Consider the following 56,672-nt stretch of genomic DNA (forward strand, 5'->3'; position numbering starts at 1 on the left):
CTCCCCAAACCCCACCCCCTCCACTTCAAAGACTTTCGTGTTTATCCAATCCCTGTTTCCAGCGTTCCCCAAGGCGGATTACCGTTTGAAGCAGCATACAGGTCAAAGATGGAATACTCTGGACCGGGCCGACCCGTACTGATGAAAAGGCGAGCCGCCCGTTCCCCCTGCCACCTTCTCCGCAATTCCCTTTTCTCATCATTCACGGTAGGGTGCCAAAACGCAACGGGGGACTTTCGCCCCGCCCTTCCCGACAAACCTCAAAGGGAACCGCGTTCCCTTTCCTCAGCAGATACCGGAGCCATCGTGACGCGCCGTTTTCTCTTTTTCCTGCTCGCGTTCCTCATACTGACCTGCACGGCGTATGCAGCGCCTCTTCAACCGGGCTTTAAAACCCTCGGCATCTGGGATCCAGCCAAAAACGTGCGTCTGGACTTCGCCGTCTGGTACCCCAGCCGTTCCGCGCCCTTTCAGGTCAATTACGGAGACTGGAACTTCTCCGCCGCACGCGGCAGGCCTCCCGTGGAAGGAAAACACCCTCTCATCCTGCTCTCCCATGACAGCGCGGGCTCACGCTTTTCCCTGCATGAACTGGCATCGGAACTCGCCCGCAACGGCTTTGTCGTCCTGGCCTTCACGCATCCCGGCGACAATGTGGACGACATGGGAGCCCTTTTCATGCCCGTGCAGGTGACCGACCGGGCCAAGCAGCTCACACAGGCACTGGACATCGCCCTAGCCGATCCCGAGACGGTACCGCTCATCGATCCCGATCGCATCGGCGTCCTTGGCGTCGGCCCCGGAGGCACGGCAGCCATGCTCATCGCCGGAGCGCGGCTGGACGCGACCGGTTGGCCCATCTACTGCGCCGGAAAGGAAGAAAACGCCGATCCATACTGCACGCCGTGGGCACGGCAGCGCATGGGGGCTTTTTCCACCACTCCCAACCTTTCCGCACCCTACCGCGACAGGCGTGTCCGCGCCGCAGCCGCCGTTTCCCCTTCCTATGCCATGATGTTCACTCCCGCCAGCCTGTCCCGCATCCGGATTCCCTTTCTGCTGCTTCGTGCCGAGAGGACGCCTCTCTATACCCTTCAGCACGCGGAACGCCTCCTGAGCGCCATGCCCCAGCCTCCGCAGCTTGGCGTATTGCCCGATGCGGATACAGCCAGCCTGATGTCATCCTGCGGCGGCAATCTGGATCAGACGCTTCCTGAAATGTGCCTTGCCGTCTCCCCTTCGCGCCGGAAGGCCGTACAGGCAAAAATGGCCGCCGAATCCGCCGCCTTCTTCCTCAAATACCTCGGAACCCCCAACCCTCCACCGCTTCCTCCTGAACCCGAGGACAATCCCCAAATCACATCACATCCCGCCACGCCGGAAAAGAACGCGGCCCGCAAGAAGAAGCGGTAGAGATTCGGAGATGGACAAAAAACAAGTGCGGCCGTTGCCTCTGAAAAGGGAACGGCTGCCGAGTGAAAAGCGGTCTTTGAAAACAAACACCCCGGACGGAAACCGTCCGGGGTGTTTGTTTTCAAAGACCGCGCCGAGGGGGGCAAAGGGGGCATGATGCCCCCTTGCCGCCGGAGGCGCATCTTATCGTATGGTTTAGTTCGCAGCCTTCTTGCTGACTTCTTCAGCGATAGCCGCAGGCACCTTTTCGTAGTGGTGGAACTGCATCGTGAAGGTCGCGCGGCCCTGCGTACGGGAACGCAGGTCCGTGGCGTAGCCGAACATTTCGGACAGCGGAACCTGAGCGCGGACAACCTGAGCGCCGGCGCGGGCTTCCATGGACTGCACGCGACCACGACGACCGTTGAGGTCGCCCATCACGTCGCCAAGGTAATCATCGGGGGTCACCACTTCCACGTCCATGTAGGGTTCGAGGAGAGCGGGGGTCGCCTTGTTCATGGCGTCCTTGATGGCCATCGAACCGGCCACATAGAAGGCCTGTTCGGAGGAGTCGACTTCGTGGTAGGAACCGAAGACCAGAGTGACCTTCACGTCCACAACCGGGAAGCCGGCGAGCACACCGGACTTCAGGGCGTCCTGAATACCCTTGTCGATGGAAGGAATGTATTCCTTCGGAATCACGCCGCCGGTGATCGCGTTGACGAACTCGTAACCCTTTTCCGGGTTGGGCTCGACTTCGATCACGCAGTGACCGTACTGGCCGCGGCCACCGGACTGCTTGGCGTACTTCAGGTCGGACTTGCTGGGCTTCGTGATCGTTTCGCGGTAGGCAACCTGAGGCTTGCCGACGTTGGCGTTCACGTTGAACTCGCGGACCAGACGGTCAACGATGATGTCCAGATGCAGTTCGCCCATGCCCGCGATGAGGGTCTGGCCGGTCTCTTCGTTGCCCTTCACGCGGAAGGACGGGTCTTCCTTCGCCAGCTTGTTGAGCGCGGCGGAGAGAGCGTCACGGTCGGTCTTCGTCTTGGGTTCGATGGCGACTTCGATGACCGGTTCCGGAATATCGAGGGATTCGAGCACCACGGGGCGCTTTTCGTCGCAGATCGTGTCGCCGGTGGAGGCAAGCTTCATGCCCACGAGGGCCACGATGTCGCCGGCGCCGGCGGACTTGATGTCCTCACGCTTGTTGGCGTGCATACGGAGCAGGCGGCCAAGGCGCTCCTTCTTGCCGGTGTTGGCGTTGTACAACGTGGAGCCGGCTTCGATCACGCCCGAGTAGATACGGAAGAAGGCCAAGTGGCCCACGAAGGGGTCGGAAGCCAGCTTGAACACGAGACCGGCGAGCGGTTCCTTGTCCGAGCTGGGGCAGACGATTTCTTCTTCCGGCTTGTCGGGGTTGTGGCCCACCATCTGATCGATATCGAGAGGAGAAGGCAGGTAGTTCACAACGGCGTCGAGCAGCGGCTGCACGCCGATGTTACGGAACGCGGTACCGCACAGGACGGGCACGATGCTCTGACGGATGGTACCCTTGCGGATACAGGAATTGATTTCCTCGACGGTCAGTTCATGGCCTTCGAGGTACTTTTCCATCAATTCTTCATCTTCTTCCGCCACGGTATCCAGCAGCTCAAGGCGCTTTTCTTCGTAGAGATCCTTGAGATCCTCAGGGACTTCACCATAGGTGATCTGAAGGCCCTTGGATTCTTTTTCGAAGCGGACGGAGCGGCCATTGATGAGGTCGACAACGCCGTCGAACTTGTCTTCAGAACCGATCGGGATCTGGAGGCAGACGGGCTTCGCCTTCAGGCGGTCGCGGATCATGTCCACGCTGCGGAAGAAGTTGGCGCCGATGCGGTCCATCTTGTTGATGAAGCAGATACGGGGCACGCCGTAACGGTTGGCCTGGCGCCACACGGTTTCGGACTGGGGTTCCACGCCGGCGACGGCGTCGAACACGGCCACGGCACCGTCGAGCACGCGCAGGGAACGTTCCACTTCGATGGTGAAGTCAACGTGGCCGGGGGTGTCGATGATGTTGATCTGGTGATCAAGCCAGAAACAAGTCGTCGCGGCGGAAGTGATGGTGATACCGCGTTCCTGCTCCTGCGCCATCCAGTCCATCGTAGCGCCGCCCTCGTGGGTTTCGCCGATTTTGTGGTTTTCGCCGGTGTAGTACAGGATACGTTCGGTCGTCGTGGTCTTACCGGCATCGATGTGAGCCATGATGCCGATGTTCCGCATTTTTTCGATAGGTGCTAAACGAGACATGTTTCTCCCCGACTACCAGCGGTAATGCGCGAAAGCCTTGTTGGCTTCGGCCATGCGGTGGGTGTCTTCCTTTTTCTTCACGGCGCCGCCGCGGCTGTTGAAGGCATCCAGAAGCTCGGCGGCGAGCTTGTTGGACATGCCTTTTTCACCGCGGGAACGGGCGTAGGTGATCAACCAACGGATGGAAAGGGAGACCTGGCGGTCAGGACGCACTTCCATGGGCACCTGATAGGTGGCGCCGCCCACGCGGCGGGCCTTGACTTCGAGGTGGGGCTTCACGTTTTCGAGAGCCTTTTCGAAGGCGCGCAGCGCTTCTTCGCCGGTCTTTTCGGCGAGGACTTCAAGAGCGCCATAGAAAATCTTTTCGGCAGCGCCCTTCTTGCCGTCGTACATGAGACGGTTCACGAAACGGGCGGCCAAGCGGCTGCCATAAATCGGATCAGGCAGAACTTCCCTTCTGGGGATAGGACCTTTACGGGGCATGAAAATTCTCCGGGTAACGCGGACGCGTTACGTCAGGGGTTGCAGTGCTATGCGGTTTCCCGAGGCGGGGGCCGCCCGGGCTGCCTTGGTGTGTTCCCACTGCGCCCCTCCCGTTGCGGGGGGGCATGGACGCGCACCCATGGCATGACACTGTGATGCGAAAATTCGCAAAGACGGCGGATGTGCCGTCAGACCTCTTGCCGGGAAAGCTTTGCGGCTTAGGACTTCGGACGCTTGGCGCCGTACTTGGAACGACGCTGGCGGCGATCCTGCACACCGGAGGTATCCAGAGTACCACGGACGATGTGGTAACGGACACCGGGAAGGTCTTTTACACGGCCGCCGCGAATCATGACGACGGAGTGTTCCTGAAGGTTGTGGCCTTCACCGGGGATGTACGCGGTGACTTCGAGGCCGTTGGTGAGACGCACACGGGCGACCTTACGCAGAGCCGAGTTCGGCTTCTTCGGGGTCGTCGTGTACACGCGGGTGCACACGCCGCGGCGCTGGGGGCAAGCCTGCAGGGCCGGGGTCTTTTTGTGCTTCACAACCTTCTTCCGCGCGACGCGGATAAGCTGGTTGATAGTTGGCATCTGTTTTCCTCCATAGGAGTGGGTAAATGTTCCGAAAGGAGTCACTCCTACAATGGATATTTTTTGTTGTCAAGCCCATTTGCAAATCGGCGGGACCCTTCCAGCCCCTCTCGGGGCGGAAAAGCCCGTCCCCCGGCTTCCCTCTCTCCGGCACCGGATAGGCGTCATGACTATCCATTTGAGCAATTCGCTTTATTTCATTGCCGATCACAAATCATTTCTGAACATGTTTGTTCAATCAACAAATTGAATGAATGCCCAATCTATTTCTATGTGAAAAAATATTTTATCTTTCGTGAGAAAAAGCACCTTTTACATGCAAAAAAAATCTTTTTTCACATGTAGTGTATTTTACAAAAGGCTATTGACCTGTTTTTTGAAACATCATACGTTGCCAAAAAAGAGATAAGAAGGTCTCTATATTTTCTCTGTTTCTACTTTTCTTCTTGCCTTGTTTATGCCCATCTATAAACAGTGGAGGATACCACAATGGCTATTGTTGAAAAAGTTGACGGCTTCTTTATTCCCAACGTTACGCTTATTGGTGTAGGCGCCGCAAAAGCTATCCCCGAGCGTATCGTTTATTTGAATGCCACGAAGCCGCTGCTTGTCACGGACAAAGGTATCGTCCACACCGGCATCCTGAAACAGATTACGGATATCCTCGACGAAGCGGCGATGGAATACGCCATCTATGATGAGACGGTTCCGAACCCCACCGACCTCAATGTCGCCGCCGGCGTCGAACTGTACAAGAAAGAAGAATGCGACAGCCTCATCTCCATCGGCGGCGGTTCTTCCCATGACTGCTGTAAGGGCATCGGCCTCGTCGTTTCCAACGGCGGCAAGATCCACGATTACGAAGGCGTGGACAAGTCCACCAAAGCCATGCCCCCCTACCTCGCCGTGAACACCACCGCGGGTACGGCCTCCGAAATCACCCGTTTCTGCATCATCACCGACAGCGCCCGCAAAGTGAAAATGGCCATCGTCGACTGGCGCATCACCCCGAGCGTCGCCATCAACGACCCCATCCTGATGGTGGGTATGCCCCCGGCCCTGACCGCCGCCACCGGTATGGACGCGCTCACCCACGCGGTTGAAGCGTACGTCTCCACCGGCGCTACCCCGCTGACCGACGCCTGTGCCGAAAAGGCCATCAAGCTGGTTTCCGAAAACCTGCGCCGCGCCGTCGCCAACGGCAGCGACATCCACGCCCGTGAAGGCATGTGCTACGCCCAGTACCTTGCCGGTATGGCCTTCAACAACGCCAGCCTCGGGCACGTGCACGCCATGGCCCACCAGCTCGGCGGCTTCTACAACCTGCCCCACGGCGAATGCAACGCCATCCTCCTGCCCATCGTGGAAGAGTACAATCTGCTCGCCCATTTGGACAAATTCATCAACATCGCCAGGATGATGGATGAAAACATAGACGGCCTTTCCAAACGCGACGCCGCCGAACTGGCCATCTCCGCCATCCGCCGCCTGTCGCAGGATGTGGGCATCCCGGCCAGCATCACCGAGCTTGCCAAGCGGTACGGCAAGGAAGTCAGCCGCAGCGATATCCCGACGATGGTCGCCAACGCCCAGAAGGACGCCTGCGGGCTCACCAACCCCCGCAAGATGACCGACGCCGCTGTCCAGCAGCTGTATGAAATCGCGTTTTAAATGAAGTGAATATAGCGGGGGAGGGCGCTTTTTGAAAAAAGCGCCCCCCCCCCGAGCCCCACCCGCAAAAACTTCGACTGGTGGGGAGGCAGCGCGGCAGAAGTTCCGTTGTGTGGAAAGAAAAGAACGAGCCGCTCATTGCTTCCTTTATATCTTTTTCTGTTGGAGAGGAGCGGCGGAATGCCATTCCTCAATTCACCCCTTCGAAATTTTCAGAGGAAAACTGTTCCAGAACTGCCCGGCGGCAACCTCCAACACCGGGCAGAGGACGCCGGTAACCGTCCGCAAGATGAAAAGGAAAAGGCCGGAACCCAACGCTGGGTTCCGGCCTTTTCCTGCATCGAAGGCTCCCCTTGCGGGGGAGCCTTCTCATCCGTCTATTCGGCGCCGTTCTCTTCCTGCGTGGCGGGTTCCACGATCACACGGCGGATTTGCTTGGCGTCGGCTTCGTCCACGATGAACCGCCAGCCGCCGCACTCGAAAATTTCTCCCTTCTCGGGAACATGCCCGGCTTCAAGGCACAGGTAGCCGCCGATGGTATCCACCTCGTCAGCCTCCAGATTGATGCCGAGTTCTTCCAGATCCTCAAGGTAGGCGCGGCCGGACAGCGCATAGCGCGAATCCCCGAGAGGATGGATATCCTCTTCCTTGGGCGCGTCGTGCTCGTCTTCGATGTCGCCCACGATCTCCTCAAGGATGTCCTCGATAGTGGCGAGGCCGGACGTTCCGCCATATTCGTCCACGGCAATAGCGATATGGTTCTTGCGGGACCGGAATTCCTGAAGCAGCTCGCTCACGATCTTGGTCTCGGGTACAAAAAAGGGCGAACGCATGATTTCGTCCACCGCAGTATGGTGCTTGGCCGGATCGACGAGGAGGCTGATGAGATCCTTGGCGTAGGCGATCCCGATGATGTTGTCGCGCGTATCCTTGTAGATGGGCAACCTGGAATGTCCGGTTTCCAGAATGCACTGCGCCACCTCGCTCACGGGTGCGCCCGTAGGCATACAGTCGAAATCAGTTCGCGGGGTCATGATGTCCTGCACCTGTACATCGTCAAGGCGCAGGATGCTCAGGATCATGGAGCCTTCGGCGAGGTCCAGTTCCCCTTCGTCGCGGGCTTCCATGACGGCCTGCTCGATCGAGTCGCCCGAGCGGCCTCCGAACAGGTTGCAAACCCGATCCCACAAACTTTTGTCCGTACTTCGGTCCAAGCGTATCTCCTCAGGTAAAGGTGGAGGGACGACGGCGTTCCTGCCGGGCAGGGGCTGCGCCTGATCCCTGAGTGGAACTCACGTACACTATTCCATGCGTCTTTGCTACCGGCGGCGCGCCTCCCGGACGCCCTTCGCGGGGCCCCGGCAACGCCTTGCGCGACATGCTCTTTTCTTTATAGCCATTCCTGAATCGATACGCAACGTGTCGGGCCCTATGCCTTGCGCGTAAACATCCAGATCGCGCACAGCATGGATACCGCCGTGATCGCGGCGATCCGCGCGCTGCTGTCCAGTGCCGCACTCATGGTGATATCCTTGAGGAACAGCCCCTGAAGAATCACGATAAAATGCCGCAAGGGGTTAAGCTGGCTCAGATCCTGTAAGAACATCGGCATGTTGTTCACGGGCGTCATGAATCCCGAGAGCAGGATGCACGGCACGCCCACGGTGAAGCACCCCAAGAAAGCCTGCTGCTGCGTGGAGGCGAACGAGGACACCATAAGCCCGATGCTGCTCACCGAAAGCGAGAACAGCAGCATGGTCACGTACAGCACCGCCACAGACCCCACAAACGGCACCTTGAAGAACCCGATTATGGAGAAAAAGAAAATGGTCCCGTGCACAAGGCCGACCACGCAGCCGGGGATCAGCTTTCCGCAGGCGATCTCCACCGGGCTCGCGGGCGAGACGAGCATCTGGTCGAACGTGCCGAGCTCCCGTTCCCGCGCCACGGTCAGGCCGGTAATGATCATCCCCATCAAGAAGTTGATCGTGCCGATCAGGTTCGGCAGGATGAACCAGCGGAAATCGAGGTTCGGGTTGAACCAGTTCAGCTCCTCGACCTCGACGCGGGAAGGCTTGGCCTGCACGAAAGCGGGCGTCGCCGTTGCCAGCCCCTGTACGATCTGCTGGACATACTGCGTCAAAATCTGGGCGGTGTTGGATCGCCGCCCGTCCAGCAACAATTGCACTTCGGCGGGCACGCCCCGCTCCACTTTGGCGGAAAAGTCGTTCTGGAAGTGCATCACCACCAGCACGTCCTGACGGTTGATGGCTTCTTCGGCCTTCTTGAAATCGTCCTCGAACGTGATGTGCCTGAAGGTTGGCGAACCGCGCAGCCGGCTGATGACCTCCTGGCTCCAGTACCCCGAGTCTTCGTTGATCACCACCACGTCCACGTTCTTCACTTCCATCGTGGCCGCCCACGCAAAGATGAATATCTGGATGACCGGCGGAATCAGCACCATGAACCGGCTCTGCCGCGTGCCCATGAGCACTAGCAGCTCTTTCCGCGCAATCGCAAGGATACGGCGAAGCGTTCGCATCATAAAATAGACCTCCGGTAACAGGCGGCGCCCATTGCCCCTTCATTGGAGAAAGGCAAGAAGCTGGAGGGGCTCCCTTTTTCCGGAAACCCTCTCCCAAGGTTCACACATCCAACCGCTTCACCAGCTTCCTGTACGTGATGACCAAAAAGGCGGCGCCAAGCCCGAGCATAAAGGCCATGCGCGGAAGGAACACGGGCCAGATGTCCCCGGCAAGGAAGACCGTCTGAAGCGCCGTGTTGAAATGCCGCGCGGGGATGGCCAGCGTAAGGTATTGCAGCGCGTCGGGCATACTGTTGATGTCAAAAATGAACCCGGACAGGATGACGGCGGGCAGAAAGCCGGTGATCAGCCCGGTCTGGGCGGCAAGAAGCTGCTGCTTGGTGAGAATGGAAATGAGCAGCCCCTGCCCAAGCGCGGGCATGAGGAAGGTGCTCGACAAGACAAACAGGGCAAACACCGATCCGCGCAGGGGAACCTCAAACAGGAACACCCCGGCCAGCGCGCAGATGGTCATGGAAAACATGCCGAGGAAGTAATACGGGATAAGCTTTCCGAGCAGGATCTGCATCCGGGTCACGGGCGTGGCGAAAAGGGATTCCATCGTTCCCCGCTCGTACTCGCGGGCAATGACCAAGGCCGTGAGCATGGTCCCGATGAGCGTCATGACGATGGTGATGGAGCCGGGCACCAGATACCAGCGGCTCTTCGCCGCCGGGTTGAACCAGTAGCGCGGGGCCACGTCGACGGGCTGCTTCCGGATGGTCCCGCCGGGCGTGCGGGTCTGCTGCCAGTTGGCGATGACGCCTTGGCTGTAGCCGCGTATGAAGTTCGCCGTGTTGGGCTCGCCTCCCGACACGATCACCTGAATGGGGGCGACGGCCGCCTTGCCCTGCCCGCCAACGAGCAGCGCCTCAAAGTTGTAGGGAATGACGATGAAGCCCGAAATCACGCTGTCGCGCATCATACGCCCGGCTTCGGAACGCGACCGGGCCTGATGGACCCGGAAGTTCGGGGAGTGAGCGAAATTTTCCTGTAATTGCAGCCCGGACTGGCTGTTGCTTTCGTCGAGGATCACGATGTCCATGACCCCGGCGTCCAGCGTAATGCCGTAACCGAACAGCAGCAGGAAGATCATGGGCAGGATTGCCGCGACCAGATAAGAGGACGGATCACGGAGGATCTGCTTGCTCTCCTTGCCCATGAGCGCGAAAAGCTGCGCGAGCCACTGGAACACGGGCCGTGCCCGGCCCGGATCGGCATTGCTCATGCGTGACCTCCCTTGCGCTGCACTTCCTCAATATACGCGATGAACGCCTCTTCGAGCGTCATGTCCGCCGCACCGCCGTTTTTCGCCGCTCCGGGCGCTTTGCCCTTGAGCTCGTCGGGCGTGCCCCGCGCAATGATGCCGCCCTGAAACACCAGCGCGATTTCGTCGCAATATTCGGCCTCTTCCATAAAGTGGGTCGTGACGAGCACCGCCACGCCGTTCTGGGTCATGGCGTTGATGTGCTTCCAGAATTCCCGGCGCGTCCGGGGGTCGACGCCCGATGTCGGTTCGTCGAGGAACAGCACGGGCGGCTCGTGCAGCGTGGCGCAGGCCATGGCAAGCCGCTGCTTCTGCCCGAGCGGCAGATTGAACGCCCGGACGTCCCGGAACGTTTCCAGATCCAGCGCCTCGACAAGCTGTTCGATACGCGGCTTCACCCTGCCCCGTTCCAGCCCGTACAGATCCGCCATGAGCCGCATGTTCTGCTGCACGGTCAGTTCGCCGTAGAGGGAAAATTTCTGCGCCATGTAGCCGAGTTTGGCCCGTGCGGCCCCGCCAGCGGTGAGCAGGTTCATGCCCGCGACGAAGCATTCGCCCTCGGTGGGGCGGGACAGGCCGCACAGCATCCTGAACGTCGTGGACTTCCCCGCCCCGTTGGGGCCAAGCAGCCCGAAGATACGCCCCGGCTGCACCTCGAACGTGATGTCGTGCGCCGCGACGAATGTTCCGAACTTCTTGGTCAGGCTCACGGCGCGGATCACAGGCTGTGCGGCGGGAGCGGGGTGCGGGGTGGAACCGCCGGGGGAAGGGAGGAGAAACTTTTCTGGAGAAAAGCTTTCTCCTCCCTTCCCCCAGCCCCCCATCCCTCCTCTTCCAAAGACTTTTGTATTTATCGAATCCCTGTTTGAGGGAGTACGGATTATCTGAGCTTTCAAGAGGGATTGGCGGGCAGGATAGAAAGAATTGGGTTCTTCCGTCCCGTTTTCACCAATATTTTCCAGTGGAGCCACAGTGAACGACTTGATCATCAAAATCTGCGGGATGCGCGAACAGGCGGATCTGAACTGCGCCGCCGCGCTCGGAGTGGACCTCTGCGGGTTCATCTTCGCCCCGCAAAGCCCCCGCGCGGTGACGCCGGAACAGGCCGCCGCGCTGGACAGCGGGGATATGCTCCGCGTGGGCGTGTTCGTGACCGACGACATGCGTTTCATCGAGGAAACCGCCCGCGCCGCTCGGCTGGATCGCATCCAGCTGCACGGAGATCAGTCGATGACCTGCGCGAATCGCCTGAGCCGCACGCTCGGGGCCGAACGTCTCATCAGGGTACTGTGGCCCGAGCGTTATCCCGATCTGGCGGCACTGGAAGAAACCATGAACCGGCACGCGGCATCAACCGGAATGTTCCTGCTTGACGCGGGGATGTCCGGAGGCGGCAGCGGAAAACGGATCGGCTCCGAACGGCTGCGCGGCCTGAACGCTCCCCGCCCCTGGCTGCTGGCCGGCGGGCTCACTCCTGAAAATGTCAAAGAAACCGTCGCGGCCTGTGTCCCTGGCGGAGTGGATTTCAATTCCGGTCTCGAATCCGAACCCGGACGCAAGGACCCTTCACGTATGCGGGCCGCATTAACGGCTCTGAGAGGATAGTCATGAAAAAAGGTTACTTCGGAGAATTCGGCGGGTGTTTCGTTCCTGAACTGCTCATGCCTCCGCTCCAGGAACTGGAAGAGGCCATGCGGGACATCATGCCCTCCCCCACCTTCAAGGAGGAGCTGGACGATCTGCTCCGCAACTTCGCGGGACGGGAAACGCCCCTAACCTACTGCCCCACTCTGTCCAAACGGCTCGGCTTCTCTTTGTGGCTGAAACGCGAGGATCTGCTGCACACCGGCGCGCACAAGGTCAACAACACGCTCGGGCAGGCGCTGCTCGCCAAGCATATGGGCAAAACGGCGCTGGTCGCGGAAACCGGCGCGGGCCAGCACGGCGTGGCGACAGCCGCTGCCGCCGCCCGTCTGGGGCTTGAATGCATCGTTTTCATGGGTGCCGAGGACGTGGAACGCCAGTCCTCCAACGTGCGGCGCATGAAGCTGCTCGGCGCTGAAGTCCGGCCCGTCCAGAGCGGCACACGGACGCTCAAGGACGCCATCAACGAGGCCCTGCGTTACTGGATCGCCGCGCAGGAGACCACACACTATTGTTTCGGTACGGCGGCGGGCCCGCACCCCTTCCCCACGCTGGTCCGGAATCTTCAGAGCGTCATCGGGCGCGAAACCCGTGCCCAGATGCTGGAGAAAACCGGGCGGCTTCCCGATGTGGTCGTTGCGGCCGTGGGCGGCGGCTCCAATGCCATCGGCATGTTCCACCCGTTCGTGGATGACGCATCCGTACGCATCATCGGCGTTGAGGCGGCCGGTACCGGCGAACCGGGATGCTACAATTCCGCGCCGATCAACCTCGGCACGCCCGGCGTCCTGCACGGCCAGATGACCATGCTCCTCCAGACCAAAGACGGACAGATCGAACCTTCGCATTCCGTTTCCGCCGGGCTCGACTATCCAGGTGTCGGCCCGGAGCACGCCTATCTGAGTGCCATTGGGCGCGTCCACTACGGGCTCGCCAACGACGCCGAAGCGCTCGACGCCTTCCAGACCCTCTGCCGCACCGAAGGCATCCTTCCCGCGCTGGAATCCTCCCATGCACTGGCGTGGGTACTCCGGCACCACGGCGAGCTTCCCGCAGGAGGGCATGTCGTCGTCAACCTCTCGGGGCGCGGCGACAAGGACATGGACATCGTGGAGCAACATCTGCATATCTCATGATAGCGATGTATCGAGGAATTGAAATATAAAAAATAATTTCAAATAGATACTTAAAATACAAAATGCCGAAGACACATATCCCCACCCCAAAAACCAAGGGGGACCGGGGGGAATTATTCCCCCCGGACAGGGGGTCAAGGGGGGCGGTAGCCACCCTTGCCGCCGGAGGCATAACGAGGAGAACCATCATGACTTTTCTTGAACAGAAAATACGGGATGCGCACACAGCCGGACGCACGGCGCTCATTCCCTTCGTCACCGCAGGCTTCCCCACGCTCGACACGTTCTGGGGCATCATTGAAGAACTGGACGCCAACGGCGCGGACGTGATCGAAATCGGCGTGCCGTTCTCCGATCCCGTGGCCGACGGCCCGGTCGTGGAGGACGCTTCCCGCCGCGCGCTAGAACAGGGCGTCAGCCTGAACTGGATCATGGACGGCCTCAAGCAGCGCGCCGGGAACTTCAAGGCGGGCATCGTGCTCATGGGCTACCTCAATCCGTTCCTCCAGTACGGGCTGGAACGCTTCGCCGCCGATGCCACACAAGCGGGCGTCTCCGGCTGCATCGTGCCGGATCTGCCGCTTGACGAAAGCGCCCCTGTCCGAACCACGCTGAAAGCGCACGGCATCGATCTGATCGCGCTGGTCGGCCAGAACACATCGGAAGAAAGGATGCGCGAATACGCCGCCGTTTCGGAAGGCTACGTGTACGTCGTCTCCGTCCTCGGCACGACCGGGGCGCGCACGGGACTGCCGCCGCAAGTGGAAGAGACGCTGCGCCGGGCGCGGAAAGCCTTCAACCTGCCGCTGGCTCTGGGCTTCGGTTTGCAGCACCCGGACCAGCTTGCCGCCATTCCCGCCGACATCCGGCCCGACGCCGCCGTGTTCGGCAGCGCCCTCTTGAAACATCTCGACAAAGGCAACACCGCCAAGGCGTTCCTTGAGGTGTGGACCAGGTAGGCACAAGCAAAAAAGGCGCTTCAGAATCCCCGCCGGTGGAAGTCCATCCGGCGGGGATTTTTGCTGCCACACTTTCTTTTTTCCCTATACGGCGTAAAAAAAGTGCTAGCCCCGCCCTCTCCGCAGGGGGGCCGTTGACGCTTGTTCTTTTTTTGACTAGAAGGGACGTTTCACCCTTTGAATCATTTCTCTTGTTATTTCCCCTTTTTCGCCTTCAGGATTGCCCATGCTCGGAACACTTTTTTTCGACAAGCAGGATCGTGAACTCCTGCGTATGATCAACGAAACGATCGATCACGGCCCCTCGCAGGACCTTGAGCACAAGGTCTTTGACGCCAATCTTCATCCGCATGGCATCCTGGAACTGACGACGACCCACGAGTACAGGATGGCCCACGCGGTCATCAACCTGCTCGGCAACCTCGAAGCCGGCGGCGCTCCGGACCGGCTCATGGCCCTGCGCATCCTCCGCGACGAGGTGCTGCACAGCGCCCGCACGCCCTTCCGGTACAATACGGGCCGCGTCCTCATCCAGATCATGAAGGAGATCATCCGGTCTCGCCAGGATGAGCTGACGCAGCTCAAGCTCGTACACGATTTCAGGAAGGTCACGTCCGGGAACCCCCGCCTCGTGCGCCAGTTCCTGAACACATACCATCTGCTGGAAATGCCCGAGGAGTGGAACCAGCTTACCGTGGACCACCACGTCCACGACGCCAACACCAAGGGCCGCAAAAACGCGACGCACCTGATCATGGACGCATGGATCAAGGGCATCCGGTATATCACCGTCGTCTATTACAACTACGTTGAGCCAGCCGCCGCGCGCGAACTGCTGCAAGCCGCCGAGATTATGGGCGTCGACGTCCGCATCGGCCTGGAGTTCCGCACGCCTTTCCGGGATCGCTTCGTCTGTTTCGTCTGGGCCCCGCGCGGCTTCTCCGATCCCGAGGCGTTTTTGTCCTTCCTCGCCGAGCGGCCTATGGTCGCCCTCATGAACGAAGGGCGCAAGGCATCCCTCTGGATGCAGCGCCACGTCATGGATACGCTCCAGTTGTGGAACGCCAAGCACGCCCCGGCTCTGGCCGAGGAGCTCGAAATCCCCGTTCCGCTTCTTGAGCCCGAGGCGTTCCTTGCCTATGTGGGGACCGGGCAAACCTCGTTCCTCCATCTCGCCGAATACGCGCACAAGACGCTCCTCAAGCACCTTGTCCAGCGGGTCAAGGCATTGCAGGAGGAAGCCCTCACCGCCACCAGCGAACGCCAGAGCCAGATCGCACAGCTTATCCGGCGCATGGACATGCTCACGACCGAAGTAATCATGGAAACGTGGCTCAAGCCCGAACGCAATCCCGAGCTGCCCTCTCCCGACGTGCCGGACAACGCGCCGGACACGCCGGAACTGCTCAGGATGCCGCCCCATGTGCTGCTTGACTGGCTCTCCTGCCTGCGCAGCGGGTACCGCATCACGCTCCAGCTTGCGGAACTTACCGCCGAGGACGTGCTGGAACTGCTTTGGGACTGCCAGGGCATGATCACCCATCTGGAGCTGTTCAACCTCAAGGAATGGCAGGAAGGGCATCTCCGGCACCTCACCGCGATCAACGATCTCCAGATCGCCATCAACAAGGGCAGCGTCCTGCACCTCAAACAGATACTGCGGGGCATGATCCGTACGCTGGAAGCCTCGTCTTCCGAAAAGGACAAGGAACGCTGCGCCAAATTCCGTATCATCCTGCGCAACATCCCTTCGCTGCAGGCCCCGTACAAGGTCGCACCCCTGCGTATCCGCATCGGGACGGACTCCACGAGCCATTCGGGCGTGCGGCACGGCATGGGCCTTGCCATGCCCGAAACCCTTCCCCACGGCGCGCGCAGGCAGATCGCCCGGGGCAAGCAGTTCCGGCCCATTTACCTTCCGGTGTCGTTGTCGCTGGAATTCCGCGAAACCTACGCCGAACAGGAACGCTATTCGTCCTTCATGCGCTGGCTCGGTCCGCGCTTGCGCCGCATTTGGGGGTTCGGACATTTCGGGCTCCGCTGCACCAAGGAATGGCGGGCCATTTCCGGCATTACCCAGATCGGAGAGGAAGGCAACGTCATCACGATGGGCGGCATCGGCGGCGAGCTGAACAACGGCCTGCGCGCCGAGCGGACCGAAAAGACCCGCCCGCGCTGGCTCGGCTTCTCGCGCCTCAGCACGCCCATTTCCAATACGCTCAAAGTGCTCGCGGGATTCATCCCGGCACTGGTGACCTTCCTGTACACACAGGAATGGTGGGTGCTGGCGTGGTTCGGCGCGCCCCTGTGGTTCCTCATCACCGGCCTGCGCAACATTCCGCAGGCCATCCTCGGCGGAGGCGGCATGTGGAGCCGCTCCCTCCTGCGCTGGAACGATTATGTAAGCTGGACACGCGTTTGCGATTCCCTGCTATACACAGGGCTGTCCGTTCCCCTGCTGGAATACTTTATCCGCGTGCTGCTCTTGGAAGACGGGCTGGGGCTGACGGTCAAGGATCACCAGTTCCTTGTCTTCTCCATCATCGCCGGGGCGAACAGCATCTACATTTCGCTGCACAACATCTATCGTGGGTTCCCCAAGGAAGCCATCATCGGGAACCTCTTCCGAAGCTTGCTCGCCATCCCGGTTTCAGTGTTCTACAACGACGTGCTGGCCCTGTTCCTGCCGTTCTTCACGACGGCCGATCCCCTGTTGATCCTCGAACCCGGCGCGGCCATCATTTCCAAGACGGCGTCGGACACGGTGGCGGCCATCATCGAAGGCCTTGCCGACTGGCGCAACAATCGGCGGCTCCGGTACTGGGACTACGAAACCAAATTGCAGCGCCTGTTTGATTGTTATGCCAAGCTGGAGCTGGCCTTCCCGGATCAGGACATCCTTTCGCTGTTGTCCCGCCCCGAGGAATTTACCCGGCTTACCTCCACGGAAGCCCGCTCCCTGCAAGTGGAAAGCATCATCAATGCGCTGGATCTCATGTATTTCTGGCTGTATCAGCCTTGTGCACAGCAGACGCTGACCTCCATCCTTCGCACCATGACGCGCGAAGAACGGGTCATCGTGGCCCGGTCGCAAGGGATTTTGTCCCGCGTCCGGGAGGTCAGCCAGCTTTTCGTGGACGGCCTGCTCGGGCGCAATTTCGCCCGCGCCCTGTCCTTCTACCTGGATAGCTACGAAAACTATATCCTTACGCTCAACAAACGCTGCGCCGGATTCTCCAACGGCCATCGTCCGCTGCTCAGGCGCAGGCGGCATATATCGGATTGCCTTTAAAAAAGCAGGGAGATTGGGGGAAGGGAACGTTTCTGAAAAAGTGCCCCTTTCCCCAAAAACCTGCCAGCGCGGCTCCCACCTCTCTCCTCTGGCAATGACTTTTGTACTTGCCGGATCTCTGGAATTTTCTGGAGTGATACAGCCGAACGAACCGCTCCAGAGTCGAAAGGGCCTACCCGTATGGGAAAGCTTCTTGAAGGGAGCGTTCTCACAGGCTCGCCGGAGTCTCCCGCCTCCCTCCGGAACTTCAACCGACGGGGAAGGCATCCTGAGATCCCCGTATGAGGATTGCCGGGCGGGGAGCCGCGCCTGTCCTTTCCCCGCTGTTGAAAAGCAAAAAGAAGTTCTGTAACAGCTACGTCAAACGGGACACGCGGCTTTCCTCCGCCTCGGAACCCGCCGTTTGGTGCGGGGAAGGGGCGGCGGGAGGGCCTTTTCCCGTCGGCATCCGTTTCCCGTGACTTTTCTTTTTGACCAAAGGACGCACAGTGGCCGTAAAAACCACCCGCACAGCGACAGAAGAACAACTCCCCACCCGGGAGGAGGCGGAAGCCGCCTTTGCCCTCGCCCTTGACGCGCGGCAGGAGCGTGTGCGCGCAGCGCTCAACAAGCTGGCAAGCGATCCGCCGCAGGTTCTGATCCTCGAAGGCGGCAGCGTGGCCGAGCGCTTCAGCGTGGCCCTGTGGCACGCCGCCCGCCTCAACTGCCCGGAAGGGCGGCCGCCCTGCCTGCATTGCCCGGCCTGCCTCCAGATCGGCGCGAATTTGTTTCACGACCTGTATGTGCTGGACGGGCGCGAAGGCTCCATCAAGATCGAAACCGTCCGCGAACTGAGGACCATCCTCGGGGAAGCGCCGCGCGGCGACGGCAAGCGCGTCGTTATCCTCGCCGAAGCCCAGTCCCTCGGCGTGGAAGCCGCCAACGCGCTTCTGAAATCATTGGAGGAGCCCCGGCCCGGCGTTTGTTTCCTGCTCCTCGCCCCGCAGCGGGAGCGCCTCCTCCCCACGCTTGTCTCCCGTGGCTGGGTCGTCACGCTGGCGTGGCCCGAGGCCGGCACGCCTTCGACGCCGGAGCTGTTCCAGTGGGAAGAGGCGCTGGCGGAATTCATGGCCTCCGGGCAGGGGTGGCTCGACAAGACGTCCGGCAAGGGTGCCGTCGATGCGGCGCTGGCCCGCCGGATCGTGCTCTCCGTCCAGAAGGCACAGGCCGCTCTCCACGCCGGGCGGGATGGAGGGCCTCTTGGACGGCGTCTTGCCATCCTCCCCGAAGCAGGCCATCTCCATGTCAACGATCTGCTGGCGCAATGCCAGGAATCGCTGGACTATATGGTCAGCCCCCCGCTGGTCCTCAACTGGCTGGCCACGCGGCTGCACATCGTTTATCGTCACGCCCGGCTGCGCGGGCGGAAGCCAACCGCCTGACCCGACATGAGATTGACGCTATGAAGCGTTAGACTTGAGGCGCCTTTCAGGGGAAAACCGGGGAAGGCGCCCTTTTTTTGCTGGACAGTAAGTATAAAAAGAACTATTATCGTTTCACGAGTAGGGCATTCTGAGCCACGGAGCGATAGGCAAAACGAAGGGGAAACCGGATTCCCCATATCCATTTCTCATTGTCAAAAAACGGCTCCCGGTGTACTTCCCAGAAAGACAGGATCCTTATTCAGCCAACCATTGTCATAAGGAAGGTTCTCATGGCTAACCAGTTTGAAATCTATAAGTGTGAACTCTGCGGCAATGTCATCGAAGTGCTTTTCGCCGGCAGCGGCGGCCCGCTTTCCTGCTGTGGCCAGCCCATGAAACTTATGGCTGACAAGGCCATCGACGGCGCCAAGGAAAAGCATGTGCCCGTGATTGAAGCCAACGGCGCAGGCTGTAAGGTCAAGGTCGGATCCGCTCCTCACGTGATGGAAGAAACCCACTGGATCGAATGGATCGAAATCGCCACCGCCGACGGCAAGCGCTATAAGAAGTTCCTGAAGCCCGGCGACGCGCCCGAAGCCGATTTCTGCATCCCGGTGGACAAAGTTGTTTCCGCCCGCGAATACTGCAACCTCCACGGCCTGTGGAAGGCATAAGCACCTATAGACCACTTGACAACGGCGGCTCTTTTTGGCTGTAACAGTGCCGTCGGAGATGTTCCTTACACCTCTAACCCCGCAGGCAAGAGCAGCGCTTTCGCGGGCAGGAGATTAACGATGCAGAAATATGTTTGCAATGTGTGTGGCTATGAATATGATCCCGCCGCCGGCGACCCTGACAGCGGCATCGCCCCCGGCACCGCTTTTGAAGATCTGCCCGAAGATTGGGTCTGTCCCGTCTGCGGCGCTTCCAAGTCGGACTTTTCCGCTGCCTAAGATAGCGGCTCGTCTGAACGCGTAGAATAGGGGGTGTGACGGGCTTCGTCGCACCCCCATGTTTTTGTGCTCACCTCAAACATGCCTGAAAGGATTTTGTCACTATGAAACCCGTTGAACTGGCGAAAGATATTTTCTGGATCGGGGCCGTCGACTACAACAAGCGCAACTTCCACGGCTACAGCCGTTCCCCGCGCGGCACGACCTACAACAGCTATCTCGTCCGCGACGAGAAGAACGTCGTGTTCGACACGGTGGACAACGATTACGCCGGAACCATGTTCTGCCGCCTCGCCAAGCTGATACCGCTCGACAAGGTCGACTACATCGTCGTGAACCACACCGAAAAAGACCACGCCGGGGCCCTGTGTCAGCTCGTCGAGCGCTGCAAGCCCGAGAAGATCATCACGTCGACCATCGGCAAGCGTTTCATGGAAGCCCAGTTCGACACCACCGGCTGGCCCATCGAAGTGGTCAAGACCGGGGACGTCATCAACATCGGCAAGCGGAACATCCATTTCGTGGAAACCCGTATGCTGCACTGGCCCGACAGCATGGTTTCCTACATCCCCGAAGACAAGCTCCTTATCAGCAACGACGCCTTCGGCCAGAACATCGCCTCCTCCGAACGTTTTTCGGATCAGTACGACCGCTGCGTGCTGGAAAAGGCGATCAAGGAATACTACTACAATATCGTCCTGCCCTTCTCCCCGCAGGTCCTCAAGACGCTTGAGCTTGTGGCTGCCCTGAAGCTCGACATCGAAATGATCGCCCCCGACCACGGCCTCATCTGGCGCGGCAAGGACGACTGCAAGTACATCCTCGACACCTACCGCGCCCTTGCCGAACAGAAGCCGAAGCAGCGCGCCGTCATCGTCTACGACTCCATGTGGGGCTCCACCGGCATCATGGCCTCCGCCATCGCCTCCGGCCTTGAAGACGAAGGCGTGCCCGTCCGCATCATCGACATCCAGAAGAACCACCACAGCGACGTGATGACCGAACTCGCCGACTGCGGCGCGGTCATCGTGGGTTCCGCCACGCACAACAACAACGTACTGCCCGGCATCGCCGACGTGCTGACCTACATGAAGGGCCTCCGCCCCCTGAACCGCGTGGGCGCCGCGTTCGGCTCCTACGGCTGGTCCGGCGAATCGCCGAAGATCATTCAGGAATGGCTCGCATCCATGAACATGGATATGCCCGCCGACCCTGTGAAGTGCCTGTTTGTGCCCAAGCATGAAGGCCTGTCCCAGTGCGTCGCGCTCGGCAAGACCGTTGCCGAGGCCCTCAAGGCGAAGTGCTGATGTTCCGGGGGGAAGCCTTCGGGCTTTCCCCCGCCTCCCGTTCCGGCGGCGAAGGCAATGCGCGGGGCATCGCGCGGAAGCGTTCGTGAGCGAGAGGAGACGGGGCCGGACTGAGAAAGCCGCCTCCACGCGCCGTTTTAGGGAAGAATCCTTTCCGATGCGGCCTAATATCATATACTTTTCAAAGGAGCCTGAAGAGACTGGGCTCCGGCAATGATCCGGCTTCCGGCCGGAAACCAAAATCATGGGGGAATTCTATGGATGTTGTCATGCTGTCACGGTTGCAATTTGCCGTGACCGTCTTTTTCCACTTCATCTTTGTCCCGCTGACCCTCGGACTCGTGGTTCTTCTCGCCATCATGGAGACGCTCTACGTCCGCACGGGCAATGAAGTGTACAAAAGAATGGTCAAGTTTTGGGGAAAGCTGTTCCTCATCAACTTCGTCCTCGGCGTCGTGACCGGGATCACCCTCGAATTCCAGTTCGGGACCAACTGGTCTCGCTACTCGGAATATGTGGGCGACATCTTCGGCTCGCTGCTGGCCATCGAAGCCACGGCCGCCTTCTTCCTTGAGTCCACCTTCCTTGCGGTGTGGGCGTTCGGCTGGGAGCGCGTGAGCAAGAAGGTCCACCTGACCGCGATCTGGCTTGTGGCCATCGCCTCGAACCTGTCCGCCCTGTGGATCATCCTCGCCAACGGCTGGATGCAGAACCCCGTCGGCTACGTCATCAAGAACGGCCGCGCCGAGCTGTCCAGCTTCTTTGATGTCGTGACCAACCCCTTCGCATGGAGCCAGTATTTCCATACGATTTTCGCCGCATGGATGCTCGGCGGCTTCTTTGTGCTCGGCGTCTCCTCGTGGCACCTGCTCCGCAAGAACGAGCTGGATCTGTTCAAGCGTTCCGTGCGCATCGCCGCGCCCTTCACCCTGATCCTCGTCCTGCTGCTCGGCCTTCAGGGCCACCATCACGCGCAGATCGTCGCGGAAATGCAGCCCGCCAAGCTCGCCGCCATGGAATCCCACTGGGAAACCGGCACCCACGTCCCCATGTATCTCCTCACATGGCCTGATCAGGCCAACCGCACCAACAGCATTCAGGCCCTGCCCATCCCGAGCCTGCTGAGCCTGCTGGCCTTCAATTCCCCGAGCGCGGAAGTGAAGGGCCTCGACGCCTTCCCCGCCGACGACATTCCTCCAGTCCTTCCCACCTTCCTCTCCTTCCGCTTCATGGTAGCCTGTGCGGGCCTCTTCGTGCTGCTGGCCATCGCCGCGTGGTGGTGGAGAAAGGATCTCGAAAACCACCCCCTGCTCATGAAGGCGCTGATCTACGTGATCCCCCTGCCCTACCTCGGGATCATGGCCGGTTGGGCCGTGGCCGAAATAGGCCGCCAGCCGTGGATTGTTTATGGCCTCATGCGGACCTCCGACGCCGTGTCGCCGGTCCCGACGTCCTCTGTAGGGCTCTCGCTCGCGGCTTTCATCGTCATCTACACCTTCCTCGGCATTCTGGACATCTACCTGCTCCGCAAGTATGCCAAGAAGGGCCCGGAAGCCGCCCCTGAAGCGCAGGCCTAGCCCCGCCATCCCTACCCTAAGAGAGGATTACCAATATGCTTGAAACCACTTGGTTTGTTTTGTGGGGACTGCTCTGGGCGGTCTACTTTGTCCTGGACGGCTTCGACTTCGGCATGGGGACCCTGCTGCCTTTCCTCGCCAAGAACGATGAAGAAAAACGCATCATCTACAACGCTGCCGGCCCCTACTGGGACGGCAACGAAGTGTGGCTCATCACGGCCGGCGGCGTGACCTTCGCCGCCTTCCCCAAGGCCTACGCGGTGATGTTCAGCGCGCTCTACGCTCCGCTGCTCATCCTGCTCTTCGCCCTGATCTTCCGCGCGGTGTCCTTCGAGTTCCGCAACAAGAAGGATTGCCCCCAGTGGCGCAAGTTCTGGGACGCCTGCCAGTTCCTCGGCAACTTCCTGCCCGCGCTGCTGCTCGGCGTGGCCTTCGCCAACCTGTTCATGGGCATCCCGATCGACGGCAACGGCGTGTACCACGGCAACATCATCAAGCTTCTGAACCCCTACGGCCTCGCGGGCGGCATCTTCTTCGTGCTGATTTTCTGCATGCACGGCGCCCTCTGGCTGGCCCTCAAGTCCGAAGGCGACATCCATGAACGCGCCGTCGGCGCGGCGCAGGTGGTCTGGCCTCTGGTCCTCGCCGTGGCCCTGCTTTTCCTCGCCCTGACCGCGTTCTACACCAATCTGTACGCCAACTACGCCGAGCATCCCACGCTGCTCGTCTTCCCGATCCTCGCAGTGGCTTCCCTGCTCACCGTCCGGGTGATGATCTGGGCCGACAACCTGCTCGGCGCGTGGTTCTTCAGCGCGTTGTTCATCATTACCGTGACCTTCTTCGGCGTGCTCGGCATGTATCCCGGCATCATCATCTCCAGCATCGATCCCGCGTACAGCGTGACGGTCTTCAACGGCGCGTCCAGCCAGCTGACCCTCAAGATCATGCTTGGCGTAACCCTCTGCTGCATCCCCGTGGTCATCGCCTATCAGGCGTGGGTGTACTACACCTTCGCCCACAAGGTGACTCCCGAAAGCCTCCAGAAGGACGATCACGCGTATTAAGTTATGTGGGGGAAGGGAGAAAAGGAACCCTTCTGGAGAAGGGTTGCCTTCTCCCCTCCCCCACACCCCCTTCCCTCATCCTCCCAAGACTTTTGACTGGTGGGGAGGCGGCGCGGAGGGAGTCCCCGTTTCACTGCTCATAAAAATCGGAAAAGGCCGTTCGAAGCATTTCGAGCGGCCTTTCGTTTGGGCAAGAGAAAGAAAAGAAGTAAGGGGCAGAGATAGGATGAGGCAAATGATATTGAAAGAAATCAGCGTTTAAAAGCTATGAGGAGGCCAAGCAAGACCAGCAGGACGCCCAAGAAACGCCTCCACGTAAACAGCGTCACGGGAATGCCGAACCAACCGAAATGGTCAATGATGCAGCCCATGATCAGGTTTCCGAGGATCATGGCCATCAGGGTGGGCAGGACGCCGATATGGGGCACACAGAGAATCGTATTGAATACCACGGTCGCCCCGAGCAAACCGCCGACCAATTGCCACGCAGGAACGCCGAATACGCCGCCGACATGCCCTTTGCCGAAAAACAGCATGGCGATCCCAAGAACCAGCGTGCCGCCGAGGAACGAAAGGAAACTCCCCTCCAGTACGCCCACGGAGCGGCTCAGTTGCGCGTTGATCGGCGACTGGAGCCCGAACAGCAGCCCCGCCGCAATCATCATGCCCAAATAAAAAATCTTTTCCATAGCCAGCTCCACTGTGTCCTTTTTCCGCCAGCAGCCTGAAAGAACCTTCCTCCGCTCCCGCTTCTCCACCTTCTAAAAAAAGACCCTGCTCAACGCGCTCCCTCAATCAACAGGGAATGTCGTGAACAGGGATTCGATAACGTCGAAAGTCTTGGGAAGAGGAGGGATGGGGGTTTGGGGGAAGGGAGGGGAAACCTTTCTGAAGAAAGGTTTCCCCTCCCTTCCCCCAAGCTTCTCATTCAGCTAAAACATCTGCTTCAGCAAATCCTCGCCGCGGGTGTTCACGCCGGAAATGGCTTCCTCGGACGTGCTGGAACCGGGCTCCGTGCCCGTATAGAAGGGAAGCCGCAACCCGCCGCTCCCCACGAGATGCCCGCTGGTCTGGTCCACGTTCGCAAAGGAAATCCCGTCCGGCACCTCAAAGTCATCCGGCGGATACGCCTGAAACGCCGATTTCGCGTACTCGACGAAAATCGGAAGAGCCATGCTGCCCCCCGTGCCGCTACGGCCCATCGTCCGGGGCTGGTCGTACCCGACGTACATGCCCGTCACGAGATGCGGCGTAAAGCCGATGAACCACGCGTCCTTCCAGTCGTTGCTGGTCCCGGTTTTGCCCGCGACGGGCCGTCCGAGCACTTTGGCTTTCGTCGCCGTGCCCGCGTTCACCACTTCTTTGAGCAGGTAGGACATCACATAAGCGTTCTGCGGGGAAATGGCATCACGCAAATCGGGCTGAGACTCATAAATGGTCTCGTTCCAGAAGTTCTTGACCGAGAGGATGAACCGCGCCTTGCTGACCATGCCGCCGTTGGCGAAGGCGGTGTAGGCCTGCGTCATGTTCAGCGGCGTAACCGCGACCGCACCGAGGCTGACCGACAGCACTTCGGGGAAATGCGGCTCCAGCTCCAGATCCTTGGCTCGCTCAATGACTTTCTGGACCCCCATCTGCTGCACCACGCGGATAGTGCACAGGTTGCGGGACAGGGCCAGCGCCGTGCGCAGCAGGAGCGGCCCCTTGAAGTTTTTCTCGTAGTTGCTCGGACGCCACACGTCGCCGCTCTCAAGGAACTGCACCACGGGCGCGTCGAGGATGACGGAGGCCGCCGTAAAGCCGTTGTCCAGCGCGGCGGAGTAGACGATGGGCTTGAAGGACGACCCCGGCTGCCGGAACGCCTGCGTCGCGCGGTTGAACTGGCTTTCCTGAAAACTGTAGCCGCCGACCATCGCCACCACGTCACCCGTCTCAGGCTCAATGGAAATGAGCGCGCCCTGCAATTCCGGGACGCACTGGAGCGACAGGCGGATAGGCTTGTTCAGTTCGGCCTCATCCGGATTGTACGGGTTCTTGGGGTCGCTGACGGCGGCCACCCAAACGACATCACCGGACTCAAGGAACTTCTGCTTGCTGCGGAGCGTCTTCTTCGCCCAGCTCAGCTGCGCGTTATCGATGAACCCGCTGTACTTGCCGAGACGTATGTCCACACCCTTGTCCGTGATCCGGGTGACGATGCCCTTAACCCGTTCGCCGTTCGCCAGCATGTCGGGGGAGAAATGCGATTTTTCGATGCGCTCTTTCAAGTCCGCCACCGGGATCTTTTCCACCGGCCCCTGCCAGCCCTGACGGCGGGTAAAGTCTTCCAGCCCGGAACGCAACGCCTCATCCGCCGCCATCTGCGCCGGAGGGCTCATAGCCGTCTGCACGGTAAAGCCCATCTGATAGACGGCATCCTCGCCGTACACGGGCAACTCGATGCCGAGCCTTTTGGCGTTTTCCTCGCTGAACAGATCAATAAGCTGACGCCGCACCTCTTCCAGATACCATGCCCCCTGACGGCCCATGCCGTCCGCCATTTGCTTGAACACCAGCGGCTGCTTGAGCGCGGCGTCGTACTCGGCTTCCGTGATCCAGTTAAGCTCGCGCAGACGGCGCAGTACGTAGTGCTGGCGACCGATGGCGGCACTCGGGTCACGGTAGGGGTTATATTGGGAGGGAGCCTTGGGCAGGCCCGCGATGAGGGCGCATTCGGCCAGCGTGAGATCCCTGGCGTTCTTCCCGAAGTACGTCCGAGCCGCAGCCTCCACGCCGTACGCGTTGGCCCCGAGGAAGGTCTGGTTCAGATAGATTGTCAGGATTTCATCTTTGGAAAGGTAATGCTCCAGACGGTACGCGAGGATGGCTTCCTTGATCTTGCGCTCGTAGCTGCGTTCAGGCGTCAGGAGCAGGCGCTTGATCACCTGCTGCGTGATGGTGCTGCCGCCCTGGCGCTTTGTGCCGGACTGGAGGTTGATGAGGAAGGCGCGGAAAATGGCGACCGGGTTCACGCCCTCGTGTTCATAGAATTCAGCGTCCTCAGCGGCCAAAAAAGCCTTGGGGAGCATCTTGGGCATCTGATCGAGCGAAATGAGGAAACGGTTTTCCCGGTAAAAAGAACCGATGACGCTCCCGTCACGCGCCAGAACGGTGGTGGTGAGTGCGGGACGGTAATCGGCGATACGGGTAAATCCCGGCAAATCCCGGACAGCCCAAAAATAGACGCCAACCACGGCTGCGAGGCCAAGGGCCACGAGCACGCCGATGATGGTTCCAAAAAGAAAAAACACTCTCTTCATGAGCAAGGCGATACCCTGTTTCCGCCTCTGCGTAAAGAGCGTGACGCACAATCAAAAAACGAAAACGGAAAACGATCCCGCCCATTGCCCGCGCCAATCCTAGAAATCCACTTGGGAAAACGCTCGGCGGGAGGCTCGACTTTCCGACGTTCCTGCTCTAAAGTCATCTGTTCTTACCAAGCCTCTTCATCATCCGGGGAGCCCCGGAGACGCCCCCGGTCCGCCGGAGGCCCAAGGAGTCATCATGACGTGTCGTTTGCTGTCGCTGTCGTCAGAAGCCATGTGGCCGGAACTGCTGCGGCTTCTGGAAAACCGCGACAACCCCGATCAGACCGTGGAAACGGATGTGCGTGCCATGCTGGACGCGGTCCGCAAGGGCGGCGACAGCGCCGTCCTCGAGTATGTCCGGCGGTTCGACTGTCCGGACATGCGGCCCCCCCTGCGCGTGCCCGCCGAGGATCTGGAGCAGGCCGCCCGCGACATTCCCGCCGAAAGCCTCGACTGCATCAAACAGGCGGCGGACAACATCCGCGCCTTCCATGAAGCCCAAAAAGATCGCTCATGGTTCCTCACCCGCGACGACGGCACGATCCTCGGCCAGAAGATCGAAGCTGTGGACCGCGCGGGCCTTTATGTCCCCGGAGGGCGTGGCGGCAACACGCCGCTCATCTCGAGCCTGCTCATGACCGCCATCCCGGCGCAGGCCGCGGGCGTCCGCGAAATCGCCGTAGTCACGCCGCCCCGCGCCGACGGCACCCTCAATCCGCATATCCTCGCCGCCGCGCACCTGCTCGGCGTGCATGAAATCTACCGCATGGGCGGGGCGTGGGCCATCGCCGCGCTCGCCTACGGCACCGAAACCGTCGCGCCCGTGGACGTCATCGCCGGGCCGGGCAACATCTGGGTGACCACCGCGAAACGGCTCGTGCAGGGCCGGGTGGGCATCGACATGATCGCCGGGCCGAGCGAAGTGCTTGTCCTCGCCGACGATTCCGCCAACCCCGAATGGCTCGCCGCCGACATGCTCTCGCAGGCCGAACACGACGCACTGGCCTCCGCCATCTGCATTACGGACAACGAGGCTCTGGCCCATGCCGTCATCGCGGAACTGGAACGCCAGTCAGCCACCCTGCCCCGTGCCGACATCGTGCGCAAATCGCTAGCCGACTGGAGCGCCGTGGTCCTCGTGCCGGACATGGACGCCGCCATCGCCCTCGCCAACCGCGTGGCCCCGGAGCACCTCGAAGTGCTGATGCGCGAGCCGTGGTCCGTGCTGCCCCGTATCCGTCATGCGGGCGCGGTCTTCCTCGGCCCCTACGCGCCGGAGCCCCTCGGCGACTACTTCGCCGGGCCCAACCATGTGCTGCCCACGCTCGGCACAGCCCGTTTCTCCTCGGCCCTTTCCGTACAGACCTTCTGCAAACGCACCAGCATCATCGCCGCCAGCCCCGCCTTCGCCGCCGCCAATACGGACGCCGTGGCCCGGCTCGCCCGCATGGAGCAGCTCGAAGCCCATGCCCGCTCGATGGAATGCCGGAAGCAATAATTCCGTCAACGTTCAACCCACGCCAACGCTCAAAGGACGTCACATGAAAGTCACGACCAAGACCGACATCAAGGAATTCCCCTTGCTCAACCGAGGTAAGGTCCGCGATATTTACGATATCGACGACTCCACCCTGCTCATCGTCACCACGGACCGCATGTCCGCCTTTGACGTCATCATGAACGAGCCGGTCCCGTACAAAGGCGTCATCCTCAACCAGATCACCCTGTTCTGGATGAAGAAGTTCGCCCACCTCGTCAAGAACCACCTCATCGAAAGCGACGTGGACAAGTTCCCCGCCGCGCTGGCCCCCTACCGCGAAGAACTGGAAGGCCGTTCGGTTCTCGTGAAGAAGGCCAAGCCCCTGCCGGTGGAATGCATCGTGCGCGGCTACATCACCGGCTCCGGCTGGAAGGACTACAAGGCCACAGGTTCCGTCTGCGGCTACAAGCTGCCCGAGGGCCTGCTGGAGTCCGCCCGCCTCGAACAGCCGCTGTTCACCCCGTCCACCAAGGCGGAACTCGGCGAGCACGACGAGAACATTTCCACGGCCCGGGCCGCGGAAATCCTCGGCAAGGACATCGCCGATCAGATCGAGAACATCGCCCTGGCCCTCTTCAAGGAAGGCCGCACGTGGGCTGAAAGCCGCGGCATCATCATTGCCGACACCAAGTTCGAGTTCGGCATGGTCGACGGCGAGCTGATCCTCATCGACGAAGTGCTGACGCCCGACTCCTCCCGCTTCTGGCCCGCCGAGGGCTATAAGGCGGGCCAAAGCCAGCCGAGCTTCGACAAGCAGTACCTCCGCGACTGGCTGTCCGGACAGCCGTGGGACAAGACCCCGCCGCCGCCTGCCCTGCCCAAGGAGGTGGTCGAAGCCACCCAGAACAAATATCTCGAAGCCTACCGCATTCTGACCGGCTCCGAGCTTGCTCTCTAATATAAAATGAGGGAAAACCGGAGGAGGAACTCTTTATCTCAAAGAGCCTCCTCTGAGCTTGCCCGCACTCCGCCCGCAACACTCGGCAGGCGGAAAACCGGGCGGCGGAAACGCTTGCCGGGCGCGTATGGCTGATGCCATCAAGCCCGTTCGCGGGAATTTCCGCACCACTCATTACCGGCCTCTTCGCAGCCTGGAAACCGCCTTTCCGCCGACGGCGGAAGGGAGATTCACGGATTTCCGGTTTGCCCGTCACTGGGGGAGCTTTTCCCCGGCCGCCGGAGGCCCCTTTTCCACTCAGTACCAACTACGAGGAAACCATGCTGTTGAAAGACAAAAAGTGCCTCATCTTCGGGGTAGCCAACAACAGAAGCATCGCGTACGGAATCGCTTCCTGCTTTAAGGAACAAGGCGCCCGGCTGGCGTTCAGCTATGCCGGTGAAGCCATCCACAAGCGCGTGGAACCCATCTCCGAAGAGCTAGGCGGTGAGTTTATCTTCCCCTGCGACGTGACCAGCGACGAGGACATCGCCGCCGCCGCCGCGCTCGTGAAAGAAAAATGGGGCAGCGTGGACGTGCTCGTCCATTCCGTCGCCTTCGCCAACCGTGAAGACCTGACCAAGCGCTTCATCGAAACCTCCCGCGACGGTTTCGCCACGGCCCTGAACGTCTCGGCCTATTCCCTGACCGCGCTCTGCCATGCCTTCGAGCCCATGTTGAACCCCGGCGCGTCCGTGCTCACCATGACCTACTACGGCGCTCAGAAAATCATCACCAACTACAACGTGATGGGCGTCGCCAAAGCGGCCCTTGAAGCTTCGGTCCGCTACCTTTCCGTCGATCTCGGCGCGAAGGACGTGCGCATCAACGCCATCAGCGCCGGCCCCCTCAAGACGCTGGCTTCCTCTGGCATTTCCGACTTCAAGCAGATCTTCAATCACATTGAAGAACACGCCCCCCTCCGCCGCAACGTGACCACCGAAGACGTGGGCAAGGCCGCCGTCTTCCTCGCTTCGGATCTCGGCTCCGCCGTGACCGGCGAAATCATGTTCGTGGACTGCGGCTACAACAACCTGGGCATCTAACGTGTCCGTCCTGTTGACGCTCGCCTTTCTCGTCGCCGTCGTCTGGCTGCTTGCCAAGGCGGAGGAAAAAGGCGTGCTGCATACCGGCGGGTGTCCCTGCTGCCATCAAAGGCGCCGCCAAAAGCGCTCTTAACCGCAGGCGTCCCCACGCACTCAAGGGACGGACTACACGAAAAAAGGCGGCGTTCCGAAGAACGCCGCCTTTTTGTCGTCAAATGCTATGGGAGCTAGTGAGTGCCGCAGCTGCCGGAGGAACAACTTCCGCCACAACTGCTCCCGCCCGTATTGGCAAGGGGAATTTCGGGTTCGACGGAAAAGCCCATGTACGTCAGGTCGATGCTCACGCCACCCACGGTTTCAAGAAGATCGCCAGCGATGCAAAAGGTAAATCCGTCCTGCTCAAAAACCTTGTCTTCGGGAGTAGGCTCATCCAGAGCCAGAGCGAGGCGCGGGCCGCGTCAGCCGCCAGCGGCGAGATACACGCGGATAGGCGTTTTTTCCTTGTCGGCAAAATACGCTTCCAGCTCGTGGGAAGCTGTTTCGCTAATCGTAAACATGGTTGTTTCCTCCGGAATAAATGATGAAGAGGGGAAACGGACAAATGCGGGAAAGCGCCATATCCGTCTTCTTCAGAAGGTAATGTACAAAAGCCAAATGGCAAGGGAACCTTTCGTTAGGGCTTTTCTCACGGAATCGCTTTTTGCGCAACGGAAACCCCGCCGGATGGTCCGCCTCTGGACAGAATCGGCACGGGAGGGCCTTTAAGAACCGTCCCGCGGTTTCAAACCTAATGGCAACCGCCGGAACTGCCGCAGCCGCCGCAGCAGGACGAGCAGCCGCCGCCGTTGCCGCCGCTCGGCAGGGGGATTTCGGATTCGACCACAAAACCCATATGGGTCATGCCGACGGTCACCGCGCCGACCTTCTCGGCCAGTTCCTTATTGATGCAGAGCGTCAGGCCGTTGTCCTCGGACGTTTCGTCGTCCTCGCCGGGTTCGTCGAGGGCGAGGGCCAAGCGGGGTCCGCTGCAGCCGCCGGGAGCAAGGTACACCCGGATGGGGGTCTTTTCCTTGCCTTCAAAATACGCTTCAAGCTCTTTGCGAGCCTCTTCGGTAAGAGAGATCATCAGGTCCTCCAACGCAGCCTCATCCGTCGCTTTCAGTCTTTCGATAAAGGCTTTCTGCGGCTGCTTTCGGGATTTGTTAAGATTGGCGGTTCCGGCTTAACGCCCTTTGGGCGGGAAGGCCGTTCTCCCGGACACGCGGGCTGTTACAGGCCCTCGCTGCGACGGCCTGAGTGGGGATAACATAGTTGCCGGGCGGTCCTTGTCAAGCCTCCTTTGCCCCGCCGGAGCCGCCCCATGGGGCCGTCCCCGTGTATTTCATGGACAAATCCGATCTTTTCACTCTACAGGGAATAGTATATCCTGACGATCTCAAGGCGCGCGGGAGCCCGTCCCCTCGCGGCACACGTGCCCGGACCTCAAGAGGAGTTGCCCATGAAAACCACCGTCCTTCTTCATGCCGACGAGATCGCCCGCGTTCTCGACCGTCTCGCCTGCCAGATCATGGAACGTCACGGAGACTGTGAACAGACCGTACTGCTGGGCATCCAGCGGCGCGGGGTCGACCTCGCCGTCCGCCTCGGCAAGGTGCTGGAAGACAAGCTCGGGCGAAAGCTGCCCTTCGGCACGCTGGACATCAACCTGTACCGGGACGACTGGACCACGATGCACGCCCGCCCCACCATCGGCGAGTCCAACATCACCACACCTCTCGACAATAAAAACGTCATCCTCGTCGACGACGTGCTGTTCACCGGGCGCACGATCCGCGCCGCGCTGGAAGCCATCCTCGACTATGGCCGCCCCAAGACGGTGGAACTCCTTGTCCTCGTGGATCGCGGCCACCGCGAACTGCCCATCCACGGCGACTACGTGGGCCGCAAAATCAACACGGCCCGCTCTGAAAAGGTCAATGTCCTTATGGAAGAACGCGACGGCAGGGACGAAGTCGTCCTCGAAAGCGCCGACGCTTAACGATACCCGCCCCGGCGGGCAAGCTTGGAGCCTTCATGTCTCTGTCTCAGCCTCTGCCTGAACGCCTGCGCCCCTCCGAACTGGCTCTCTTCGTCGGACAGAGCCACCTCGCCGAGCGCCTGACCACGCTCTTGGAAGGCCCGCGCCTTCCAAGCCTGCTCCTGTTCGGCCCTCCGGGCTGCGGCAAATCCACGCTGGCCCTCCTGCTCGCACGCGCCCGGGGCGGCAACGTCCTGCGCCTGAGCGCTCCCGAGGCCGGCTTGCAGCAGCTCCGGCGCCAGCTTACCGGTGTCGATATCCTTGTGCTCGACGAGCTGCACCGCTTCTCAAAGGCGCAGCAGGACTTCTTCCTCCCGTTGCTGGAGTCCGGCGATCTCACGATGATCGCCACGACCACGGAAAACCCCTCTTTCAGCGTGACCCGCCAGCTGCTTTCGCGGCTGCACGTCCTGAGGCTGCGCCAGCTCGGGCGGCCCGAACTGCTCGAACTCGGCAAGCGCGGCGCGGCGGCCCTTTCCGTCACCCTGAACGACGAGATCCTTGATTTCCTTTCGACGGCGGCCCACGGCGACGCCCGGACCATGCTCAACCTGGTGGAGTACGCCTCGTCCCTGCCGGAGGAGAAACGCAACCTGCCCCACGTCAAGGCCACCCTGCCCGAGATCATGGCCCGCCACGACAAGGATGGGGACAGCCATTACGAATACGCCTCAGCGCTCATCAAATCGATCCGCGGCAGCGATCCCGACGCGGCGCTGTACTATCTGGCCTGCTTGCTCGAAGGCGGCGAAGATCCGCGTTTCATCTGCCGCAGGCTCATCCTGTCCGCCTCCGAAGACGTGGGGCTGGCCGATCCGCAGGCCCTGCCGCTGGCCGTCGCCTGCCAGCAGGCCGTGGAGTTTGTGGGGATGCCCGAAGGCTACATCCCGCTGTCGGAAACCGTGGTCTACCTTGCCCTTGCGCGCAAGAGCAATTCCACCTACGCGGCCTACGCCAACGCGGCGCGGGAGGTGAAAGTCAACGGCCCGCAGTCCGTGCCCCTGCATCTGCGCAACGCCTCGACACAGCTCCAGCGCGAATGGGGATACGGCAAGGATTACAAGTATCCGCACAATTTTCCGCAGGCGTGGGTGGAACAGGACTACCTCCCTCCCTCGGTCAGGAACCGCGTGTTCTACCAGCCCAAGGAATATGGGGAGGAGCCCCGCCTGGCAAGCTGGAGCAAGCGCCTGAAACGCACCAAACCCGAAAACCGTTAGGTCCCGCTCATGACGACATCTTCCCATCTGTTCGACGCCAACTGGTATCTGACGTCCCCGCGTACCCCTTCTTTCCTGAGCCGCATCAGCCCCAACCTGGGGTTCTACGCGCCCATGATCTGGATCGTGTTCAAGGCTGGCTGCAACGCCATGCGCAATCAATACGACGGCGAAGCATGGGCCCAAAGCAGCGAGGGCATCGCGCACGCGCTCGAATCCGTGGGCTGCCGCATCGAAGCCGCCGGGATGGAACATTTCCGTTCACTGGAAGGCCCTTGCGTCTTTATCGGCAACCATATGAGCACGTTGGAGACGTTTGTGCTGCCTTCCATGATCCAGCCGTGGAAGGACGTGACCTTTGTGGTGAAGGAAAGCCTGCTGAAGTATCCCTTCTTCGGCCCCGTGCTCGGGTCGCGCGAGCCCATCGTCGTCGGCCGCAGCAATCCCCGTGAAGATCTCGTCGCGGTGCTCGAGGGCGGCGAGGCGAGGCTCAAGCAAGGCCGTTCCGTCATTGTTTTTCCGCAGAGCACGCGCAGTTCCGTTTTCGACCCCGCGCATTTCAATACCATCGGCGTCAAGCTTGCCAAGCGCGCCGGGGTTCCGGTCATTCCAGTGGCGCTCAAGACCGATGCGTGGGGGAACGGGAACCTCCTCAAAGATTTCGGCCCGGTGGATGTCAAAAAGACCATCCACTTTGAATTCGGCGCGCCCATGCGCATCGAAGGCACGGGCAAGGCCGAGCATCAGCAGATCACCGAGTTCATCATCGATCGCCTCGGCGTATGGGGACGTGAGATTGGGGAATGATGGATGTGAAACTGGGGAGGGGGAACCTTTCTCGAGAAAGGTCCCCCTCCCCTTCCAAGCCCCACCCCTCCCACTTCAAAGAGTTTCGTGTTTATCGAATCCCTTTTCGTCAATGTCCGGAGCGCCCTTTACGGGGCGTTCTGTTTTTCCGTAATAAAAGGGGAAGGCTTTTCTTTAGAAAAGCTTTCCCCTTCCTCATACGGTTATCGTGGTAAGGCTGATCCGCTTTACCTGCGTCCGCGCGCTACGATCCCCATGAGGGCGTATGCAAGGCGGGCGGCGGCGAAATCGGAAGCGTGCATTCCGGGCACCGGAGCCAGCTCCACGACGTCGAACCCGAGGACATCCCGTCCCGACAGCGTCCGTTCCGCAATGTCGAGCGACTGATACCAGCCGAGCCCGCCAGGGACGGGCGTCCCCGTCGCGGGCATGATCGACGGATCGAGGCCGTCCACGTCAAAGGTCAGATACACCTGGCGGGGAAAATCCGAAGGGAGCAGTGATTCGGGAAGGCCGCTGCGGGCAATGGATGCCGCATCATGGAATGTGACGCCGTGTTCCTTGCGTGCCTCCACTTCGTCAAGGCACATGGCCCTCACGCCGAACTGGGCCAGCGGCAGCCCCAAATCCTTGACCGCACGCCGCATGACGCACGCATGGCTCCACGGGCTCCCCTCATAGCTGTCGCGCAAGTCCGCGTGCGCGTCGAACTGGATGATCCCGAATGTCCCGAACCGCTTTTTCAGCGCCGCGAGAGCGCCGTAGGTGACGGTATGCTCGCCGCCAAGCAACACGGGCAGCCCATTGCAATCGAGGATACCCCCGACCGCCGCTTCCACCCTGCCGAGCACGGTTTCCGGAGAACCGGAAATGTCGACGGCTGGCCACGTATAAATGCCCGCTTCGGCGGGGACGGATTCACCATCCCACAATTCAAGCTGATCGGAAGCCTCAAGAATGGCTTCCGGGCCCCGCGCCGTCCCTCCGGCATACGACACCGTAGCCTCCAGAGGCACGGGCAACACATGGAACAGGCAGGATTCCGGTTCGGCGACCGGCAATTCCGAGGCAAGGAATCGGTGCGTGGTTTCGTGGGGCATGGAAATATCCTTTTTAAATGTCTGCGGGTGCGGTTGCTTGATACCCTAAATGAGTTTATAATACAAATTACTGAAAATATCTTTCCATTGGTTCTCTTTCCACGTCAACACGCAGACATGCCATGCCTTCTCACACGTTCCGCCGTTTTCTTTTCCCCGCCCTCCGAACGATGCTGGGGTCCTTTCTGTTTGTGTTGACGTTCTCCTTCGCGGCTTTCTCCGAAACCGAACTCATCCTCTCCCCGGATGAAAAACTCTGGCTGGCCCAGCACCCCGAACTGCGTCTGGGCGTCATCGCTTCACGCCTGCCGTTCGAAGCGCTCTCTTCCGAAAGGAAACAGGAAGGCATCGCCAGCGACTACGCGAACTGGCTTGAAAAAACGCTCGGGATCCGCTTTGTGGCGCACCCCGTCCCCGATACGGGGCTGCACCTTCCGTTCGGCGAAGGCAAGCTTGACGTGCACCTCTCCGCCGTCGACACGCCGGAATCGCGTAAAACCATGCTGTTCACCCGGCCATACCTTGAGCTGCCCCTCGTGCTGTTCATGATGAACGATGCGCCGTTCGTCAATGGCCTCCAAGATATGAAGGGAAAACGGGTGGCCGCCGTAGGGGAGCGCTTGCTGGACATATTGAAGGATACCTCTCCGGAAATCAGGGCTGTGGAGGCTCGGACCACACGAGAAGCCTTGGAGATGCTGGAACGGCGGCAAGTCGACGCCGTCTTTGAAATCCTCGACGCGGGAACCCACGTCATACGGCTGAATAATATCCCCCAGGTTATCGTCGCCGCGGTGACGCCCTACCGTTTGCCCATACGGATCGGCGTCCGCAAGGACTGGCCGCAGCTTGCCGCCATCCTCGACAAGGCGCTGGGCGGCATTCCCCCCACGGCCTCGCAGGACTTCCATAACCGCTGGTTCAACGTCCAGCGCTCGGCGGAAATCGCCTGGAGCCTGTTCTGGGAAATGACCGCCACGGTCATTCTCATCGCCCTCGGCATCGTACTAACCGCGTTGTTCATGCTCCGCAAAGTGCGCAAGGAAGTCCTCGTCCGGCGGAACACGGAAGCCATGCTCAATTCCCTCCTGGAGAACCTGCCCGCCGCCGTCTGCCTGTTCGATTCCTCCTGCCGCTGCCGCAAGCTCAACGCCATGTGCGCAAGCATCTTCGGGTTTACGGAGCAAACGGCCCTCGACGGCGTCCCCGGAACGGATTTCCCCGTGGCTTCAGGCGTGCTTTCCGAAAAAGTGTTGAGGGACGTCCTGGAGTCCGGCGAACCCCGTATGTTCCCCCACTCCCGCACCGATGCGGATGGGAAAACCGCCTACTACCAGACGACGCTCGTCCCCCTGCGCAAGGCGGATGAAAAAACGGATGCCGTCCTCTGCCTGAGCGCCGACATGACCACGCAGAAGCTGCTGGAAAAAAAGCTTTCCGAGCAGCTTGCCTTTGCCCAAAAGCTGTTGAAGACCAGCCCAATCGGCGTGCTTATCGCGGTGGAAGGTTTCATCCGGTACAGCAACCCCCGTGCTCGGGAACTGATGGATCTCCGCGAGGAAATGGATGTGGCCCGCGTCTATCCCCAGTTGCGCGAAGCCGCCGCCATGCTCCCCACGCTTGAAGACACGCTCACCGACATTGCCCTGAAAAGCCGGGACGCGCAGGGCCAGCCGCATCACCTCCGGGTCACCTATACCCGCACCGAGTATGAAGGCGCCCCGGGCATCATCTGCTGGCTGGTCGACGATACCCAGAATAAAGAGCTGGAGAAGCAGCTCGTGCTGGCCAAAGAGGAAGCCGAAACGGCCTCACGCGCCAAGAGCGATTTTCTCGCCAACATGAGCCACGAAATCCGTACGCCCATGAACGGCATCATCGGCATGACCCATCTGACGCTGCAAACCGAGCTCACGTCCCGCCAAAGGGACTACCTCACCCAGATCAGCACATCGGCGAACACCCTGCTGCGCATTGTCAACGACATTCTGGATTTCTCCAAGATCGAAGCGGGCAAGCTCGAAATGGAACATGCCGACTTCCAACTGGAACAAGTGCTGGAAGAGGTCGCCTCCATTGCGGATCTCAGCGCCGCCGAAAAGGGGCTTGAGCTGCTGTCCCGGATCAGCCCGGACATCCCACCGGTACTGGAAGGGGACGCGCTCCGGCTTTCCCAGATCCTGCTGAACCTCGTAGGCAACGCCATCAAGTTCACACAGTCCGGCCACGTCCTTGTTTCCGTCACGCAGGAGCGCCACGGAGGGAGCAAAACACGTCTCCGCTTCTCCGTCAGCGATACGGGCATCGGCATGACGTCCGAACAGATCGGCAACCTTTTCGAATCGTTCACGCAAGCGGACAACTCCACGACCCGGCGCTACGGCGGCACGGGGCTGGGGCTCGCCATCTGCAAACGCCTCGTGAACCTCATGGGCGGAGAAATCCATGTGAGGAGCACGCCGGGGCATGGCAGCGACTTTATCTTTACGGCGGAGTTCGGCACGGTGGCCGTCCCGGAACGCCGCCTGCTCCTCCCCTCCCATCCGCTGCATGGAGAACGCATCCTCATTGTTGACGACAATGAACTCTCTCGGAACATCCTCAGCGGTATGCTCCGGGAATTTCAGCTTGATCCCGTATCGGCGGCCTCGGTCGGAGAGGCCGTACGGCTCTGCCGCGACGCCGCGCGCGAGGGAAGGCCCTATCGCGTCGCCCTCATTGACTGGCTGATGCCGGGCATGAACGGCAAGGATACGGCACAAGCCATTTGCGCGGCGCTTCCCAAACGGCCCGTCATCCTGTTCATGGCCACCATCCACGACCGGCCCGATGTCCTCGCCCATATCCGAGAAGGGAAAGACATTCCCATGCGGCTCATCACAAAGCCGGTTACGCCCTCCTCCCTCATCTCGGCACTGCTTGAGGCCGAGCAGCCGCAGGACAGGCCCGATCGGGCCGAACCGTCCGCCGCCCCCTTCCCCGAACTTGTGGGCGCGCGGGTGCTGCTGGCGGAGGACAACGCCATCAACCGGCAGGTCGCCAACGAAATCCTGCAATCCAGCGGCGTCAGCGTGGAGCCCGCCGGGGACGGCCTCGAAGCAGTGGAAAAACTCTGGGAAGGCGGCTACGATGCCGTGCTCATGGATATTCAGATGCCCGGCATGGATGGGCTGAAAGCCACCCGGATCTTGCGGGAATACGCCCGGTTCGACAACCTGCCCATCATCGCCATGACCGCCCACGCCATGAACGGCGACCGGGAAAAGAGCCTTTCCGTGGGTATGCAGGATTATATCGCCAAACCCATTGAACCTTCCGTCCTCCTTTCCACCCTCGCGCGCTGGATACACCGGGACGGCCGCTCTCCCCGGCGCTGAGCGCCGCCCCGAGGTACCCCATGCACCAGCCAGAGCATACGCCGCGCACGCTGTTCGTCGACGACGAAAGCATCAATCAGCAGATCGGTGCCGAAATCCTGCTCGCCCTCGGAGCCGAAGCGGATACCGCCGACAACGGCCTTCAGGCGCTCCGCCTTATCCGCACCCGGCATTATGCCATTGTGTTCACGGATGTGGAAATGCCCGTCATGGATGGAGCCACCCTCACGCATATCCTCCGCAGCGACAGCCGCTACGGCGAACTGCCCATCATCGCCTGCACGGCCATTTCCTCACCGGAAGAGGAAGAGGCGCTCCTCCAAAAAGGCTTCACCGCCGTCCTCCGCAAGCCTTTCGACGTGCAGGCCATGCAAACGGCCCTCAACCGCCATGCCACACTCTCCGGCGAAGCCCCCGCGCCCTCACCGGAACCCAGGCCCCGCGTCGAGGCGGGGCACGCCATACGGGAAGAACTTGAGCACCTCCCCGGTTTTTCCGTACGGCAAGGGCTTGATCGGGTCATGGGCAACCTTCCCTTGTACGTCAGTCTCCTGTTCGATTTCCGACGCGAGCTTGCCGAAGCCGACGCCGAGATCAGGCAGGCCCGGCTGCGGGACGATATGCCCTCCATCCGGGCGTCCGTCCACAAACTGAAGGGCATCAGCGGCAACGTCGGCGCAACGGATCTGTATACGCAGCTTGTGGAGCTCGAGCAGTGCCTGCAAGGGGGTTCCGCAGAAAATGTCGACAACCTTCTTGACACCCTATACGGCTACGTTACAACGGCCGAGAGTGTCCTTGCGGCGGCAGGGCAGGCCATCGCCGCGTACCCCGAAGCCCCTTTGAGCATTCCCGCCGTAGGAGAAACGCTGGATGTCCGCAAGCTGCAACCGGCGCTGTGCGAATGCCTCCTGCTCATCCGGCAGTACAACACGGCCGCGCGCGAAGCCTTCGGATCCGTCAGGCGTTTTCTTGGTGGGCAGTGCGGGGCGGAAACGAACGAAATCCAGCACGCCATTGATACCTTCGATTTCGAGAAGGCCGAAAGCGGCCTTTTGCACCTTGCACAGCTTTTGGATCTGGAATTGAGAGAACCGAATGGGCTATCCTAAGAAACCCGTGGTGCTCGTCGTCGACGACACCATTGCCAATATCCGCATCTTGGATGATCTCCTGCGCGGCGAGTACACCGTCCGCGTTGCCACCAACGGTGCCACAGCCCTGAGGCTGGCGCTCTCCGAGCCCCGCCCCGACATCGTCCTTTTGGATATCATGATGCCTGATATGGACGGTTACGAAGTCTGCCGCCGCCTCAAGTCCGATCCCCTCACGAGCAACATCGCCGTCGTTTTCATCACCGCGATGGGGAACGAGGAACACGAGGCCAAGGGGCTCGATCTCGGGGCCGTGGACTTCATCGCCAAGCCCTTCCAGCCCCGCCTCGTCCGGGCGCGGGTATCGAATCACGTCGCGCTCAAAAAATACAACGACGAGCTCAATTCGCTGGTCAAGGAACGCACCAAGGAACTGTATCTTTCCCGTTCCGTGACGGTGGAATGTCTCGCTTCGGTCGTGGAAACCCGCGATAACGAAACCGGCGCGCACGTCCGCCGTACGCAGCACGGCGTGGAAATCCTCGCCAAGCGCCTGCGGCTCATGCGTCCCGATATCTGGGACGACGATGACGACACCATCGAGCTGTTCCGCGTCTGCGCCCCTCTGCACGATGTCGGCAAGGTCGGCATTCCGGACAGCATCCTCCGCAAGCCCGGCAAGCTCACGGAAGCCGAATTCAACGAGATGAAGAAGCACACCACCCTCGGCTACCAGACCCTGAGCTGGGCGGAAAAGCGCATGGGCGGGCACAACGACTTTTTGCGCCTTGGCGCGGTCATCGCCTATACGCACCATGAACGCTGGGACGGGAAAGGATATCCCCGCGGCCTGAAGGGAGAGGAAATCCCCCGCGTGGGGCGGCTCATGGCCCTCGCCGACGTCTATGACGCGCTGATCTCCAAGCGGGTGTACAAACCCGCCTTCGACCACGAAACCGCCAGGAACATCATCGTGGAAGGCCGCGGGACACAGTTTGATCCGCTTGTCGTCGAAGCTTTTCTGTTTGAAGAGGACTCGTTCCGCTCGCTCATCGTCACATATCCCGACGAAGAAAACCCCTTGCTCGTCTCCAACGACTGATACGCTCCCTTCCCATCGGCACACGGCAGGCCGGTTACTGCAATGCGTTCCCGCATTGCAGCCCCTGAGGTGCGGGCAACGGCATTGAAACGTTTCCCGCGCCGTTTGTTGCATGGAGATAGTATGTATCTTTCTATACCCCTTCTGTAACAAAGGTCCTTCAACATCTTGACGTAGCGCCTATTTCCGTTACAGAATGCAGTAATTCTGTAGAAAAACACATCGAGAATGCTATCCGCCTTGCCTCTCCCGATACACGCTTTCCGATCACTGCGAAACGCCTTACGAACCTTTTCGTCATGTGCCCTTCGAAGGAGAAGTCATGCACACGTTCAAACGCCAGACATACAGCGGCCAGGTTGTCGAGTTCATCAAGCGTTGCATACTTGACGGCGAACTCGCTCCCGGCGAGCAAGTTAAGGAAGTCACCCTTTCCGAACGCCTCGGCATCAGCCGCGCACCAATCCGCGAGGCGCTGCAAATCCTCACGCAGGACGGCCTGATCACGTCGGAACCGCAGAAGGGGAAGTACATCCGCAAGATGACCCGTCAGGAAATAGAGAACGAATACGAAATCGGCGGCATCCTTGAAGGCGCGGGTGTGGCCGCCGCCCTGCCGCTTATGAACCACGTGGACCTCGCCCGGCTCTCGGGCATGATCGAGCATATGGCCCGCCTTGCGCCCAGAGTGGGGGGCCTGTACGAGTTCACCGAAGTCGACGACGCCTTCCACAGCGCCCTGCTCGCCCATTGCGCGAACCGGCGGCTCGTGGAGATGGCCCGTTCCGCCTGTACGAACATCTCCAAATTTCTGTTCTATAACCATTGGAACGTCTTGTTCACTCCGCAGGAATTCGTGGATCGGCATCGGGATATTTTCGAAGCCGTGCAGACCCGTAACCCCGCCACGGTGGAAGAGTCGCTCCGCGAACACTACCGCGAATCGGGGCGGAGGATGGCGCAGTTCGGCTCGTGACGCGTCCCGGCGTTCCCGGGGGATTCTTTTGCTGACGCCGGACCGATTCTCGGATACAGTCTCCCCCGATAGCTGTTTTGAAATCCTATCGAAGGAGCAGATATGAGCACAGATACCCCCGTTCAGAAAGACGAGCCGAACGCCTCCGCGGAACAGCAGTCCGCTCCCGTCCAGCCCGTCTCCGAGGAACCGGTCGCTCCCGTGACGGAAACGGCGGCCACGGATACGGATGCACAGCCCTCACCGGCCCCGGAAACAGAAACCGTAACGCCGCCCCCGGCGGAACCGGCTCCCGCCAAACCTTCCCCCGTTCAGGAGGAAAAAGCGGCCCCCGCGCCCAAAGCCGCCAAGGTATCCAAGTCGCCCGCCCCGGAAGCCCAGCCGCAAACATCCAGCTTCGCTTTCCGCTGTTTCAACGGGCTCGCCTCCGTCGGCCCACTGGTCCTGATTCTTTTCTGGCTTATTCAATCCATGCCGACTTTTATGGGACGGGAGCTGCACGCGCTGCATAATCTGGGCGTCGGCCTGTTCGGCGTCGCCGCGTCCGGCCTGCCCTCCCCCGAGCTTTATCCGGTCTACCACTGGTTCTTGAGCGCCTTAAGCCTCATCCCCGGCATCGACAGCCTGTCTTTGGCGGCGTATATCCCCGGCGTGCAGCCAACCGCCGGGCTCGAGCAGATCAGCGGCTACCCGGTCCAGCTCCTGCCCCTCGCCTCCGCCCTGTCCGCGCTCTTCCTGATCCTTCTGACATGGGCTCTGGCCCGGGCCACCGGCAACGACAGGCGCACGGCCTTCGCTTCCGGCCTGGTGCTTCTGACCGGTTTCGCCTGTATGGGGTTGCCCCGGATTTCAGGCAGCGACATGCTGTTCACGGCCATCCTTACCCTTGCCGGCATCTGTTTGTACCGCGGATGGATCAAGGCATTCGCCCCTTTATGGCTCTTTGCCGGCTTCGCACTTGTCGCCCTGTCCGCGCTGGCCGGTGGCCTGCTTGGCCTCGTCCTTCCGCTGCTTGTCAGCCTCGTGTTCCTCCTCTGGCGCGGAACGTTCCGCCGGGCCGGGGCACGCGACGGAGCTCTGGCGTTCGGGCTGCTGCTTGTCCTGCTCCTCGCATGGGGTACGTTCATCGCTTTCGGCGACGGCGGACGCGAACTGCTGAAGACCCTCCTCGAAAACGAATATCTGGCCCCCGTCCTCGAAGCATGGAAGCTGCAGGGGCAAGACTCATGGATCATCGTGGCCCTGCTTGCCGTCCTCTGGCTTCCCTGGACGCTGCTCTTGCTGTTCCTTCCCTGGGGGCGGATCGGTACCTTCTTCAAGGGTATCGTGGTCAACCGCAAGCAACGCCCCGGCCAAGGCTGGCTGTGGTGCAGCGCCATCGTGACGCTGGCGGTCCTCGCCCTGCTTGGCGCGAACATGCCCGTGCTGTTGATGCCCCTCCTGCCGCCTTTGGCCGTCCTGACCGCTCAGGGCGTACTGAACCTTTCCGCGCGCGGCAGCCGCGGCTTTTTCCTCCTGCTGGCAATCCTCTTGATTGCCCTCGGCCTCCTCTTCGCCGCAGCGAACATCTATCCGCTGTTCCTCGGCGAACTCCCCGCGCCGCTTTCCGCCTTGCAGCCCACGCCGCTGGCATTGGTCGCGGCATTGGTGCAGACCTGCGGGCTCGTTCTGCTCGGTATCATCCTCTGGAAGGCGCTCAACCGCTCCTTCGCCGGAGGCGCCTTGCTTGTCCTGACGTTCCTGGTGCTGGTTTATACGGCTCCGATGACGTACTATGCGGCGGCTGGCGCTCCTGTGGCCGTGGAGACACCTGTGGAGCCCGCTCCGGCTCAGGAAGATCCGGCAACGGAGCAGGTGCCTTCTGAAACGCCCGTGCAGCCTTCCGGACCGGACGCCCCGGCAACTGACGAGCAGGCCGCTCCCGCACCTTCCACTCCCGTTGAAGCACCCGCCGCCACGGAACCGCAAGCCACGCCGTTGCCCGCCCCTGAAGAACCGGCTCCCGCAGCGGAAACGGCTCCTGCGGCCCAGCCCGCTCCCGCGAACTGACCCCAGTCCAAAATCAATCGCCCCGGATCGGACCGATCCGGGGCGATTTTTCTATGGGGTATGCCGTCCCGTCTCCTCAAAAAAAGTTCTCCTCGGCAGCGCCCCGCCTTTGCTATTTTAAAGACAGTTCGTGAAAACGTTCCATATCCACGATGTACACCTCATCCCGCGAGTACGGGCCGAGCACCGCTTCCCGCTCCAGCTCGCGCAGGGCCTTATTAAGCGTCACCCGATGCACGCCGAGCAGGTTCGCCAGCTCTTGCTGGTTCAGCCCCGGCGACACGCGGGGATTCGGAGCGCCCCCGTCGTCCCGCATACGTAGGTGCAGGAATCGGCAAATGCGCGGGGGCAGCTCCTCAAGGCTCAGGCTCACCGACTGGTTGCACAACACCCTGACTTTGGAAGCCAGGGAGTGCAGCAGCGCCAGCGTCAGGGCGGGATAGTTTGGAAGGATCTCGTGAAGCACGCAATCACGGGAGAAGGCATACACCACGCAATCCGTTCCCGCCACAATGGAACTCCGCGCCGGGACCTCGTCAAAAAACGGCGTTTCACCCGTTACCGTCCCTGAACGCATGGACATAAGGATCTTTTCACGCCCGTCGAGCGTCGTCCGCATCAGCCGGGCTTCCCCCTGGTGCACATAATAGAGGTATTCGCCTTTTTCCCCGCCGTGCATGATTTCCTCACCCTTGCGAAAACGGAGGCGCGTACCGAGATCCAGGACCTGGCGCCACACGCCGGCTTCCGGTGGTATATGGGTGAATTCTATCAGTTTCGCGTCATTCATCTCCATAGGGGCCTCCTTGTGCGCAAACGCCATTATCCCGTACAAGGCGAATAACCAGATACGTTGCCCAACAAAAAAGTTTTATCGACAACGGGTTGTACATCACTCTCACCGCATGGGCAATCCTTTCCGGGCCCGGCCTGTACAACTTTTTCTTCATAGGAGACAAAAAATATCCGTCCTTGAGAAAAATGTAGCAACCGTTACATCACGTATTCTCTTTTACAGCTAGAGTCACTTCAAGCTTTCCGTACCACTCTCTGGAGGAGAAGATCATGACTCTGCCGATGACGGGAAAAAACTGTTCTCTGGCTTTAAAGTGGCTCATATCTTTTGCGATACCTTTGATTGTCTACTGGGCAATGCCCATAGACGGGCAAACCGTCACGCACCATATGGCCCTCTTCCTTTCCATTACGACATGGGCAATCTGCATTTGGGCTATGGATGCAATGAATGAAATTGCCGTTGGCCTTATCCTTCCCGTACTCTACATTGTCCTGTGCGGCGTCAAACAGCAGGTTGTATATTCTCCGTGGCTTTCTGAAGTGCCCCTTATCGTCATCGGCGGTTTCGCACTCGGCAAGATCCTACAGGAAACAGGCCTCGGCAAGCGCATCGGTTTGACTTGCGTGCGCTGCATGGGCGGCAGTTTCACCGGCACTCTTATCGGCATTACCCTCGCCGTATCCATCGTGGCCCCGCTCGTCCCGGCCATCACAGGCAAGGCCGCCATCTTCTGCGCCATCGGCATCAGCTTGTGCGACGCACTGGACTTCAAGGCCAAGGGCCGCGAAGCCACCGCCGTCATCCTTACCTGCTGCCTCGCCGTGGCGTCGACCAAACTGTGCTACCTCACGGGCGGCGCGGACCTCGTGCTCGGCATGGGCCTGCTGCAAAAGGCTTCCGGCATCAGCAGCACATGGATGGAATACGCCATGCATAACTTCCTTCCCGGTATGCTGTATACCTTCATGTCTGTGGGGCTGGTCATGCTGATCCTCCCTTCCAAGGTGGATCGGCAGGCCCTGCGCGCCACCTTGCAGACCAAGTACCAGGAACTCGGCCCGGTGACGTCCGAACAGAAGCGCGCCGCCATCCTCATGCTCGTTACCCTCATCCTGCTCGCCACGGACAAGCTGCACGGCGTCGCCGCCGGGCTGGTGCTCATCGGCGTCACCTTTGCGGCCTTCCTCCCCGGCGTCCGGCTCCTCGACGGCCCCAAGTTCAGCAAGGTCAACTTCGCGCCCCTCTTCTTCATCATGGGCTGCATGACCATCGGCAGCGCCGGCGGCTTCCTCAAGGTGACCACGTGGATCGCCAACAACACCCTGCCCTATCTGCACGGCATGACCACCACAACCGCCGGCCTGGCCTCCTATGTGCTCGGCGCGCTGGCCAACTTCCTCTTGACCCCGCTCGCGGCCACCACGACCATGACGTCTCCCGTCACCGAGCTCGGCATACAGATGAACATGGACCCGCGCATCCTCTTCTATTCGTTCCAGTACGGCCTCGACAACTACCTTTTCCCTTATGAATACGCCGTTATCCTCTACTTCTTCAGCTCCGGCTACATGCTCTTCAAGGATATGCTGAAGGTGCTCGCGGCCCGCATGGTCCTCACCGGCATCTTCCTCTTCTTCCTCGCCATCCCTTACTGGAAGATGGTTCTGTAAGGATTCCGCCGCGGGTCTCCCCCGGGCGGCCCGCGGTCCACCCTCCGCCGCGAGGAACGGCGGAAGGCCCCGCCCGCAAGTGCCGGGCGCGGCCGAAAGAGAAGGAGCGTCCCATGTTCAGGCTTACCTCATTGGCTACGGCCCTGCTGTCCCTGTTCATGCTCTCAGCCCCGGCAAGCGCTTACGAGGCCATCACCGGCCCCCTCGGGCTGCTGGCCTATGACAAGGCAAAGGCCTACGACGGCTACACGCTGTTCACGCCGCACACCAAGGTTTCTTCATGGATTGTGGACAAAATCCAGGATCCAGGCAGCAGAAAGACCTACCTCATCGATATGGAAGGCAATATTGTCCATACCTGGAAGCATGACCATCCCGCCTTCTATGCGGAACTGCTTCCCAACGGGAACCTGCTCCGCGCGGAGAAGATCGCCGGCAGCCCCGTGAACTTCGGCGGCTGGTACGGCCTGCTCCGCGAGTATGCGTGGGACGGCAAGGTGGTCTGGGAATACAAGGTCAGCAATCCGCGCCAGATCGCGCACCACGGTTTCGATCGCCTGCCCAACGGCAACACCGCCATTCTGATCTGGGAAAACAAGACGTATGACGAAGCCCTCGCCAAGGGCCGCGATCCCAAGGACAAGGCCCTCAGCCGCAACGGAATGCCCGCACCAGGACAAGGGCCCGACGGCCAGCCGCTTCAGGGCATCTGGCCCGACGCCATCCTTGAAGTCACGCCCAAGGGTGAAATCGCGTGGGAATGGCATGTGTGGGACAACATCGGGACAGGCCCCGACCAGATCGACATCAACTGGCATCTGCCCCTGAGCATGGGCTATTTCGCCCGCGCCGACTGGACCCACTGGAATTCGGTCCGCTACAATGCCAAGACCGATCAATACGCGGTCAACTCGCGCGACTTCGGTGAAATCTATATCATCGACCGCAAGACCAAGAAGATCGTCTGGCGCTATGGCAACCCCGCCACCCACGGCATGGGCAAGGCGCCTTCCGGCTACCACGACGACGGCGATCAGGTGCTTTTCGGCTCGCACGACGTGGAGTGGCTGCCCAACGGCAACATTTCCATCTTCAACAACGGCACGCATCGCCCCAGCGCCAACCGCAGCTCCGTCATGGAAATCAATCCCGCCACCAATCAGGTGGTCTGGCAGTACGAAACCAAGGATCACAACAGTTTCTATTCCGACTTCCAGTCAGCGGCCCAGAAACTCCCCAACGGCAACTGGTTCATCACCTCCACCAACAACGGGCATCTTTTCGAAGTCACCCCGGACAAGCAGGTGGTCTGGGAATACAACAATCCCATCTCCACCGACGATCAGGCCTATTGCGTGAAGCGTGACGACAATCCCGAAACGCAGGTGCACCGGGCCTACCGCTACGGCAAGGACTTCCCCGCCTTTGCGGGCAAGGATCTGAAGCCGCAGGGCAAGCTTGCGGCGGGGTGCCCCGACTGGCACCTGCTCCTCGAATTCAGGCAGGGTCCCAACTTCAGCTCGAAGTAACGCCCTCTTGCCCCGTCCCTCCGCCCGGAAGGGACCAGCCCCGGCTTTTTCTCCCAAGCCGGGGCTTTCTCGTGGAACAACGCCGAAAAAAAGCCCATCCCAACCAGCCCTATCCCCCGAAATTCCATACCACTACGGAAGCCATAAGAAACGGGGAGAGCCCCCAAAGGAACCTCCCCCAAAGCAATGGCTTTCCGCCTGTTAAAAGCTCTACGGCGTCATACGCGGGCGACGGCGAGGAATACGGTATGCATGATGCTGAGGAGCACCACGAAACTGGATTCAGCGGCTCCGCACGTTTTTCCGTACAGGGTCACGGCCAGCCCTCCATGACGGCAGACGGAGAGGCAGTCCCGGCACAGCGTGCATCCTAGGCTCGGGCGTCCCTCCTTCAACCGTTCAGGAGTCAGCGCACCGTATCGGCAGACGCGGATACAGGCGAGGCAGTGCATACAGGCATCGGTCCGCCGGATGCGCCACGGCGCGATCTTGCCGAGCCAGTTCGCCACCAGCCCGAGCGGGCATACGGCAAGGCAATAGCAGGCGGAACCGTACCGACGGCTCAACAGCACCGCAACGGGCAGGAGCAGCAGGCCCAGCGCCAAACCGAGCGCAACGGCGACCCAGGTCGGAGCGCCGGACAACCGGAGGACGACGGGGACTGCCAGCATGAGCCCAAAGAAAACCGGCCGGAGGCGAGACATCCAACGCGGAGGCGGGACAGCCTTGCGCCCGGAGGCCGCCACGGTATCCCAGACCCCGAAATAGCACAGGTGGCTGCACCACGCAGCCCCGGCCAGCAGTACGGAGACGCCGAACAGAATGGGCATGAACAGCCCGCCGCCACGGTATAGCGGGGCCGCGAGGATCATGCCCGGCACGGGGAGATGAAGGTTCCCGGTCATAAGGAACAGGCCGTATCCGGCAAGACCGAGGGCGAGCTGTACGAAAAAGACCACCGAGAACAGGCGCCAGATGAATAATCGCGTACGCGGCGCGGCATCCCTGTCCCCAAGCCGCGATGCCACCCACGAGGCCCAAAACCCGGCAAGCAGGATATGGAGCGGCGCCCATCCGGGCAGGAAGCGCTCCGTCAGGAAAACCTGCGGTGCGACGAAAAGCAGCGGCGTCAGGATGGCGATCGTCCCGAAAAAGGCCGCCGTCCGCATGAGCGCCCTCTTCCTGCCGCGCGCATACCATGCATCCCCCGTCTTTCCTTCCAGCAACAGGGCCGCCGTGGCGGTAAACAGCGACACGCCGAGCAGGATGCACGCCAGCCGCATCCACGGCTGTTCCATGAACATGCGGATCTGCACGAACTGCGCCGCCGCCCACACCCAGCGCGCGGCCAACAGCGGCAACAACACAAGCGTGACCTGCCGTATCCACGCCTCTCGTCTCCAAACGAGCAGTGCGAACAGCATACAGCCGACGGAAAACGGGTATTGTCCGGCACGCCAGAAATGCGCGCCGCCCAATACAAAAGCCAGCGAGGACGGGGTAAGGCACAAAATCGAACGCATGGTGCTCACGGACGGCTCCTTTCAGGCGGAATACCCCATCTTATCCGATGCGGCATGATTTGCCGTGATCGGCGTCACGTATCCCGCCTTTCCCGCTTCCTCTCCGCCCCCTAACAAGCGTCATCCGAAACGGATTGTTCCTTCCAGCGGCTCTCAGCACAGGGAAATGAACAATCCGGGCTCCAGAGCGTCACCCGGTCGCGCCCCGCCTGCTTGGACATGTAAAGCGCGGAATCCGCATACCGGAACAAATCGGAAATCGTCTTTTCGTTCTCCTCGGGCGTATCGATGGCTCTCGAAGACGTAAACCGATACCCTCCGGCGCTGATGCTGAAACGCACCTCCCGATCGGCATGGACGAGCGGCTTTGCCGTACAGGCCACCCGGATCTCTTCAAGCTGGCGGAACAAGGCACCCTCATCGGCATCAGGCAGGAGCAGCACGAATTCATCCCCTCCGAGCCGTGCGAACGTCGCCGAGTCGGGGAGCATCCCTCTGGCAAGTTTTGCGAACTCCCGCAGGACCATATCCCCGGCGGCATGGCCGAACGTATCGTTGATGCCTTTGAAGCAATCCACGTCGATGAACGCCAACCCAAACCCCTTCCCTTTCTCTTCCTGCACGCGCCGCAGCTCATCGGACAGCACCTCACGGAAGCGGCGGCGGTTCCAGAGGGCCGTGAGCGGATCAATATAGGAAAGCTCACGCAGCATGAGGGCATTTTTTTGCAGGCTGCTGAGCATGACGTTGAGCATGGCCCGCAGTTCCGCGATTTCGTCATGCCCGCTGACGGCAATGGACGATTCCGCTTCGCCTTCCGCGACCCGGTGCGCGAACAGCGTGGTCTCACGGAGCGGCTGGCTCACCTTCTTCATCCCGTACCAGATCCACATGAGCGCGATGAGGAATACGACCGCTATGGAAGCTCCCAACTCCTTCATATGGTATACGACAGAACGCTTGTACGCTTCGATTTGATGGGACTTCCGGTCAAGGATGCTGGTGATCCCCGACTCGACAAGCTTGATGATCTCACCAGCCCGTTTCTGGTAGGCGGCATTAAAAAGAAGGCGGCGGGCATACTCCACATCGATTGTGTCCGATCCGCTGTGCAAACCGTCAGGGCACAAGGCTTCTCCCTTGCTCGCCTGCATGGCCTCGATTTCCGTAATCGACAGATCATCGGAACGACGCAGGGCGGTCGCCAAAAACTCCATGTCTCCCCGGCTGGCTCCATAGCGCTCCAGCAGAGACGGAAGGCTGATCGTCTCTCCCGGCGCAAGGGAGCTCTTCCGGGGCACCCTCCCGGACCGCTGCGCAAGGATGTCGTAATACGCCCGCTCGGAAGCCTCATCGCCCGTATTGACGTATTCCCGCGCCTTGCGGGTCAGATCATAGGAACTCTGGAGCAATTCCCGGCTGACTTGCATCAGGTTCAGGTACTGGACGTCGGCCTCAACCATTTTCGTGAACGAGCTGTACACATTCCATGATAAGCCTGCCGTGACCATGATCGTTACGGTAAGCAGCAGGCCCAATAGAGACGTAACCCAACGGATGCTCATCCGCCCCTCCCTCAAACAGTCTGAACGGGACCCGCATTCCTCCGGAAACGGAGCGTACAGACAGCTCTTTGTTGAAAAGAGAATACACTAGAGATGTTCCTCAACGCCAGCACTTTATGGCATCGCCTCATTTTCCGTTTACTGTTCCGCTCCCATGACGGAAAGGAAAGGCCATGTACGGGAAAGGTTCCCGTACATGGCCTTTTATACCGTTACAGAGAGTTTTTTGAATCCACAGGGGAAATCGCTTCGGCCTTCACAGGGCTTAAGGCTTCCGTTGCCAGGCTCCCTTCTTGTTTTCTTTTTCGTCCTGCAGAACTTTGCCTTTCTCCAAAAGCCCCTCAAACACGTCTCGCGGCATCGGCTTCGCGTAGTAGAAGCCCTGTGCATAATAACAGCCGAGCTCAATAAGCATTTCAGCCTGTTTCGCGTTCTCCACGCCTTCACAGATGACCTGCATACCCAGTTCCCCGGCCATGTGGATAACGTTGCCGATGACAATCCGTTCCCGCGTCCCGAACATCCCGCGCCGCACGAAGCTGCGATCGAGCTTGAGCACGTCAGCCATCAGCTGCTGCAACTGGCCGAGGGAAGAATACCCAGATCCGAAATCGTCGATGGCGATCATGAAGCCGCGCTCTTTCAGCCGCAACACCTGCGCACAGACGATTTGGGGATTGCGCATGATCGCGCTCTCGGTGATTTCCAGTTCCAAAAGCGCATGGGGTACATTGTGGCGATCCGCGATCGCCGCGACAAGTTCGGGAAATTCCGGGCTATCGAAATGCAGGCTTGAAAAATTGCAGGAAACGGGATTGACGGCCATCCCGCGCTCCAGCCACTCGCGCACGGTCCGGCAAACCAGTTCGTAAATGTACAAATCCACTTCGACCACAGAGCCGTTCCGCTCGAAAAACGGAATAAAGCTTCCCGGCATAAGCAGGCCCCGCGTAGGGTGATTCCACCGGACCAATGCCTCGCTGCCGATGAGCGCGCCGTCCCGCATGTCCACCTTGGGCTGGAAATAGGCATCGAATTCGCCTTGGGACAGGGCGATCTCCAGCCTTCCTTCCAGTTCGCGCTGCAACAGCGCTTCCTGCCGCATCTTCTCGTCGTAAAGGACAATGTTCTTCATCGTCTGCTTGGCGTTCCTGCGCGCGTAGTTGGCAAAATCCAACATGCGGTGCAAATCGAACCCTTCCGTCTCGTTCACCAAATAGACACCGAACACCGTGACGATCCGGTACGCCATGTCCTGCATACGCCGCCACTCGTCCAATTCCATGCCGATTTCTTCTATGCGCACAAGCAGGGATTCCCAGTCGGCATAACGCACCAGCAGGATGAAGTGGTCCGCCGATGCGCGGGCACAGCACTCCCCATCTTTGACGTTACGCTGCAGGATCGCGCCGAAGGCCCGCAAGATCTGATCGCCCACGGCGAAACCAAGGTTGTCGTTGATCGTCTTGAACTGATTGATATCCCCGTAGAGCAAGGCATAGCTTCCGCTCGGCGCTTTCCGGAGCAGCTTCCCGCACTCCACATAGAACTTGTTCATGTTGTCGAGGTTGGTCAGCCCGTCCCGATACAGCAAGGCCTGTATGCGATGGTTGCTCCTCGTCTTGATGGCGAGATTATAGACCAACAGCAGCAGGATCACCCCGAAAACCGCCAGCATCCCGCACCCGACCTCAATAAGGTGCTGGGCCACGAAATCGAGCAGCGTGATCTGGCGGGGCTTGGTGGTGTTCTTCAGCACCAGCTCGTCCATCCGTTCAGGGGCCGTATATTGGATGCACTTATCCAATATGGAGAGCAGGCGCGGGTCCGCACACTTGGAAATGCCGAAACAGATTTCGCTCGTGTACTTGCTCATGCTCGTGGCGGCCAAGGATTCGTAACGGCGTTCCGTAAGCAAATAGTTGGTCACATAGACGTTCGCGTAAACCGCATCCGCGTCGCCCTTGAGCAGCGCATCGAAACATTCCCGTACGTTCTTGTAAAAAATGATTTCCTTGCCTGGGTGATCCGCCGCCACATGCTCCGAGAACCAGTAGCCTCCTTGCAGAGCAATCCGTTCGATGGCTTGCGGCTGCTTGGTCCGCACAAGCATGATGGGCGCCCGCAGATAGTAACGGGTGGTATACATCTTGTTGCGCTCGTCCCAGAGGTAATCCCCCGTTACGGAGCAGACCATATCAATAAGCCCTTTCTTGACCTTTTCCAGCGCTTCGGCCTGATCTATCGGCTCAAAACGGAAACGCAACCCTGTGTACCTTGAAAAAGTGGACAGCAGATCCGATGTGACGCCGGAGAACATCCCGGTTTCCGTATCGGTATACTCCAGCGGCGCCCACGAAGGATCATACGCCGCGACAACCACATCCGCCTGTTTGAGGAACGCTTCCTCTTCCTTGGTGAAGACCGGCTGTTGCGCCATGCTGACGGCAAAATATTTGTCGTACAGCCGCATCATATAGTTGGGATCGCGCAGCACGATGGCATTCATCGCCGCATCAAGACGGGCGAGCAAATCCGGCCTGTTCTTCGCCACAGCGACATACACCGGCTCCGGAGAGAACTGGGCAACGCTCCGGAACGTGCTGCTGCGGCCAAGGTGGGTGATGGCGACGCCGTCAAGCGTCCCGTCCTCAAGGGCGCTCAATAACGCCTGCGTCTCGGCATAGGGAACGATGATCGGTTTGACGCCGAACTTCTCGCAATAACGCTGGAAACGCTCTCCGTCGCTGCTGCCCCGGATGATGCCGACCCGCATCCCTTGAAAGGAGCTGAAATCTTCGTAACCGTACCGTTTGTCGTCAACTCTGACATTGAGGGTAACATAAAGCGTACCCATGGGCAGGTTGGAGAACAGAACCTCTTTTTCCCGTTCTTCCGTGCGGAACACGGCGGGGATCATGTCTATGTGCCCTTCCAAAAGCTGATGCCATGCGTTCTCCCAGCTGCCCTCATCCAGCATTTCATAACGCATCCCGCCGACCTTGGCGAGCTTCTGCAAAAATTCGATATTGAAACCGATATATTCAGCGGACCGGCCACGGGACATGTAGTCCCCGTCCTCATAATACCCCACCCGGATGGAAACGGAGTTGTCGTCTGACTGCGCGGGAAAGCAAAAGAACAAGCAGCACAAGACGATCGCCCCGGAAACGGATATCCCGTATCCATGCCTTCTCATGCTCCGACCTTGTTCCTTGCCTCTAGTGTTATGTGAAGCGACATGCCCGAACATGCCGTTTGGCTCTGACCTTCCGGAACGCTGCCGGATCTTATATGTACCCTATATGTTTTCTCAAAGAAATCATAGTGTTTTCGGAGAACATACCCTGTGCAAAAACACGGTTATCTGTTTTTTAAAAAAGGCCATTCAAACCCAAATCAGTCAAATAAAGAAACAACATGTTTTTAGCAGTTTTAAATGACGGATAAAAACATACTAATGCGACAAAAAAAGATAACGGCTCTCCCCGCCGACTTCAGCAACGCGCATCTCCCCACACACGGGACGTGGGAAGATGCCGTCATGGACATACTTCACGCACTATGGCAACGCGAGCAGCCCTGTCGGCAGGTATGGGGAGCCGAGAAAAAGCGTAGCCGACCGATCCGCACAAAGGAGCACGCCCCAATCAACCAACGGCAACGGTGTTCCCCACAAGAAAGCCCGGCCACGCCATGCACAGGGCATCGGCGTTTGCCTGCCGGCACTGGTCCGTTCCGGTTCAGGCTGCCGCTTTCATCGAATCTCGGCGGTTGTGGCAAAGTGCGAGGGATGCTACTCCAATGAAACACAGGAGGTGCGTTATGAAAGACTGGACCCCTTCCGCCTTGCTCCACGCTTCCGGAATGTATTGGGAAAGCTGCGCCATCCACGCCGCCGTGCATCTGGACGTGTTCACCCCTCTGTCCGGCGGGCCGATGACCGTGACGGAACTCGCCGATCGGACAGGATGCGTCCCCCAAAGCCTCGACCGCCTTCTAACCGCCCTGTGTGCAATGGGCCTGTTGATCCGGCAAGGCGAAACCTGCGAACTGCCGCCCTTCTCGCGGGATCACCTGTGCCGGGGCAATCCCGGTTATCTCGGGCATATAGTGGAACATCACCGCCATCTTATGCCCGGCTGGTCCAAGCTGGACGAGTCCGTCCGCGAGAACAGGCCGACCCGCCACCGCTCTTCCGTCGATACCGAAGATACGGGCGAGCGGGAAAGTTTCCTCATGGGGATGTACAACATCGCCAACGCACAGGCGGAACGCAGCGTTCCGCACATCGACCTTTCCGGCCGTTCCCACCTGCTCGATCTCGGCGGCGCGACCGGGGCCTATGCCATCCACTTCTGCCGCCGCAACCCCGGCTTGAGCGCCACGGTTTTCGATCTCCCCACAACCCGCCCCTTTGCGGAACGCGTCATCGCCGACTCCGGCATGGCCGACCGGATCTCCTTCGCGGGCGGGGATTTTACCACCGAAGACCTTCCCGGCGGATTCGACGTGGCTTGGCTCTCCCAGATCCTGCACGGCGCGGGCTTTGACGAGTCCGCCAACATCGTGCGGAAGGCCGCGCAGTCGCTCGTCCCGGGCGGCCTCCTGCTCATTCAGGAATTCATCCTCGACGACAACTGCAGCGGACCGCAGCATCCGGCGCTGTTCGATCTCAACATGCTTGTCGGAACGCCTGACGGGCAGTCCTATACAAGGCAGGAGCTTGCGGGATTCATGCGGAACGCGGGGCTTGAAGACATCCGCCGCCTCCCGCTGGATCTTCCTCAGGGGTGCGGCATCATGGCCGGAACGGTTCCGGTAGGGATGTAAAAATGTGGGGGAGGGAGCCTTTTAAAAAAGGCTCCCTCCCCCACGCCCCCACCCGCGAAAATTTCGACTGGTGGGGAGGTTACACAAAAGGAGTTCCGTTGCATCGAAAAAAGAACCCACCGGCCTAGCCGGTGGTTCTTCATCTGCGCCTGTAAGGCTCTGTTACCAGCAGCGCCCTAACAGGCGCATAGCGAATCTGGCATCGGCATTTCTGTTACTTGCGGCCCGTGAACGGGCTACCCGGGTAGGGAAGGCAAAGCTGCGTACCCAGTTTATCCTCTTCCAGCTGTTTCTTTATGTAATCCCTAATCTTCTCTTTGTTCTTGCCTACCGTATCCACGTAGTAGCCCCGGCACCAGAATTCACGATTGCGGTATTTGAACTTCAGATCGCCAAATCGTTCATACAGCATCAGGCCGCTTTTACCCTTCAGATACCCCATAAATCCCGACACACTCATC

At 60.3% G+C, this 56,672-nt stretch carries 44 protein-coding genes; 27 read left to right on the forward strand and 17 right to left on the reverse strand.

The genetic code is table 11. The features are described 5' to 3' along the window. Positions 1–306 precede the first annotated feature (306 nt). Positions 307–1,413, forward strand: coding sequence for an alpha/beta hydrolase family protein (locus T370_RS0108975; protein WP_029435526.1), 1,107 nt, complete (start codon positions 307–309; stop codon positions 1,411–1,413). Between the two features lie 195 nt (positions 1,414–1,608). Here the strand turns inward: T370_RS0108975 and fusA are convergent, their stop codons facing one another. From fusA to rpsL, 3 genes are all read right to left on the reverse strand, one after another. Beyond that, positions 1,609–3,687, reverse strand: a complete 2,079-nt coding sequence (fusA, locus tag T370_RS0108980; RefSeq protein WP_005027857.1) for an elongation factor G — start codon at positions 3,685–3,687, stop codon at positions 1,609–1,611. A 12-nt stretch (positions 3,688–3,699) separates the two neighbouring features. Further along, on the reverse strand, positions 3,700–4,170 hold the full coding sequence (gene rpsG / locus T370_RS0108985; protein ID WP_005027858.1) for a 30S ribosomal protein S7: 471 nt from the start codon (positions 4,168–4,170) through the stop codon (positions 3,700–3,702). Between the two features lie 218 nt (positions 4,171–4,388). Beyond that, positions 4,389–4,763 (reverse strand): 30S ribosomal protein S12, encoded by a 375-nt coding sequence (rpsL, locus tag T370_RS0108990; RefSeq protein ID WP_005027859.1) that lies wholly within the window; start codon positions 4,761–4,763, stop codon positions 4,389–4,391. 489 nt (positions 4,764–5,252) lie between these two features. Here rpsL and T370_RS0108995 point away from each other — a divergent pair, with 489 nt between their 5' ends. Next, positions 5,253–6,434, forward strand: coding sequence for an iron-containing alcohol dehydrogenase (locus T370_RS0108995; protein ID WP_005027860.1), 1,182 nt, complete (start codon positions 5,253–5,255; stop codon positions 6,432–6,434). Positions 6,435–6,811: 377 nt separating this feature from the next. On the opposite strand, the gene T370_RS0109005 is transcribed toward T370_RS0108995, so the two are convergent. The 4 genes from T370_RS0109005 to T370_RS0109020 form a co-directional block, all read right to left on the reverse strand. Continuing rightward, complete coding sequence (locus T370_RS0109005; protein WP_016360606.1) at positions 6,812–7,648, reverse strand: hemolysin family protein; 837 nt, start codon at positions 7,646–7,648, stop codon at positions 6,812–6,814. A gap of 215 nt (positions 7,649–7,863) precedes the next feature. Next, positions 7,864–8,979, reverse strand: coding sequence for an ABC transporter permease (locus tag T370_RS0109010; protein ID WP_005027862.1), 1,116 nt, complete (start codon positions 8,977–8,979; stop codon positions 7,864–7,866). 100 nt (positions 8,980–9,079) lie between these two features. Continuing rightward, positions 9,080–10,246: an ABC transporter permease gene (locus T370_RS0109015; RefSeq protein ID WP_029435527.1), complete on the reverse strand. Its 1,167-nt coding sequence runs from the start codon at positions 10,244–10,246 to the stop codon at positions 9,080–9,082. Then, on the reverse strand, positions 10,243–10,995 hold the full coding sequence (locus tag T370_RS0109020) for an ABC transporter ATP-binding protein (RefSeq protein ID WP_232281229.1): 753 nt from the start codon (positions 10,993–10,995) through the stop codon (positions 10,243–10,245). The genes T370_RS0109015 and T370_RS0109020 overlap by 4 nt, the downstream gene beginning before the upstream one ends. A 262-nt stretch (positions 10,996–11,257) precedes the next feature. Between T370_RS0109020 and T370_RS0109025 the strand changes: the two genes are divergently transcribed. The 10 genes from T370_RS0109025 (at position 11,258) to cydB (ending at position 23,620) form a co-directional block, all read left to right on the forward strand. Then, entirely contained in the window at positions 11,258–11,890 is a 633-nt protein-coding gene (locus T370_RS0109025; protein WP_029435529.1) for a phosphoribosylanthranilate isomerase, read from the forward strand. Positions 11,891–11,892: 2 nt separating this feature from the next. After that, positions 11,893–13,065, forward strand: a complete 1,173-nt coding sequence (gene trpB / locus T370_RS0109030) for a tryptophan synthase subunit beta (RefSeq protein ID WP_005029648.1) — start codon at positions 11,893–11,895, stop codon at positions 13,063–13,065. A gap of 188 nt (positions 13,066–13,253) precedes the next feature. Then, positions 13,254–14,024: a tryptophan synthase subunit alpha gene (trpA, locus tag T370_RS0109035; RefSeq protein ID WP_029435530.1), complete on the forward strand. Its 771-nt coding sequence runs from the start codon at positions 13,254–13,256 to the stop codon at positions 14,022–14,024. A gap of 226 nt (positions 14,025–14,250) precedes the next feature. Further along, complete coding sequence (locus tag T370_RS0109040; protein ID WP_005029644.1) at positions 14,251–17,316, forward strand: hypothetical protein; 3,066 nt, start codon at positions 14,251–14,253, stop codon at positions 17,314–17,316. Positions 17,317–17,804: 488 nt separating this feature from the next. Beyond that, entirely contained in the window at positions 17,805–18,737 is a 933-nt protein-coding gene (locus tag T370_RS0109050; RefSeq protein ID WP_005029641.1) for a DNA polymerase III subunit delta, read from the forward strand. A 272-nt stretch (positions 18,738–19,009) separates the two neighbouring features. Further along, a complete protein-coding gene (locus T370_RS0109055; protein ID WP_005029639.1) occupies positions 19,010–19,393 on the forward strand; it encodes a desulfoferrodoxin in 384 nt (127 codons plus the stop codon). A gap of 120 nt (positions 19,394–19,513) precedes the next feature. Then, positions 19,514–19,672, forward strand: coding sequence for a rubredoxin (gene rd, locus T370_RS0109060; RefSeq protein ID WP_005029637.1), 159 nt, complete (start codon positions 19,514–19,516; stop codon positions 19,670–19,672). A gap of 104 nt (positions 19,673–19,776) precedes the next feature. Further along, positions 19,777–20,979, forward strand: coding sequence for an FprA family A-type flavoprotein (locus T370_RS0109065; RefSeq protein WP_005029635.1), 1,203 nt, complete (start codon positions 19,777–19,779; stop codon positions 20,977–20,979). Between the two features lie 257 nt (positions 20,980–21,236). Continuing rightward, the gene (locus T370_RS0109075; RefSeq protein WP_005029633.1) at positions 21,237–22,556 is read left to right on the forward strand and encodes a cytochrome ubiquinol oxidase subunit I; all 1,320 of its coding nucleotides are present in this window, start codon (positions 21,237–21,239) and stop codon (positions 22,554–22,556) included. A gap of 35 nt (positions 22,557–22,591) precedes the next feature. After that, positions 22,592–23,620 (forward strand): cytochrome d ubiquinol oxidase subunit II, encoded by a 1,029-nt coding sequence (gene cydB / locus T370_RS0109080; protein ID WP_029435532.1) that lies wholly within the window; start codon positions 22,592–22,594, stop codon positions 23,618–23,620. A 251-nt stretch (positions 23,621–23,871) separates the two neighbouring features. Here cydB and T370_RS0109085 read toward each other — a convergent pair whose 3' ends face one another. Together T370_RS0109085 and T370_RS0109090 are read right to left on the reverse strand one after the other, a co-directional pair. Beyond that, a complete protein-coding gene (locus T370_RS0109085; protein WP_029435533.1) occupies positions 23,872–24,309 on the reverse strand; it encodes a DMT family transporter in 438 nt (145 codons plus the stop codon). Positions 24,310–24,552: 243 nt separating this feature from the next. Then, on the reverse strand, positions 24,553–26,919 hold the full coding sequence (locus tag T370_RS0109090) for a penicillin-binding protein 1A (RefSeq protein ID WP_029435534.1): 2,367 nt from the start codon (positions 26,917–26,919) through the stop codon (positions 24,553–24,555). A 244-nt stretch (positions 26,920–27,163) separates the two neighbouring features. Here T370_RS0109090 and hisD point away from each other — a divergent pair, with 244 nt between their 5' ends. The 4 genes from hisD to T370_RS26085 all read left to right on the forward strand — a co-directional run bounded on the left by hisD (position 27,164) and on the right by T370_RS26085 (position 30,623). Further along, positions 27,164–28,465: a histidinol dehydrogenase gene (gene hisD, locus T370_RS0109095; RefSeq protein WP_029435535.1), complete on the forward strand. Its 1,302-nt coding sequence runs from the start codon at positions 27,164–27,166 to the stop codon at positions 28,463–28,465. Positions 28,466–28,508: 43 nt separating this feature from the next. After that, positions 28,509–29,405, forward strand: coding sequence for a phosphoribosylaminoimidazolesuccinocarboxamide synthase (locus T370_RS0109100; RefSeq protein WP_029435536.1), 897 nt, complete (start codon positions 28,509–28,511; stop codon positions 29,403–29,405). A 320-nt stretch (positions 29,406–29,725) separates the two neighbouring features. Next, positions 29,726–30,490, forward strand: coding sequence for an enoyl-ACP reductase FabI (locus tag T370_RS0109105; RefSeq protein ID WP_029435537.1), 765 nt, complete (start codon positions 29,726–29,728; stop codon positions 30,488–30,490). A gap of 1 nt (position 30,491) precedes the next feature. Then, entirely contained in the window at positions 30,492–30,623 is a 132-nt protein-coding gene (locus T370_RS26085; RefSeq protein WP_273695588.1) for a hypothetical protein, read from the forward strand. A gap of 94 nt (positions 30,624–30,717) precedes the next feature. Here the strand turns inward: T370_RS26085 and T370_RS25955 are convergent, their stop codons facing one another. After that, entirely contained in the window at positions 30,718–31,047 is a 330-nt protein-coding gene (locus T370_RS25955) for an IscA/HesB family protein (protein WP_227327737.1), read from the reverse strand. Between the two features lie 230 nt (positions 31,048–31,277). After that, the gene (locus T370_RS0109120; protein ID WP_005029619.1) at positions 31,278–31,616 is read right to left on the reverse strand and encodes an IscA/HesB family protein; all 339 of its coding nucleotides are present in this window, start codon (positions 31,614–31,616) and stop codon (positions 31,278–31,280) included. Positions 31,617–31,988: 372 nt separating this feature from the next. Here T370_RS0109120 and pyrR point away from each other — a divergent pair, with 372 nt between their 5' ends. From pyrR to T370_RS0109135, 3 genes are read left to right on the forward strand one after another with little or no spacing between them, the layout of a single operon-like run. Then, on the forward strand, positions 31,989–32,528 hold the full coding sequence (gene pyrR, locus T370_RS0109125) for a bifunctional pyr operon transcriptional regulator/uracil phosphoribosyltransferase PyrR (RefSeq protein ID WP_005029616.1): 540 nt from the start codon (positions 31,989–31,991) through the stop codon (positions 32,526–32,528). A gap of 35 nt (positions 32,529–32,563) precedes the next feature. After that, a complete protein-coding gene (locus tag T370_RS0109130) occupies positions 32,564–33,787 on the forward strand; it encodes a replication-associated recombination protein A (protein ID WP_029435539.1) in 1,224 nt (407 codons plus the stop codon). A 9-nt stretch (positions 33,788–33,796) separates the two neighbouring features. After that, the gene (locus tag T370_RS0109135; protein ID WP_029435540.1) at positions 33,797–34,594 is read left to right on the forward strand and encodes a lysophospholipid acyltransferase family protein; all 798 of its coding nucleotides are present in this window, start codon (positions 33,797–33,799) and stop codon (positions 34,592–34,594) included. 227 nt (positions 34,595–34,821) lie between these two features. Here the strand turns inward: T370_RS0109135 and speB are convergent, their stop codons facing one another. Beyond that, the gene (gene speB, locus T370_RS0109140; RefSeq protein ID WP_029435541.1) at positions 34,822–35,694 is read right to left on the reverse strand and encodes an agmatinase; all 873 of its coding nucleotides are present in this window, start codon (positions 35,692–35,694) and stop codon (positions 34,822–34,824) included. Between the two features lie 191 nt (positions 35,695–35,885). Here speB and T370_RS0109145 point away from each other — a divergent pair, with 191 nt between their 5' ends. From T370_RS0109145 to T370_RS0109165, 5 genes are all read left to right on the forward strand, one after another. Then, the gene (locus tag T370_RS0109145; protein WP_248604239.1) at positions 35,886–39,071 is read left to right on the forward strand and encodes a response regulator; all 3,186 of its coding nucleotides are present in this window, start codon (positions 35,886–35,888) and stop codon (positions 39,069–39,071) included. Positions 39,072–39,091: 20 nt separating this feature from the next. After that, entirely contained in the window at positions 39,092–40,183 is a 1,092-nt protein-coding gene (locus tag T370_RS0109150; RefSeq protein WP_029435543.1) for a response regulator, read from the forward strand. After that, on the forward strand, positions 40,170–41,267 hold the full coding sequence (locus tag T370_RS0109155; RefSeq protein ID WP_029435544.1) for a response regulator: 1,098 nt from the start codon (positions 40,170–40,172) through the stop codon (positions 41,265–41,267). Before T370_RS0109150 ends, T370_RS0109155 begins: the two co-directional genes overlap by 14 nt. Positions 41,268–41,589: 322 nt before the next feature. Further along, complete coding sequence (locus tag T370_RS0109160; protein WP_029435545.1) at positions 41,590–42,243, forward strand: GntR family transcriptional regulator; 654 nt, start codon at positions 41,590–41,592, stop codon at positions 42,241–42,243. A gap of 102 nt (positions 42,244–42,345) precedes the next feature. Further along, on the forward strand, positions 42,346–44,292 hold the full coding sequence (locus tag T370_RS0109165; RefSeq protein ID WP_029435546.1) for an SPOR domain-containing protein: 1,947 nt from the start codon (positions 42,346–42,348) through the stop codon (positions 44,290–44,292). Positions 44,293–44,404: 112 nt separating this feature from the next. Here T370_RS0109165 and T370_RS0109170 read toward each other — a convergent pair whose 3' ends face one another. Beyond that, a complete protein-coding gene (locus tag T370_RS0109170; RefSeq protein ID WP_029435547.1) occupies positions 44,405–45,088 on the reverse strand; it encodes a Crp/Fnr family transcriptional regulator in 684 nt (227 codons plus the stop codon). Between the two features lie 269 nt (positions 45,089–45,357). Here T370_RS0109170 and T370_RS0109175 point away from each other — a divergent pair, with 269 nt between their 5' ends. Then, the gene (locus T370_RS0109175) at positions 45,358–46,761 is read left to right on the forward strand and encodes an SLC13 family permease (RefSeq protein ID WP_029435548.1); all 1,404 of its coding nucleotides are present in this window, start codon (positions 45,358–45,360) and stop codon (positions 46,759–46,761) included. 113 nt (positions 46,762–46,874) lie between these two features. Then, positions 46,875–48,290, forward strand: a complete 1,416-nt coding sequence (locus T370_RS0109180) for an aryl-sulfate sulfotransferase (protein ID WP_005029592.1) — start codon at positions 46,875–46,877, stop codon at positions 48,288–48,290. 218 nt (positions 48,291–48,508) lie between these two features. Here the strand turns inward: T370_RS0109180 and T370_RS0109185 are convergent, their stop codons facing one another. The 3 genes from T370_RS0109185 to T370_RS0109195 form a co-directional block, all read right to left on the reverse strand. Continuing rightward, entirely contained in the window at positions 48,509–49,813 is a 1,305-nt protein-coding gene (locus T370_RS0109185; RefSeq protein WP_029435549.1) for a 4Fe-4S binding protein, read from the reverse strand. A gap of 110 nt (positions 49,814–49,923) precedes the next feature. Beyond that, positions 49,924–51,378 (reverse strand): sensor domain-containing diguanylate cyclase, encoded by a 1,455-nt coding sequence (locus T370_RS0109190; protein WP_029435550.1) that lies wholly within the window; start codon positions 51,376–51,378, stop codon positions 49,924–49,926. Between the two features lie 265 nt (positions 51,379–51,643). Continuing rightward, positions 51,644–54,577 carry an EAL domain-containing protein gene (locus T370_RS0109195; RefSeq protein WP_029435551.1) on the reverse strand — a complete coding sequence of 978 codons (2,934 nt, stop codon included), beginning with the start codon at positions 54,575–54,577 and terminating at the stop codon, positions 51,644–51,646. A 626-nt stretch (positions 54,578–55,203) separates the two neighbouring features. Here T370_RS0109195 and T370_RS0109200 point away from each other — a divergent pair. After that, positions 55,204–56,211 (forward strand): methyltransferase, encoded by a 1,008-nt coding sequence (locus T370_RS0109200; RefSeq protein WP_029435552.1) that lies wholly within the window; start codon positions 55,204–55,206, stop codon positions 56,209–56,211. 214 nt (positions 56,212–56,425) lie between these two features. Here the strand turns inward: T370_RS0109200 and T370_RS0109205 are convergent. Next, positions 56,426–56,672: IS200/IS605 family transposase (locus tag T370_RS0109205; protein WP_029435553.1), on the reverse strand; the 247-nt coding region annotated here is incomplete at its 5' end.

The organism is Bilophila wadsworthia ATCC 49260 (assembly GCF_000701705.1).
GTDB classification, from domain to species: Bacteria; Desulfobacterota; Desulfovibrionia; order Desulfovibrionales; family Desulfovibrionaceae; genus Bilophila; species Bilophila wadsworthia.

Bases quoted from the DNA above. Each gene is read 5' to 3' on its own strand.
- T370_RS0109180 (WP_005029592.1), top strand. From the start codon at position 46,875: ATGTTCAGGCTTACCTCATTGGCTACGGCCCTGCTGTCCCTGTTCATG.
- T370_RS0109130 (WP_029435539.1), top strand. From the start codon at position 32,564: ATGTCTCTGTCTCAGCCTCTGCCTGAACGCCTGCGCCCCTCCGAACTG.
- rpsL (WP_005027859.1), bottom strand. From the start codon at position 4,763: ATGCCAACTATCAACCAGCTTATCCGCGTCGCGCGGAAGAAGGTTGTG.
- T370_RS0109135 (WP_029435540.1), top strand. From the start codon at position 33,797: ATGACGACATCTTCCCATCTGTTCGACGCCAACTGGTATCTGACGTCC.
- T370_RS0109015 (WP_029435527.1), bottom strand. From the start codon at position 10,246: ATGAGCAATGCCGATCCGGGCCGGGCACGGCCCGTGTTCCAGTGGCTC.
- T370_RS0109105 (WP_029435537.1), top strand. From the start codon at position 29,726: ATGCTGTTGAAAGACAAAAAGTGCCTCATCTTCGGGGTAGCCAACAAC.
- cydB (WP_029435532.1), top strand. From the start codon at position 22,592: ATGCTTGAAACCACTTGGTTTGTTTTGTGGGGACTGCTCTGGGCGGTC.
- trpB (WP_005029648.1), top strand. From the start codon at position 11,893: ATGAAAAAAGGTTACTTCGGAGAATTCGGCGGGTGTTTCGTTCCTGAA.
- T370_RS0108995 (WP_005027860.1), top strand. From the start codon at position 5,253: ATGGCTATTGTTGAAAAAGTTGACGGCTTCTTTATTCCCAACGTTACG.
- T370_RS0109085 (WP_029435533.1), bottom strand. From the start codon at position 24,309: ATGGAAAAGATTTTTTATTTGGGCATGATGATTGCGGCGGGGCTGCTG.
- T370_RS0109010 (WP_005027862.1), bottom strand. From the start codon at position 8,979: ATGATGCGAACGCTTCGCCGTATCCTTGCGATTGCGCGGAAAGAGCTG.
- T370_RS0109055 (WP_005029639.1), top strand. From the start codon at position 19,010: ATGGCTAACCAGTTTGAAATCTATAAGTGTGAACTCTGCGGCAATGTC.
- T370_RS0109170 (WP_029435547.1), bottom strand. From the start codon at position 45,088: ATGGAGATGAATGACGCGAAACTGATAGAATTCACCCATATACCACCG.
- T370_RS0109185 (WP_029435549.1), bottom strand. From the start codon at position 49,813: ATGCGTTCGATTTTGTGCCTTACCCCGTCCTCGCTGGCTTTTGTATTG.
- T370_RS0109190 (WP_029435550.1), bottom strand. From the start codon at position 51,378: ATGAGCATCCGTTGGGTTACGTCTCTATTGGGCCTGCTGCTTACCGTA.
- T370_RS0109040 (WP_005029644.1), top strand. From the start codon at position 14,251: ATGCTCGGAACACTTTTTTTCGACAAGCAGGATCGTGAACTCCTGCGT.
- T370_RS0109155 (WP_029435544.1), top strand. From the start codon at position 40,170: ATGGGCTATCCTAAGAAACCCGTGGTGCTCGTCGTCGACGACACCATT.
- T370_RS0109160 (WP_029435545.1), top strand. From the start codon at position 41,590: ATGCACACGTTCAAACGCCAGACATACAGCGGCCAGGTTGTCGAGTTC.
- T370_RS0109195 (WP_029435551.1), bottom strand. From the start codon at position 54,577: ATGAGAAGGCATGGATACGGGATATCCGTTTCCGGGGCGATCGTCTTG.
- T370_RS0109100 (WP_029435536.1), top strand. From the start codon at position 28,509: ATGAAAGTCACGACCAAGACCGACATCAAGGAATTCCCCTTGCTCAAC.
- T370_RS0109075 (WP_005029633.1), top strand. From the start codon at position 21,237: ATGGATGTTGTCATGCTGTCACGGTTGCAATTTGCCGTGACCGTCTTT.
- T370_RS0109120 (WP_005029619.1), bottom strand. From the start codon at position 31,616: ATGATCTCTCTTACCGAAGAGGCTCGCAAAGAGCTTGAAGCGTATTTT.
- trpA (WP_029435530.1), top strand. From the start codon at position 13,254: ATGACTTTTCTTGAACAGAAAATACGGGATGCGCACACAGCCGGACGC.
- T370_RS0109090 (WP_029435534.1), bottom strand. From the start codon at position 26,919: ATGAAGAGAGTGTTTTTTCTTTTTGGAACCATCATCGGCGTGCTCGTG.
- T370_RS0109200 (WP_029435552.1), top strand. From the start codon at position 55,204: ATGAAAGACTGGACCCCTTCCGCCTTGCTCCACGCTTCCGGAATGTAT.
- rd (WP_005029637.1), top strand. From the start codon at position 19,514: ATGCAGAAATATGTTTGCAATGTGTGTGGCTATGAATATGATCCCGCC.
- pyrR (WP_005029616.1), top strand. From the start codon at position 31,989: ATGAAAACCACCGTCCTTCTTCATGCCGACGAGATCGCCCGCGTTCTC.
- T370_RS0109165 (WP_029435546.1), top strand. From the start codon at position 42,346: ATGAGCACAGATACCCCCGTTCAGAAAGACGAGCCGAACGCCTCCGCG.
- T370_RS0109175 (WP_029435548.1), top strand. From the start codon at position 45,358: ATGACTCTGCCGATGACGGGAAAAAACTGTTCTCTGGCTTTAAAGTGG.
- T370_RS0109065 (WP_005029635.1), top strand. From the start codon at position 19,777: ATGAAACCCGTTGAACTGGCGAAAGATATTTTCTGGATCGGGGCCGTC.
- speB (WP_029435541.1), bottom strand. From the start codon at position 35,694: ATGCCCCACGAAACCACGCACCGATTCCTTGCCTCGGAATTGCCGGTC.
- rpsG (WP_005027858.1), bottom strand. From the start codon at position 4,170: ATGCCCCGTAAAGGTCCTATCCCCAGAAGGGAAGTTCTGCCTGATCCG.
- T370_RS0109150 (WP_029435543.1), top strand. From the start codon at position 39,092: ATGCACCAGCCAGAGCATACGCCGCGCACGCTGTTCGTCGACGACGAA.
- hisD (WP_029435535.1), top strand. From the start codon at position 27,164: ATGACGTGTCGTTTGCTGTCGCTGTCGTCAGAAGCCATGTGGCCGGAA.
- fusA (WP_005027857.1), bottom strand. From the start codon at position 3,687: ATGTCTCGTTTAGCACCTATCGAAAAAATGCGGAACATCGGCATCATG.